Here is a 46,805-nt window from a genome sequence, read left to right on the forward strand (position 1 = left end):
GGCGTAGCCCCTTCGGAACCCTTGCTCATGCGCGTTACTTTACATGGCTACTATGCCTGGCCCCCGCGATCGTCCTCCTGATCGTCTTCGTGATCGGCTCCGTGGTCCTCCCCGTGGCCGTCCGCACGGCCTACGATGCGCACAGGGAGACGTGACGTCGCGCACGGGGCCCGCCGGGACGGACGACGCGGGGCGGGGTGGTGTCATGGGGCCGGACACGACGGGCGGCGACGGCGACGTCATCAAGGTCGCCGCCGTGGACGACCATCCCGTCCTCCTCGACGGCATCGCGGCCCACTTCGCCCGTCACGGCCCCGACATCCGGCTCGTCGCGACGGCCGAGGACGTCGGCGCCCTGCTCGACGCGCAGACCGGCGACGACGTGGCCTCCGTCGTCCTGCTCGACCTGCGGCTGCGCGACGGCAGCGACATCGCCTCCAACGTCCGCCGGCTGCGGGCAGCCGGGGCGCGGGTGCTGGTGTTCACCGGCGAGCAGCGTCCCGCCCTGGTGCGCCGGGCGCTCGACCAAGGAGCCCTGGGCCTGGTGCTGAAGGAGGATCCGCCGGACCGACTCGTACAGGCCATCCGCACGGTCGACACCGGAGAGATGTACGTGTCCAGCCGTCTCGCCCACTCGATCGTGAACGATCCGCGCGGCAGGGTCCGGCTCTCCGCACGGCAGGTGCAGGTGCTCGAACTCATCGCCAGGGGCCTGCCCTACACGGACATCGCGCGCATGCTGCACATCGACGAGGACACCGTGCACACCCACCGCAAACGGGCCGTCGACGCCTACGCGAAGGCGGCCGACGAACGGGTGGGAGGCACCGGAGGACTCGTCTACCGGGCTGTGGCCGACGGCCACATCGACATCGGCCCGGACCTGCCCGAACAGGCCCGTCCCTGACACCGGGGTCCTACCGGCACGGCGTCGAGCACGGGCTGTCGCGCGCGGTGGCCGCCCTGTCGACCCTGTTCGCCGTCAACTGGGCGGTGCTCCTGCTCTCAGGAGGTCCGGAGCGCGAGCCGGACGTCCGCGCCGTGGCCGTGGTGTTCCTCGGACAGGGCGCGGTGACGGCCGTGCGGGGGGCGCGTGTGACGCTGTCCCGTGCGGACAGCCGCGTCGCCGTCGCTCTGGCGCTCCTCGGACAGGCGGCGCTCGCCGTGGGCGGCGCCTCCCGCGTCGTGATCGGACAGCGATGTCTGCTGGCGGCTCCCGCCGTGTTGCTCGCCGCCGTGCTGCTGCCCCGCGGAGCCAGACGCTGTGCCTTCTTCGCGGCGATCGGCGCGCAGGTCGCCACCTCATGGTCCGTGGACGGTCCCGCAGGGGCCGTGGAGGGAGTCTGGCCGCTGGTGGCGACGGCGGTGGCCGGCGACGTGCTCGTCCCGCTGATGCGCCAGGCCGGCGACCGGGCCGACCGGGCGCAACGTCGGGCACGGGCGGTGAGGGCGGCGGCAGGCAGGGCGGAAGGCCGGCGCGAGGCACACAGGCATTTCCAGGGGATGCTGCACGACGAGGTCAGCACGGCCCTGCAGGCCATCGGCATGCCCTGGGTCCCGGCGCCCCGGCTGCGGGAGGCGGCCTCCGGCGCCCTGGCCGCGCTCGCCGCGGCTCCGGCCGCGCCGGGCCACGGCGGCCGCAGGGATCTGGCGGCCGACGTGCGCGCGCTGCGGCCGCCCGCGGGAACGGTGCTGACGGTCGACGCCCCCGGCGTTCTCCCGGTCCCGCCGCAGGTGGCCGGAGCGACGATGACAGCGGCTCGTGAGGCACTGCGCAACATCGAGAGACACGCCGCGGCCGGTGCCGTCCGCATACGGCTCCGGTGTGGCGACGCATCGACTCGTCCGGAAACGGAAGCCGAAGCGGATACGGATACGGATACGGAAACAGAAGCGGGGTCGGCGCCCGGGGAATCGAAGCCGGAGAGGCCGGAGTCGGAGGGGCCGGAGTCGGAGGGCGGCGAGGGTTTCACGCTGAGCATCACGGACGACGGCACGGGCTTCGCCGCCGCGGAACTCGCCGCCTCTTCGGTGGGGTTACGGCGCCGGGTGCTCCGCGAGATGGAGGAGGTCCACGGACGCGCCGAGGTCCACAGCGCCCCCGGCCGAGGAACGACCGTGCACCTGCGGTGGCGTCCCCCGGTCGCCGCACCGGCGGCTGACGCCGAACAGGCGGCCCCGGTGGCAGGGGCCGCCCAGGACACGCTCGGCAGGATGCGGGCCGCGGTCGGGGACGTGCGGCGTCCGCTGGCCGCCGTCTGTCTGCCCTTCCTCACCGTCATGGGCCTCGTCGCCGTGCTCCACACCTCCCTGACCCCGGGGACCGCGCCCCTGCTGATCTGGTACGCGCTGCTCGCGGCGCTCACCGTGGGCCTCCTGCTGCGGGCGGACTCGCGGATCGCGGGCCCGGTCGCAGCCCTGGCCTGCGCGTTCGCCGTCGCCGGGGCGCTCGGCAGCTTCCTCGTGCTGCCCTTGACCGCCCTCAAGGACTACGCGTCCTGGCCGATCGGCGCCGTGACGCCGTTGCTGACCCTGCTGGTGATCGTCCGCCCGGCCTGGGAGGCGGTGACGGCGCTGGCGCTGGAGCAGGCCGGCCTCGTCGCCCTGGTCGCCGTCGGCCCGCCGATCGCCTCCTCCGCCGGGGAGACCGTCGCCATCGTGCTGCCCGCCGTCTTCGCGCCCGCGCTCGGCGTCGTCGCGGGCCTCGCCATCGGGCGGACGGTGGCCCGGCTGGGCGGGGCGACGGCGCGTGCGGAGGCCGACCGCTCGGCCGTGCTGGCCACCGAGGCGGCCCGGCAGGCCCGTGAGGAGTCGCACCGCAGCCGGCTGGCCGACCTCGGTGAGGAGATTCTGCCGTTCCTCGCGGCCGTCGGCGCCGGGCGGTGCGACCCCGAGGACCCGGGCGTCCGGGATCGGGCCCGGCTGCTCGCGAGCGCGGTGCGGGACGAGATCCAGCTCCCCGGCGTGTTCGACCGCACCGTACGCGCCCTGCTGAGCGCGGCCCGCCGCGCGGACTGTGCCGTCGTCATCCAGTCGGACTCCGACGACCCGCATCCGCCGGCGTTCCTGCGCCTGCTGCTGACCACCGCTCTGGCCCACGGCCCGACGCCGTACGAGGTCACCCTCACCCTGAGCACGACCGCGGCGCGGACCGTGTGCGCCTCCCTGGTCGTCCTGCCGGGCGACGAGCAGCGGGCGCACGCCCTGCGCGAGGCTCTCGCCGCGACCGCGGCCTGCGCCGACGCACAGGTCGTGAACTCCGCCACCTCCACGTGGGCCGAGGCGAGCGTGCGCGCACCCTGACCGCGCGGGCCCGAGCCGCCGCTGCTGTCCCCGCCGGCGGGGACAGACAGGACACGCCGTGGCCGCGAGCATCGAGGAAGGCCGGGGCACGGGGCTCAGGCCTTCACGAGGGGACGGCCATGTCCGGATCCATTCGCGACCGCCTGCGGCGGTTCACCACGTCGGTCGAGCAGGCCGACGGTCTCTCACCCGCCCAGAGGGCGGCGATTCTCCAGGGGTACGAGGACGCGCTCGGCAGTGAGGCGCCGCCCCGGCTGGTCCTCATCGGGGAAGCCGGGGTCGGCAAGTCCACGACCGTCAACGCGCTGTTCAACGCCGGGCAGGAGGTGGGCCACAGCAAGGCGACCACCGACCGCGCCTGGACGATCCCGGTACGGGAGGTCAGCGGGAGCAACGGCACCCTCGAGGTCGTCGACATGCCGGGCCTCGGCGACGACGTCGCCAACTACCGCCCCTACCTGGACCTCTACGGCGAGATCCTGCCCACCGCGGACGCCGTCGTGTGGATCCACCCGGCGGAGGACCGCATGATGCACCTCGTGCAGCAGGCGCTGGCCGACCTCTTCGGACCCCGCCCGGAGCTCGTCGGCAGGCTGGTCTTCGGACTCAACAAGGCCGACGAGATCGGCCCGCACGACTGGAACACCCGCGCGAACCTGCCCTCGGAGCTCCAGCGCGCCGCGCTGCGGGAGCGGGAGGCGGAGTTCACGGCGAGCATCACCCGGGTGCTGCCGGCCTGGCGGGGGCGTGCGGTGTCGTACGCGGCGCGTCAGTTCTACAACCTGACGGCCCTGTTCAAGGAGATGATGTACGCGGTGCCCGAAGAGCGCCGGTGGGTCCTGGAACAGCGGATGGACCTCGCGGACTTCACCGCCCTGGTGGACGGCAAGCTGCTGAGGGCGGCCACGGCGACCACGCTGGCCGAGATCCCGGCGGCCGGTCCGCAGCCTCGTCCGCCCGCCCCGCCGCAGTCGGCGCAGGACACGCGTGAGCAGCCGGGACCCCGCCCGCCGCGGTCCGTCGCCGATGCGCTGAACGGCCTCTCGGACGCCCAGTGGCGGGAGTTGCACGCCGACCGGGCCCGGTTCGAGGAGTTCGTCCGGCGTGTGGAGCGGGGGGACGGCCGATGAACGCCGAGCCCGGGACGGGGAAGGACCTCGACGCGCTGGTGGAGGCCCTGCGCGTGGTCATGCGCGAACAGGAGGAGAACCTGCGGGAGATCGGCCGGTTGTCGGAGGTCTCCTTCCGGCTCTGGCTGGGCAGCGTGGCCGACCGGCTTGCGACGGCCGCCGGCGTCTCGCTGGCCCGAGTTCACGCCCTCCTCGGTGACCTGGCCTCGATCGCGGCCAACGCCGTCACGGCGGGCCGACGCGCCTACCGGGACGAGTTGCGCAGGGCGCGCCGCATCCCGCGCACCCCGACCGGCTGACGGAAGGTCAGAAAGTCATGGCTTGGGTCGAGTTCGCCTTTCCCGCCTGTCCGGCATGCGCGCGCTCCTGGGCCGTCAGCCGCCATCGCGACTGCCCGGCGAAGGGGCGGGGCGCAGGCGACGACGGCGGTCTGGACGTCGATCCCGATCTGTCCCGGGTGCGGTGCACCGGCTGCCGGCGGACCTGGGACGTGTGGGAGACGCGCTTCCACTGCGCCTGCGGGCGCCGGTTCGAGGCGCCCGAGGTGGAGGAGGCGGTACGGGAGATCATCCGGGTGGCCGCGCTGCTGGCACGGGTGCTGGCCCAGCAGGCGCAGGATCTGGCCGAGATCCGCCGTGCCGGCGAGGCGTCGTTCCGCGCGTGGACGAGCCGCTTCACCGTCGCCGTCGCGCGCACGCTCGGGGCGATGGCGGGCCGCCTCGTGGGCAGCCTGCTGCGGGCCCTTTTCTGAAGGGAGGCGAGCCCCCTCGCGAAGGGGGACGGGGGCGGCGGCACCGCAAGGGGAGGCGGGGCAGGGCGCGAGCAGGAGCGGCGCCCGTTCGCCCCGCGGTCGGTCCGGTCCCCGCGGGCGGCTGAGGCGGGTCAGCGGCGCCCTTCCACGTCCGTGACGCCCCTGACGGAGGGATGGGCGTGGGCGGCTCGCAGGAGGGTCGCGGCGCCGCGCACCGCGGCCGTGTGGGGCGCGGGGACGGGCCGGACCGGCGCGTGCAGCCGGTCGGTGAGGCGGTACGCGAGGTCGGGGCGCAGCGCGCCCCCGCCGGCGAGGAGCGCGCCCCGCCGAAGAGCCTCGCGTGTCTGGGAGGTGCGGTCCTGGTCCAGCATCGCCGCCACCATGGCCGCGACCGCCTCGGCGATCCGCGAGGGCGGGGTGAGACGGTCCAGGTCGCTGGTGCCGAGCGCGGTGTGGCGGGCGTCGGTCACCGCGCCGTCGGTGAGGAGGGTGACCTCACTCAGATGGGCGCCGATGTCCACGACCAGCAGCGGGCGGGCCGGATCGGCGTCCGCGGCCACGGCGATGGCGCGCGCGGCGGGAACGGTCAGGAACGCACGGGGCCGCAGGACCTCGACCGCGGTGCGGGCCTCGGTCCGGTAGGCCATGCCGCCCAGCACGGGCGTGACCACGATGACCAGCGGGCGGCCGAAGCGGGGCAGACGGTGGCCGAGCAGCCGGTCGAGCATCCGGGCGGCCCCGGGGGTGTCGACGATGGCGCCGCGCCGGACGGGGTACGTGGCGCCCGCGGCGGGGAAGCCGACCGTGGGCACGTCGACGATCATCCGCCCGCCGGAGGAGCAGGCACGGGTGCGGGCGCTGCCCAGGTCGAGCGCGATGCCCCAGCACTGCCGGCGCCGGGGCCACGAGCGGCGCCGGGCGGGCAGGGGGCCGGAGACGGGCACGGGGTTCACCGTCCGGCCTCCCCGACGTGCCGGCACCGGGTGCAGCAGCGGGCCTGCGGCACGATCATCAGGTGCTCCCGGGCGATCGGCTCCCGGCACCGCCCGCAGACGCCGTAACGGCCCTCGTCCATCCGCGCGAGGGCGGCTTCCACGTCGGTGAGGACCATGCGGGCGGAGGCGGCGAGCTTCACGCGGACCTCGATCTGGGAGACGGCCCGCCGGTCGAGGACCGCGTCCGTGCGGGTGGCGGCGGGGGAGGAGAGCTGTTGCAGCTGCTCCCGGCGGAAGAGGCGCTGCTCGTGCAGGTTCTCGCGCAGCGCGGCGAGGTCCTCGACGGACAGGGTCGTCGGGTCGCGGTCGTCGACGATCTGGTGGTGCACCGAATCACCGTTCCTAAACACACTTAGCGGAAGTGAGTCGTGTTGCCAGGACTCATGCTCAGCCGGATGCCCCGAACGGTGTTGGGCGTCCTGGTCTCCCGCGTTCGCTCCGCATCCGGCGCGCACGGATCGTGTCCGTGGTCCGGGGATGCGGGGGCGGTTTCCCTCACGCCCCGGGCTACCCGGTCCGGCCTGGACGGTCCGATGCCCCTGCTCATCACTCCGGTGAGCAGGGGGCGGTGCCGTCCGTCGCCGGATCGAATGCCCCAGGGCGCGCCTTCCGATCGCCACGGCGGCCGCGTCGTGGCGGGTGGTCTTCCTGGTTGTGGTGGTGAGGGGTTTCTGCCAGTGCTGGGCACCCCACTTGGACGTGTAGGCGGGGTCGACTGCGATGACAGGGATGCCGAGTTCGGCCGCCATGGACACCAGCCGGGCCCGAAGCCTCGCCACCGGCATCCCGGAAATCAGCTTGCGGAACCTCTTGCGGCGGCCGTGCTTCTCGCGGGTCTTCTCCGCACTGAAGTCGAGATCCTCCACCGCGACCGCGAGTCCGTGGCGTTTGGCGAAGTGCAGCAGCCGGATCAGCGCGTGACGGACCTGCGCGTCGCGGTGGTCGGCGGTGCCGGTCAGGTCGTAGCCGAAGCGGAGCGGTTGGCCGACGGGGTTGCCGTGTGCGTCGAGACGCCAGGCAGCGAGGTGGTCGGCGTTGGTGTCGACACCCACCATGCCGTTCGCGCGGGCCGTGGCCAGGGGCACGGTCCGGGCCGGCGGGATGGTCCAGGAGGCGGTCACATACCAGCGGCCCCTCGCGGTGTCTTCGTGAATGCGGTAGGCGACGGCCCGGTTCGCCGCCACACGGTCACGCCACTGCTCGCACCGGTGCGGGAAGCGCACGCGGGCGGAGAGCACGTACCGGCTGTGCGGGGCGTTCGCCAGGTGCGCCAGCGCAGCCGGAAGCTTCAGGCTCACTTCACCGTCGGGACTGACGCGGATGGTCTCGTTGCCGAACCGCTTCCCCGACTCGCCATCAGCCCGCAGGAAGCGGCGCTCGGCCTGCCATCGCCTGCGCCACTGCTCCTCGCTGAGCTGCGCCGCGTCCAGGTGGTGGCGGGTGTTCAGCAGCCGCTTCCCGCCCCGCACCACGCGCACGCGTCCGGCTTGCCAGTCCGCCCGCGCAGCCTCCAGCCGGCCGGCGAGGACGTGCAGACGGCGGGCCTTGGCATGCCACTCCCGCTTGCTGCGGTAGCCGCCCGCAGCGCGCTTGCTGCTCTTCTCCCCGACCGGCAGGGACAGCCGGTGGGCGATGGTGCGCACACCCGCCTCCAGGCTCTGAATGTGCGCGAGCTGCCCGCGCCGGGCCAGCGCCCACTGATCGTGGCTGGCCTTCGTCACCGACCCCGCCCAACGAGAGGAGGACTTCACCGTGAGGGCGCGCTTGCGCTCGGCCCACCGCTCACCGTCGTGGTCCAGCCCGTCCGCGCAACGCACTCTCAGATCACGGGAGGCCAGTGCGCCCAGATGGTCGCCGACGAGGCGAAGGACCTCCTCGTCCCCGGCCACCAGATGCCTGAGCCGGTCACGGACCGCCACACCCGACGGGCCCAGGGCGACGAACGGTGCCGCCATCTCCCGCACCCCGCCCATCCCGCCACCCCCACCCGCAAACCGAGGATCTTTCCATCGGATCCAACGACCACCACGGGCAAAGGTCACGCATTCGACGGACGAACACCCACACCCGTCCGAGGCACCCGTACGCCCCGACCGAGACACTCACTCACTCACGCGAGAACACGCTCCTGCACAGTCAGCAAAAGGCAGTTCCCAACCCCTTGGGCAGGGCAGGGCGGGAGAGGGAGGACGAGACGGGCGGGGCCCCGTCAGGTCAGACGGCGTCGCGCTGACAGGGGACGCAGAAGCGGGTGTACGGCAGGATCTCCAGGCGCTCGACGGGGATGGGCCCGGAGCAGCCCCGGCAGACGCCGTAACTGCCGTCCCGGACGCGGACGAACGCGGCCTCGACCTCGGCGAGCACCCGGCGGACCGTGTCCTTCTGCGCGGCCATCCCTGTTCCGCCGTGCCGGCTCCGGCCTCGTCGATGGCCTTCAGCTGGGCGTGGCGGGAGGCGCGTTCGTGTTCGAGGCGCTGGCGGGCCTCGTGGGCCGTCAGCCGTTCGGGACAGGCGGCGGTCCGGGGCGTGTCGAGCGACATCACGGTTCCTTCTTTCGGCGGGCGGTTCGGGTCGGGGCCGCTCGCAGCCGACCGGCCGCGGCCGAGGTCGCGGGTGGCGGTTCCTGTCTCCACGGTGGCCGCGCCGCCGCCGAAATCCCATCGGGCGCGATACCCATTCCGGGGCCGTCCCGTGCCCCATCACGATGGGTGCGCCGGATGGCGGAAATGGGCATCGGAGCCCATCGACGACGGCGCGGGCAGGGGGGAAGCTGGTCAGGACCCGCGTGGAGACACGGCCGTCTCCCGGAGCACAGCAGAGGAAGGCGTCGTCCCGGTGTCCCTGTTCTGGCGGATCTTCGCGCTCAACGCGGTGGTGCTCGGCAGTGCCACCGCGCTGCTGCTGTGGGCTCCGGTGACCGTCTCCGTGCCGGTGGTGCTGACCGAGGCGGTCATCCTCGTGGCAGGCCTGGCCGTCATGCTGGTCGCCAACGCCGCCCTGCTGCGGATCGGCCTCGCCCCGCTCGACCGGCTCACCCGGCTGATGGCCACCGTCGACCTGCTGCGCCCCGGCCAGCGGCTGCCCGAACGCGGCCGCCTCGAGACCGCCGAACTGATCCGTGCCTTCAACGCCATGCTCGAGCGACTCGAGCACGAAAGGGCGTCCAGCAGCGCCCGCGTCCTGCTCGCGCAGGAGGCGGAGCGACGCCGCATCGCCCAGGAACTGCACGACGAGGTGGGCCAGAGCATGACCGCGATCCTGCTGGCGCTGGAGCGGACCGCAGACGACGCGGACGAGCCCCTACGCGGTGAACTGCGGCAGATGCAGGAGATCACCCGGGGAAGCCTGGACGAGGTCGGCGTCTCGTGCGCTGGCTGCACTCCCCGCGGCGGCGCGGCACGCTCGGCCGTCCGGGTGGTGGCCTGCGGGGGCCGTGAGGCCTCGGCGCCGGGGTGGGACGTATGGCCTCTGAGCGTCGGTGGACGGGCCCCGCCCCCGAGTGCCGGCCGGCGCGCGGACAAGGAAGGGACAAGGCAATCGAGACTGAATCCGCGAGCGGTCCGTACCCGGCGCCCGAGCACGGGAACGGGGCGGTCCCCGACCTCCGGCGCCGCGGGATCGACCCGGACTTCTGGTATCCGGTGGCGGTGTCCCGGAGCGTGGCGAGGAAGAAGACGTTCGCCGCCCGGTTCGCGGGGGAGCGGATCGCGCTGTACCGCGGCGAGGCCGGCACGGTCTTCGCCCTGGAGGACCGGTGCGCCCACCGTCAGGTGCCCCTGAGCATGGGGGTGGTGGAGGGCGACGCGCTGCGCTGCTGCTATCACGCCTGGGCCTACCGCGGGAACGGCCGCATCTCGCAGATCCCGTATCTGCCCAAGGGCGTGGGCCGGCCGCCGCGCGGCGTGCGCGCCTATCCCGTCCGGGAAGCCTACGGCCTCGTCTTCGTCTTTCCCGGCGACCCCGGGAAGGCCGCCGTGACGCCCCTGCCGGACCTGCCCGAGTTCGGTTCGGCCCGGCACAGGACCATGACGTTCTCGCGCACCGTGCGGTGCCACTACTCGTTCATGCACGAGAACCTGCTCGACATGAACCACCAGTTCCTGCACCGGGGCGTGCTCGGCAGGATCCAGCCACGGCTGCTGGGGTTCGACACGGGTCCGGACTTCGTGGAGGCGCGGTATCTGTTCGTCCCCGCGGGCGGGAGGAAGGACCGGGGCGCGGGTCTGCTGTCCGCCGAGGGCCTGAATGGCGGTTCGTCGCCGGACGTCGTCACCGTGCGCACCCAGTACCCGTACCAGACGCTGCGAGCGGTCCCGGAGAAGGCCGAGCTCCCCGCGTTCTCCCTGTGGGCCGCCTATGTGCCGCAGGACGCCGAACAACGCGTCAACCACACCTTCGGACTACTCATGATCGCGAAGCCGCCGATCCCCGGGGCCCTGCACGTCGCCTGGCCGTTCATCAGGCGGTTCACCGAACGGGTGTTCGCGGAGGACCGAATGGCCGTGGAGGCCGAGCAGCAGGCCTGGGACGAACAGGGCGAGGACCGCAACCAGGAGGTCTTCCCGCTGATCCTGCACGTCCGCGAGGTGTTGCGGAACAACGGAGTCCCCCTCCGTCCCACCGCGCCCAGGGCCGGCTCCGGCCCGTGCGGAGGCGGCGCGCCGTGCACGCCCTGACGCCGGGGCGGGCGGCCGGCGGTTCGACGCATCGGCGGCCGCGGTTCGCCCCGGTCGGCGCCCGGGTCAGGACCGGGTCGCGGAGTCCAGGGCCGACTGGAGGGACTGACGGTAGCCGTCGCTGGTGTACGTGGCTCCGGAGACCGTGTCGATGTCGGCGCTCTGGGCGGTGAGCGCCTCTCTGGTCAGCTGCGGGACGGCGTAGCCGTTGATCTGCCGGTCCCGGGGGTTGTCCTGGGGATAGGCGACCGCTGTGACGTCGGTGAGTCTCCCGTCCTTCAGCGTGATGCGGACCTGGACGGGCCCCCAGCGGGTCTGGACGGAATCACCGGTGAGCGTCCGGGTCCCCGTGGCGGTGGACCCGCCCGACCCGGGCGTCGCGCCCGACGTGCCGGAGCCGCCGTTCGGCGCGGAAAAGGCCGACCCGGCGACGCCGGGCGGGGTGTGCGGCTTGAGCGACAGCAGCAGCACCATCCCGGAGACGGTGGCCGCGCCCGCCAGCACGACGCGGCGCAGCGGGCGGTTCTTCCTCAACGTGTGCAAGACGGCCTCACAGCTCGAAGGACTCGTGGTGGATACGGCTGTCCGGGACCCCGGCCTCGCGCAGCGCGGCGTACAGGTCCTGCGCGAAGCCGTGCGGGCCGCACAGGTACACGTCGTGCGCGGCCAGGCCGGGCACGGCCGCGCACAGCGACCCGACGCCGAGGTCGGGGCGCCGGCCGTGCGGACCGTTGAGCGCGTAGAGCACCTTCGCCCCGCGCCACCGGGCGATCGCCTCCAGTTCGCCGCCCAGGGCGAGGTCCTCGGCCGAGCGGGCGCGGTAGAGGAGGGTGACGTCTCCGGGCAGCGTCTCGAACAGGGCCCGCAGGGGGGTGACGCCGACGCCGCCCGCGATCAGCAGGGACCTCCGCGCGCTCTGCCGGTCCGCGGTCAGCGCCCCGTACGGCCCCTCCGCCCACACCCGGGTGCCGGGCCGCAGCAGCGCCACGGCGGCGCTGTGGTCGCCGAGGGCCTTCACGGTGATGCGCAGCAGGTCCGGACGCGGCGGCGCCGACAGGGAGTACGGAGTGGACGTCCAGCGCATGCCCTCGGCGAGGAACCGCCAGCGCAGGAACTGCCCCGGCCGCGCGCCCGTCTCGTCGAGCCGTCGGCCGCGTACGACGACGGAGTACACGCCCGGCGCCTCGCGGTGCACCGAGTCGACCCGCAGCCGGTGCCGCAGGTTCAGCCGCACCGGGGCGAGGATCCTGAACCACACCACCAGGGCGGCGGCCCCCAGGTACAGCGCGTACCAGGCCGTCCGGGCGAAAGGACTGCCCACGAGGTCGGAGCCCAGGGCCAACTGGTGGCCGAAGGCGAGGAAGACCGCCGCGTACGTCAGCAGGTGCACGTAGTACCAGAACTCGTGACGCACCCGGTGGCGCACCGCGCGGGCCGAGACGATCCCGACCGCGAGGAGGACCACCGTCCCGGCGGTGGCCTTGAGCATCTCCGGGTAGTCCAGGACCACCGAGAGCGCCTCGTGCACCGGTGAGGAGCCGTCCTGGGCGGCGTACCCGAGCAGGATCAGCACGACGTGCGCCGCCAGCAGGCAGATCGTGTAGCGGCCCGCCATCGCGTGCCAGCGGGTCACCCGGTCCGTCCCGATCCGTCGTTCGAGCAGCGGCACGCGGGCCATCAGCCCCACCAGCACGGCACAGGCGTATCCGCACAGCAGGCCCGCGATCCGCCCGGCTCCCGTCAGCCACCCCGCGGCGCCCACGACCGACCCCGTGTCGTGCCACCACAGGGCGACCACACAGGCGGCCCCGCCCCACAGGACGGCGAGCACCGGGCCGGCGGCCGAGCGCCGTGCAGCGGGCGGCGCGGGGGCCCTCCCTCGTCGCGCGTACGCCGTCGTCATCCGTCGCTCCTTCTCCGGCCCTGCGGCCCTGTCTCCTCGGCCGTCCGGGAGCACACTGTGCCGACCCGACCTCTGAGCCGGCTCTGAACGCCGTGGGCGCGGGGGCGGTTCCGCAGCGGGGGGAAGGACAGCCCCGAAGCAGGGAGGAACTGCCGCCGGGCAGCGGGGGGAAGGGCGGCGCGGCCCTTCGACGCCGACCCGGCCGGGCGGCGGACCCGGACCGGATCCCGAGGGGACTCAGAGGGAACTCAGGGAGAACTCAGAGAGAACTCAGAGGTCGGGAGAGCGCCTCACGACGCCGCGAGCCCGCATCCTGGTACCTGAGATGAACACTTCCCGCCCCCGTGGCTACGGCCGCCCCGCGCTGACCCGGGCCGACGGCGCGCCGCTCAGGGTCCTCGTCGTCGACGACGATCCCGACCTCGCCGAGGTGCTCTCGGGCGCCCTGCGCTACGACGGCTGGGAGGTGCGCACGGCCGGCGACGGCGCTTCGGCGCTCGCGCGGGCGCGCGAGCTGCTGCCCGACGCCATCGTCCTCGACGTCATGCTCCCGGACACCGACGGCTTCGCCGTCCTGCGCTCGCTGCGCGCCGTGCGGCCCGACGTGTGCGTGCTGTTCCTGACCGCGCGCGACGCGGTGGAGGACCGCATCGCGGGCATCACGGCGGGCGGCGACGACTACGTGACGAAACCGTTCAGCCTGGAGGAGGTCGTCGCCCGGCTGCGCGGACTGCTGCGCCGGGCCGGCATGGCCCGGCAGACGGCGCAGGGGCCGCGGCTGACCGTCGGCGACCTGGAGATGGACGAGGAGGCCCGGGAGGTCACCCGCGACGGCGAGCGTGTCGAGCTGTCCCCGACGGAGTTCGAACTGCTGCGCTTCCTCATGCGCAACCCGCGACGGGTCCTGAGCAAGACGCAGATCCTCGACCGGGTGTGGTCCTACGACTTCGGCGGGCAGGCCCACGTCGTCGAGCTCTACATCTCCTATCTGCGCAAGAAGGTGGACGCCGGCCGCCCGCCCATGATCCACACGGTGCGGGGCGCCGGATACGTGCTCAAGCCGGTCGTCCGGTGACGACGCCCGGCCCGGGACGCGAAGGACGGCTCACAGGGCGTTCCCTCCGGAGCGCGGCGAGGCGGTCGCTGTCCCGTCTGCCCCGGCCGCACACGCTGCGGGCACGGCTCACCGTCGGCCTCGTCGTGCTGCTCGCGGTCAGTTGCGCGGCGGTCGGGGTGGCGGCCGTGGTGGAGCTGAACGGCTTCCTCACCGGCCGCCTCGACCAGCAGCTGCGCGATACGGGCGCACGGTTCCCGGCGAGCCTGGAGCACGGCGGGACCCGGCCCTCGGACCTTCCCCGGTCTCGAAAGGACTCGACCGCGGGGACCCCCACCGGCGACGAGGGGGGCGACGGGGACACCCGCCGGCAGCCCGTCGGGACCTTCGGAGCCCGGCTGGTCGGCGACACGGTCACCGACGCCGCGGTGGTGCGCGCCACGGGCGCGGGCGCGCGGGACGTCCCGCTCTCGGCCGCGGACCGGCGCACCCTCGCCTCGGTCCCGGCCGACGGCCGCGGCCACACCGTCGACCTCTCCGCCCTGGACGACTACCGTGTGCTGGCCGTCCCGGGCAGGGACGGCGACGTCCTGGTCACCGGACTGCCCACGGAGCCCGTCGAGGCCGCCGTCCACCGGCTGGAACTCGTCGCCGCGGTCGTCTTCGGCGTCGCGCTCGCCGTGGCGGGCTTCGCGGGCGCGCTGTGGGTGCGCTGGTCGCTACGGCCGCTCAGCAGGGTGGCCGCGACCGCCACCCACGTGAGCAGGCTGCCGCTGTCCAGCGGTGAGGTGGAGCTCTGGCCCCGCGCACCCGAGGCCGACCCGCGCGGTGAGGTGGGACGGGTCGCCGACGCCTTCAACACGATGCTCGGCCACGTCGAGGACGCGCTGACCGAACGGCACGCGAGCCAGGAGCGGCTGCGCAGTTTCGCCGCCGACGCCAGCCATGAGCTGCGCACGCCCGTGGCGTCGATCCGCGGGCACGCCGAGCTGGCTCTGCTGCATCCCGGGCCGGTGCCGCACAAGGTGGTGCGGGCCCTGGAGCGCATCGAGGCGGAGTCGGCCCGCATGGGCGAGATGGTCGACGATCTGCTGCTCCTGGCGCGCCTGGACGCGGGCCGGCCCCTGGAACGGCTGCCCGTGGACCTGACCCGCCTGGTCCTCGACGCAGTGACGGACGCACAGGCCGCGGGGCCCGGGCACCGCTGGACGCTGGAGCTGCCCGAGGAGCCGGTGACGGTGCCGGGGGACGCCCACCGGCTCCATCAGATGCTGGGCAACCTGCTGGCGAACGCCCGCCTCCACACCCCCGGCGGCAGCACGATCACCGTGTCGCTGGCGACCGACGACGCCACGGCGGTTCTCACGGTGCACGACGACGGTCCCGGCGTGGCCGCGGACGTCCGGCCCAGGGTCTTCGAGCGCTTCACCCACGGGGAGCGCCGCCGCACCGGGGGCGCGGACAGCGGCACGGGCGCCGGCCTCGGACTGTCGATCGTGGCGGCGGTGGCCGAGGCCCACGGAGGCGGCGTCGCCCTCGAGAGCGCCCCCGGTTCGACCGCGTTCACCGTGCGCATCCCCGCCGGCCCCGGGTGACCGGACACCGCCGCCCTCCGCAGACGCCTCTCCCGGTCTCCCGGCCCTGACGGCGGGTGCGAGCGGCGGCCGGCTGTGACTTCTCCCACCCGCTCTTGCCGGGGCGCGGAACGCTTGCCTACGTTCGGTCGCATGTCCTCCCATGGCGACGCTTTCCCCGCCGAACCCGACGAACCCGCGGAACCCGTCGAGGCGCGCGGGCCTGCCGCGGACCGGCCCGGCGCGTCCGCCCCGGTCGGCTGGGACATCGACCTCGGCTCCCACGAGATGCTCCGCCGCGCTCATGTGCTCGACGCCCTCGGCCCCGACTGGGACCCCCTCGCCGCACTGCGCGGCGAGGAAGCGGCGTACGAGCTGCTCTACTCGGGCCTCGACGCCGACCAGCAGCGGGTGTACGACGAGCTGGTCGCGGCCGGTGTCCTCCCGCCCAGAGGGGGCGGCCATGCTGCCGCTTGACCCGCAGGCCGACATCGGACGTCGCGCCTGGGTGGCCTGCCCGAACTGCGACGACCGCCGTGGCTGCGCCACCTGCGAGCAGGGGCGCACCTGCTCCGAGCACTGGCGCTACCTGCTCTCCCACGTCGGCAGCCTCCTCCACCTGCAGTGCCGGTCCTGCACGCACATCTGGACGCACGAGACGCACTTCGGCGCCACCCGTTCCCCGTGGGAGCGCATCACCAGCGGCCTGCGGCGACGCTGACCGCGGCCGCCCGCCGACCCGGCGGGCGGTGCGCCCGGCCCCGGCACGCGAGGCCGGACGGCGGATCGGTGTCGACTTTCGAGTGACCCCACCGTCTGTCGACGGGTACGGCGGACCCCTCCTGGCCGAGGATCGCGGTCGGCGGACACCCCTGCCTGCCGTTCTCCCGCCCGGAGGCAGCTGTGCACATCCTGCTCCTCGCCAGCGCGTTCAACAGTCTCACCCAGCGTGCCCACGCCGAACTGCGCGACCGCGGCCACACCGTGGCGGTGGAACTGGCCCTGCCCCACACCCCGTTGCCGCACCTCGTGCGGCGGCACGCACCCCGTCTCGTCGTCGCGCCGATGCTGAGGACGGCGATTCCGCAGGAGGTGTGGACGGCGTACACCTGCCTCGTCGTGCATCCGGGGCCCGTGGGCGACCGCGGACCGTCCTCCCTGGACTGGGCGATCCACGAGGGCGCCGACCGGTGGGGCGTCACCGTCCTGCAGGCCGACGGGGAGATGGACGCCGGTGACGTGTGGGCCTCGGAGCCGTGCCGGGTCCCGCCGGTGTCCAAGAGCGAGCTGTATCGGGGCGAGATCGCCGACGCCGCGCTGAAGGCCCTTCTGCTCGCGGTGGAACGCTTCGCCGGCGGAACGTACGTGCCGCGCCGGCAACCCGCGCCCGGCACGTCGGACGGCCGCCCGGGCACCCGGCCGTACCTCGACCAGAGCGTCCGGCGGATCGACTGGGCCACGGACTCCACCGAGGACGTCCTGCGCAGGCTCAGAGCGGCGGACTCCCAGCCCGGGGTGCTGGACACGCTGCTCGGCGACGAGTGGTACCTGCACGGGGGTCACCCGGAGAACGCGTTGCGCGGCCGCCCGGGCGAGCTGCTGGCCACCCGGGCCGGAGCGGTCTGCCGGGCCACCGCGGACGGCGCCGTGTGGCTCCCCGAACTGCGGCCCCGGCGCGGGCCCGGGCAGCCCGCCACGTTCCGGCTGCCGGCCGTGCAGGCCCTCGGCCACCGGCTCCCGGCGCTGCCCGAGCTCTCGCCGCCCCCGCTGCCCGACGCGGGCGCCGACACCTGGAGCGACATCCGCTACCGGGAGGACGGGAACGTCGGATTCCTGTCGTTCTCCTTCCCCGGCGGCGCCATGAGCACGCAGCAGTGCCGGCGCCTGCTGGACGCCTACCGGGAGGCGTGCACGCGGCCCACGGCCGTGCTGGTCCTGGGCGGCGAACGGGACTTCTTCTCCAACGGGATCCACCTCAACGTCATCGAGGCCGCGGCCGATCCGGCGGCCGAGTCCTGGGCGAACATCAACGCCATCGACGACCTGGTCGAAGCGGTCCTGACGACGACGGACCGGCTGGTGGTCGCGGCGGTCGCGGGCAACGCCGCCGCGGGCGGGGTGATGCTGGCCCTCGCCGCGGACGAGCTGTGGTGCCGCGCGGGCGCCGTGCTGAACCCCCACTACCGTCTGATGGGCCTGTACGGGTCGGAGTACTGGACGTACACCCTTCCGCGCAGGGTGGGGCACGCGACGGCCGACCGGCTCATGCGTGAGGCCCTGCCGGTGAGCTCGGCGGGCGCACTGCGCCTCGGCCTGGTCGACCGCGTCGTCGACTGCGGTCCGGACGCGTTCGCGCGGGAGGTCGGCGGCCTGGCGGCCCGCCTGGCGTCGGCTCCGGCGACGGCTGCCCGGATCACCGCGAAGAAGACGGAACTGGACCGGCTGCAGGCGGCCACGCCGCTCGCGGGCTTCCGCGAGCGGGAGCTGGCCCGGATGCGCCGCACCTTCGACGACCCGGACGCCTCCTACCACGCCCTGCGTCGCTCCTTCGTCCGCAAGGAGCGGCCGGCCGGCACCCCGCCGCACCTCGTGTCCGCCGCGGTTGCGCGGAACGCTCCCGTCCGCACTTCGGCCGCCGTCACCGGAACGGCCCACGAAGACATCTCGTCACGGCCGAACGGCTGATACGAAGAAACACGAAGAACGCGAAGAAAACGAAGAAGTGCGAATAAAAAGCCAGAAACGCGAAGAAACGTGATGGCCGGCATACAGGCCTTCATCCCTTACCTCCCCAGGAGGCGGTCCCATGACTGAGGTGACGCCGGGCACGGTCGGCGCCGCGGACGCGGACGGCGCGCCCGCCGACGAGACACCCACGATCCACATCCTCTGGATCAACGCGGGGTTGAGCTGCGACGGCGACTCGGTCGCGCTGACGGCCGCCATGCAGCCCAGCATCGAGGAGATCGTGCTCGGCGTGCTGCCGGGCCTCCCCAAGATCGCCGTCCACTGGCCGCTCATCGACTTCGAGTGCGGTCCGGTCGGCGGCTCGGACACGTTCATCGAGTGGTTCTTCAAGGGCGAGCGGGGCGAGATCGACCCGTTCGTCCTGGTCGTCGAGGGCTCCATCCCCAACGAGGCGATCAAGCCCGAGGGCTACTGGTGCGGCTTCGGCGACAACCCGGAGACCGGCCAGCCGATCACCACCAGCGAGTGGATCGACCGGCTCGCCCCGAAGGCCCTCGCGGTCGTCGCCATCGGCACCTGCGCCACGTACGGCGGCATCCACGCCATGGCGGGCAACCCGACCGGCGCCATGGGCGTGCCGGACTACCTCGGCTGGGACTGGAAGTCCCACGCCGGCATCCCCATCGTGTGCGTCCCGGGCTGTCCGATCCAGCCCGACAACTTCTCCGAGACGCTCACCTACCTGCTCTACCAGGCGGCCGGCTCCGCCCCGATGATCCCGCTGGACGACAAGCTGCGCCCCACCTGGCTGTTCGGGGCCACCGTGCACGAGGGCTGCGACCGCGCCGGCTACTACGAGCAGGGCCAGTTCGCGCTGTCGTACGACTCCCCGACCTGCCTGGTCAAGCTCGGCTGCTGGGGCCCGGTCGTCAAGTGCAACGTGCCCAAGCGGGGCTGGATGAACGGGATCGGCGGCTGCCCCAACGTGGGCGGCATCTGCATCGCCTGCACGATGCCGGGATTCCCCGACAAGTTCATGCCGTTCATGGACGAGCCGCCCGGCGCCAGGGTGTCGAGCGGCGCCAGCGGCGCGTACGGCGCCGTCGTCCGCACGCTGCGGTCGATCACCGCCAGGACCGTGGACAAGGAGCCCAAGTGGCGCCGCACCGGAGACCGGATCACCACCGGATACCGGCCCCCCTGGTGAGCGGCGGCCGTACGTAGTCCCCGCTCCCCGCTTCGTGCACCCCCCACCCCCCCCGTACCTCCCGCGCAACGAGAAGGGCACGGCACACAGATGGCACCGAAGACGAAGGCGGCCGGCGACGGCACCGGCCTGGTGGAGATGGCCTGGGACCCGATCACCCGGATCGTGGGCAGCCTGGGCATCCACACGAAGATCGACTTCAAGCAGAAGCGGGTCGCGGAGTGCTACAGCACCTCGTCGGTCTTCCGTGGCTACAGCGTCTTCATGCGCGGCAAGGACCCACGCGACGCGCACTTCATCACCAGCCGCATCTGCGGGATCTGCGGGGACAACCACGCCACGTGCTCGGTGTACGCGCAGAACATGGCGTACGGCGTCAAGCCCCCGCACCTCGCCGAGTGGATCATCAACCTCGGCGAGTCCGCGGAGTACATGTTCGACCACAACATCTTCCAGGAGAACCTGGTAGGGGTCGACTACTGCGAGAAGATGGTCAAGGAGACCAACCCCGGCGTCCTCGAACTCGCCGAACGCACCGAGGCCCCGCACGCCGCCGAGCACGGCTACCGCACGATCGCCGACATCATGCGCTCGCTCAACCCCCTGGAGGGCGAGTTCTACCGCGAGGCTCTCCAGGTCAGCCGCTACACGCGCGAGATGTTCTGCCTCATGGAGGGCCGCCATGTGCACCCCTCCACGCTCTACCCGGGCGGCGTCGGCACCATCGCCTCCGTACAGCTCTTCACGGACTACCTCAGCCGCCTGATGCGCTACGTGGAGTTCATGAAGCGCGTGGTGCCCCTGCACGACGACCTGTTCGACTTCTTCTACGAGGCGCTGCCCGGCTACGAGGAAGTGGGCCGGCGCCGCGTCCTGCTCGGCTGCTGGGGCGCGCTCAACGACCCCGAGCACTGCGACTTCACGTACGCCAACATGACCGACTGGGGACGGAAGATGTTCGTCACCCCGGGCGTGATCGTCGACGGCAAACTCGTCACCAACGACCTGACCGAGATCAACCTCGGCATCCGCATCCTGCTGGGCAGCTCCTACTACGAGGACTGGCAGGGGCAGGAGCAGTTCGTCACCCACGACCCGCTCGGCAACCCGGTGGACCCGCGCCACCCGTGGAACCAGCACACCATCCCCGCCCCGCAGAAGCGCGACTTCGACGACAAGTACAGCTGGGTCATGTCGCCGCGCTGGTTCGACGGCAAGGACCACCTCGCCCTGGACACCGGCGGCGGCCCCATCGCCCGCCTGTGGTCGACCGCCCTGTCCGGGCTCGTCGACATCGGGTACGTCAAGGCCACCGGCCACAGCGTGGTCATCAACCTGCCCCGCACCATGACCAAGCCGGAGACCACCTTCGAGTGGAAGATCCCGAAGTGGTCCAACGCCCTGGAACGCAACCGCGCCCGCACCTACTTCCAGGCGTACGCCGCCGCCGTCGCGCTGCACTGCGCGGAGAAGGGCCTGGCGGAGGTCCGGGCCGGACGCACCCAGACCTGGGAGAAGTTCGAGGTCCCCGACGAGGGCATCGGCGTCGGCTTCACCGAGGCCGTCCGGGGCGTCCTGTCCCACCACATGGTGATCCGCGACGGCAAGATCGCCAACTACCACCCGTACCCGCCCACCCCGTGGAACGCCAGCACCAGGGACACCTTCGGCACCCCCGGCCCCTATGAGGACGCCGTGCAGAACACGCCCATCTTCGAGGAGAACACCCCGGAGAACTTCAAGGGCATCGACATCATGCGCGCCGTCCGCAGCTTCGACCCCTGTCTGCCCTGCGGCGTCCACATGTACGTCGGCGGCGGCAAGACCGTGAAATCGATGCACGTGCCCACCGGCCTGAGCGGACTGGGCGGATGAGCGCGGCGACGACGGCGGCGAAGCCGGTGAACGCGGAGCAGACCGGACGACGTGTCGAGGAGGTGCTGGAGCGGCTGACCGCGAGCGGCGACCCTGCCGCCTCCGCGGCCGCGGAGGAACTGGTGCGGTCCCTCATGGACTTCTACGGCGCCGGACTGGCCCGCATCCTCCACCTGCTGGCCGGCGCCCCGGGCGCCCCCGACGGTCCGGTGGCACGGCTGCTCGGCGACGAGCTGGTCGCGAGCCTGCTCGTCCTGCACGACCTGCACCCCGAGGACCGCGACACCCGCATCGCCCGCGCCCTCGAAAGCGTCCGCGAACACGACCTGGAGGTCGTGGACTTCGACGAGCGCAGCGGCGCCCTGTCGCTGCGGGCCCGGGAGGCCGGCGGCTGCGGATGCGGCTCCGGAGGCGATGCCCGGCAGGCCGCCGAGGCCGCCCTCGCCTGCTTCGCACCGGAGGTCACGGCCGTCGACGTGCAGAGCGCGCCCGCGGGCCCCACGCTGCTGCAGATCGGCACCGCCCCGACGGGAGCCCGATGACCGCGTCCCCGGCGACGCGCCCGCCCGGCCTGCGGAGGTTCGTCACCGAACGGGCCCCGCAGCCCGAACGGTGCGAGCTGTGCGCCGTGCAGGTCCCGGCCGGCCACCGCCACCTGGTCGACACCGAGAAACGCGCCCTCGTCTGCGCCTGCGCCCCCTGCGGGCTGCTGATGGAGCAGCCGGGGGCCGCCGCGGGCCGCTTCCGCACGGTTCCGGACCGCTACCTCGCCGACCCCGCACACCACCTCGACGACAGCGCGTGGGACGCCCTGCAGATCCCGGTCGGCGTCGCCTTCCTCTTCCGCAACGCGGCACTGGACCGGCTGGTCGCCCTCTACCCGAGCCCGGCCGGGGCCACCGAGAGCGAACTCGACCCCGCCACCTGGACGGACGTCCTCGGCGGCAGCCGCCTCGCCGCGCTGCTCGAACCCGACGTGGAGGCGCTGCTGCTGCGCCGCACCGACGACGGCTGCGCGTGCCACCTCGTCCCCATCGACGTCTGCTACGAACTCGTCGGCCGCATGCGGCTGCTGTGGCAGGGCTTCGACGGCGGCGCCGAGGCCCGCGCCGCTCTGGAGGCGTTCTTCGCGGACGTCGCCCGCCGCGCCCGTCCGGTGGACGAGGCGGAGCGCCCGGCGGAGAAGGCGGTGCGGCCGTGACCGAGTTCTCCTTCGCCTGCACCGGCGTGCGCGCCGACCGCTTCGCAGCCGGACCCACCCTGGTCTTCCGGCTGCGGGTCACCGCCGCGGCCGGCGCGCGGGTGCACGCCCTCGCGCTGCGCTGCCAGATCCGCATCGAACCGGCCCGCCGGACCTACGGGGCGGCCGAGGCCGACGGCCTGTCGGACCTCTTCGGCGAGCGCTCCCGCTGGGGCAGCACGCTCCAGCCGGTGCAGTTCGCCCAGGTCGCGCTCATGGTCCCGAGTTTCACCGGAGAGATCGAGACCGACCTCGTGGTGCCCTGCACGTACGACATGGACATCGCCGCGACGCGCTACCTCAGCGCCCTCGCCGACGGCGAGGTCCCGCTGCTGATGCTGTTCTCCGGCACGGCCTTCACCGGGGACGGCGGCTTCCGGGTCGAGCCGGTGCCCTGGGACCGGGAGGCGACGTACCGCATGCCGGTCGCCGCCTGGCGGGACATGGTCGAGCAGCACTTCCCCGGCTGCGGCTGGATCCGGCTGCCGCGCGCCACCATGGACGCCCTGCTCGCCTACCGCTCCCGGCACGCCCTGACCTCCTGGGAGGCGACCCTCAAAGCCCTCCTCGACGACGAAGCCGGCACCGCAGGGCCGCCCGCGAGCGACCCGTTCCGCGCGCTCACCGGCAGCACCGTAAGGACGGACCCGTGACCGTGACCACCTTCGCGCCCGAGACGGAGGAACGGTTCGCCCTCGCCCGGCAGGTGGCCGACGCCGTCCTCTTCGAGGGCTACGTGCTCTACCCGTACCGCGCCTCCGCCGCGAAGAACCGGCTGCGCTGGCAGTTCGGGGTGCTGGTGCCGCCCGGCTGGGGCGCGGAGTGCGAGGAGCACGACTTCCAGCACACCGAATGCCTGATGGAACCGAAGGCGGGCGCGACGCTCTCCGTCGAGGCGCGCTTCCTGCACGCCCGACGGCGCACGGTGCAGCGCGTCCGCCCCGACGGCGGTTTCGAGACGGTGCCCGAACTCCGCCTCGACGACCGGGTCCTGGTGCCCTGGGACGAGGGGAGCGAGGAGCGGGTCGAGGTCGTCGCGTCGGTGGACGAACTCCTCGGGGACGGCGTCACGCACCCCTTCCGCCGCCCCGCCCGCGAGGACGCCGAACCGGTCCTGGACGCGGCCGGCCGCACCGTGGGCCGGCTGGTGCGGCGGTGCGAGGAGATCAGCGGGACGATCCGGCTGTCGGCCCGCGAACTCGACGGCCCCTACCGGGCCGTGCGTCTGACGGCCGTCGTCGAGAACACCAGCGAGTGGACGCCCTGCGAGAGCCGCGGCGCGGGCCGGGACGCGGCGCTGCCGCGGTCCCTGGTGGCCACCCACCTCCTCATGGCGCTGAGCGCCGGATCGTTCCTGTCGATGACCGATCCCCCCGAGTGGGCCAAGGGCGCGGTCGCCGCCTGCCGCAACCTGCACACCTGGCCCGTGCTGGCCGGCGAACCGGGCCGCGCCGACCTCGTGCTGTCCTCGCCGATCATCCTCGAGGACCATCCGGCCATCGCGCCGGAGAGCCCCGGCGCGCTCTACGACGCCACCGAGATCGACGAGATCCTCGCGCTGCGCACCGCGGCCCTCACCGACGAGGAGAAGCGGGAGGCCCGGGGCACCGACGAGCGGGCGGCCGCGGTGATCGAGCTGGCGGACTCGATGCCGCCCGAGGTCCTGGAGCGTCTGCACGGCGCGGTGCGCAGTCTGCGCGAGGTCACCGCCCCGGGCCCCACCGTCGCGGGCCGAGCCGCCGCGGACCCCGCCGCCGCACAGCCGGGATTCCCCGACGAGCACGGCGTGCCGCGGCCGGACACGCCCTGGTGGGACCCCGCGAGCGAGGCCGGCTTCGATCCCGCGCGGGACCGCGTGCTCGTCGACGGCCGGCCGGTGGGCAAGGGCAGCCGCGTCGCGCTGCGGCCGGGCCTGCGCCGCACCGACGCGCAGGACATCTTCCTGCGGGACCGCACGGCGACGGTCGAGGCGGTCCTGCACGACGTCGACGGCGGCGTGCACCTGGCGGTCACGGTCGACGGCGACCCGGGCGCCGACATCCGCCGCGAGCAGGGGCGGTTCCTGTACTTCCAGCCCGACGAGGTCGCACTCCTGGAGGCAGACGGATGACTCCCTCCGCACCGCCGGCTCCCCGGACCCTCGTCGCCGGCATCGGCAACGTCTTCCTCGGCGACGACGGCTTCGGCGTGGAGACCGTCCGCAGGCTCGCCGCACGCGACCTGCCCGCCCACACCGAGGTCGTGGACATCGGCGTCCGGGGGATGCACCTCGCCTACCAGCTGCTGGACGGCTACGACACCCTCGTCCTCGTGGACGCCACGGCCCGCGGCGAAGCCCCGGGCACCCTGTACGTCCTCGAGCACGATTTCGGCGACGGGACGCCTTCCCCCGCCGCCGCGATGGACGGCCACCGGATGACCCCCGACGCCGTCCTGGCGCTGCTGGCCACCCTCTGCGCCGGAACCGGCACGCAGCCGCCGCGCCGCGTCCTGGTGGTCGGCTGCGAACCGGCCTCGGTGGAGGAGGGCATCGGTCTCGGCGCACCGGTCGCCGACGCCGTGCCGCGCGCCGTCCGGCTGATCGAGGAACTGCTGTGGAACAGCGAGCCGTCCGCGGCACAGACCCCGCCCGCGCAGGTTTCGACATGAGGAGAGACGGGATGAAGAAGATCGTCATCGGTGGAGCGGCCCTGGCGGCCGTGGCCGCCGTCTTCGCCGAGGTGTTCCCCGACATCAGGCGCTACCTGAGAATCCGGCGCATGTGACCTGTGGCGCCCCGGTGCGCCGTGCGGTTGCGTCGAACGGCGTACCCGCGAAGCCCGCGACGGCGTGCCGGGCCCTGCCACCCGGCCGGGCACGCCTCTAATGAAGCCCGGCGGAGGCAGCCTGCGAAAGGACGGAAGACATGCACGAGATGTCCGTCGCGCTGGCCGTCGTCGACCAGGTGGCCGAGGCCGCCGGCCGGTCCGCAGGCGTCACCGCCGTGCGATCCGTACGGCTCCAGGTGGGCGAACTGGCCGGCGTCGTACCGGACGCCCTCGCCTTCTCCTTCGAGCTGGCCTGCGCCGGAACCGTGCTGGAAGGCGCCGAACTGATCACCGAAGCGGTGCCGGGGCGGGCCCGATGCACGCCCTGTGCGCACGAATGGGCCGTCGGCATGCCGCCCCGGCTGACCTGCCCCGCATGCGGCGCGACGCACACCGAGCTGCTCGCCGGCCGGGAGCTGCAGATCGTCGACGTGCACTGGGAGGACGGCACCCCGCACGCGTCCCCCCGCGAACCGATCTCCGAGGAGCGCTGAACCATGTGCCGTGTCGTCGACCTGCGGCAGGCCGTACTCGCGAAGAACGACGCGAGCGCCGACGCACTGCGCGCCCGCCTCGCCGCCCGCCGAACGGCCGTCGTCAACCTGATGTCCAGTCCGGGCAGCGGCAAGACCGCGCTGCTGGAGCAGGAACTGCTGCGGGCACGGGAGCGGTCCGTGCCCGTCGCCGCGCTGAGCGCCGATCTCGCCACCGAGAACGACGCGGTCCGCCTGGCGCGTTCGGGCGTTCCCGTGAAGCAGGTGCTCACCGACGGTCTGTGCCATCTGGAGGCGGGAATGCTCGCCGGGCACCTCGACGGATGGCTGCCCGACGACACCCGGCTGCTGTTCGTGGAGAACGTCGGCAACCTGGTCTGCCCGGCCTCCTACGACCTGGGGGAGACGCTCAGGGTCACGCTCGCCTCCGTGACGGAGGGCGAGGACAAGCCGCTCAAGTACCCCACCGCCTTCGGCCTCGCCCACCTCGTCGTGCTCACCAAGACCGACATCGCGCAGGCCGTCGAGTTCGACGAGCTCGCGTTCCGCGCGAACGTGGAACAGGTCAACCCCGGAGTCGAGGTGATCCTGACCTCCGCACGCCGAGGGCAGGGGATCGGCGCGCTGCTCGACCGGGCCATGGCGGCCGCGGACGGCGAGCAGGTCCACACGCCCGTGATGGCCCGGCCGCCGCAGCACCACGGTCACGTCCACGACGGTCTCTCCCACGCGCACCACGACCACGCCCACGCGCACGACGGGCGCCACCCGGCCCCGGAGGCCGAGGGCGCCATGGCCCACACCCACCCGTGAGCGGTCCGCAGGCCACGGCCGCCCTCCTCGGGGACGGCCCGCTGCGACGCCGGGTGACCGTCCGGGGCGTCGTGCAGGGCGTGGGCTTCCGGCCCTACCTGTACGGCCTCGCCACCGAACTCGCCCTCGCCGGGCATGTGACCAACACACCCGAGGGCGTCGTCGTGGAGGTCGAGGGCGCCGCCCCGGCCGTGGCCCGGTTCTGCGACCTGATCGCCGCCCAGGCGCCCCCGCTGGCCCGCGTCGAGTCCGTGCGGCACCGGGACGTGCCGCCCGCGGGCGACACCGCCTTCACCATCCTCGCCTCCCGCGCCGACGGGCCGGCCCGCACCCTGGTCTCCCCGGACGCCGCCACCTGCGCCGACTGCCTCGCCGAGCTGGCCGACCCGGCCGACCGGCGGTACCGCCACCCCTTCGTGAACTGCACCCACTGCGGCCCGCGCTTCACGATCGTCACCGGCGTGCCCTACGACCGGTCCCACACCACCATGGCCGGCTTCCCGATGTGCCCCGACTGCGCCCGGGAATACGCGGACCCCGCCGACCGCAGGTTCCACGCGCAGCCGGTCGCCTGCCCGGCGTGCGGGCCGCGTCTGCGGCTGGTCCTCGGCCGGGCGGCGGGGCCGGGCGCGGGGGAGACGGCGGACCCGGTCGCCGTGGCGCGCGCCCTGCTGACGGGGGGTGCGATCCTCGCCGTGAAGGGCCTGGGCGGCTACCACCTGGCCTGCGACGCCACGAACGGGACGGCGGTGGCCCTCCTGCGGCGCCGGAAGGCGCGCGGCGACAAGCCGTTCGCCGTCATGGCCAGGGCGGCCGACGACGTCCGTCACCTCGTCCGGCTCGGAGCCGGGGAGCGCGCCCTGGCCGAGAGCCCGGCCAGGCCGGTCGTCCTGATGCGGCGGCTCCCGCAGCCGTCGTACGCCGACGGGGCCCCGCGCCCCGCCGACGCCGTCGCGCCCGGCAGCCCGGACCTCGGCGTGATGCTGCCGTACACACCCCTGCACCATCTGCTGCTCGGCCTGCCCGGCGACGGGGACGGCCCCCGGCTGCTCGTCATGACCAGCGGCAACGTGTCCGGCGAGCCGATCGTCACCGACGACGACGAGGCGCTGGACCGGCTCGCGCACCTGGCCGACGCCTGGCTCACGCACGACCGGCCGATCCACGTCCCGTGCGACGACTCCGTGGTCCGCCTCTGCGACGGCGAGCCGCTGGTGATCCGCCGCTCCCGCGGTTACGCGCCCCTGCCGGTGCCCCTCCCGCTGCCGGTGCGGCCCGCGCTCGCGGTCGGCGGAGACCTGAAGAACACGTTCTGCCTGGGAGCGGGCCGTCGCGCCTGGCTGTCGGCCCACATCGGCGACATGGACGACATCGCCACCCAGCGGGCCTTCGGCCGCGCGGTGGCGCAGTTGCGGTGCATCACGGGCGTGCGGCCCGAGACCCTGGCCTGCGACCGGCACCCGGGCTACCGGTCCGCCCGGTGGGCCGACCTGAACGCGGCACACAGGCCGGTCGTACGCGTCCAGCACCATCACGCGCACATCGCCGCCGCCATGGCCGAGCACGGGCTGGACGGCGCCCGCGCGGTGATCGGCGTCGCCTTCGACGGCACCGGGCACGGCGACGACGGCGCCGTGTGGGGCGGGGAGTTCCTGCTCGCGGACTACGACGGCTTCACACGGTTCGCGCACCTCGCCTACGTCCCGCTGCCCGGAGGCGACGCCGCGGTGCGCCGCCCGTACCGGATGGCGCTGGCACATCTGAGGGCGGCCGGGATCGGCTGGTCCGCGGACCTCGCCTGCACGGCTGCCTGCCCGACCGACGAACTCCCGCTCCTGGAGCGGCAGTTGGAGCGAGGGCTGAACTGCGTCCCCACGTCCAGCATGGGCCGGCTCTTCGACGCGGTGTCCTCACTCGCCGGGGTGTGCCACCGGGCCGGGTACGAGGCGCAGGCCGCCGTCGAGCTGGAGGGGGCGGCCGCGCGCGCCCCCGCCGGGGACGCGACCGCCTACGCCTTCGCCCTGCACACGCCGCGGGAGGACGTCGACGGCGCGCTGCGCGCCGATCCGGCACCCGTGCTCGCGGCGATCGTCGGCGACCTGCGCGCGGGCGTCGCGCCCGGCGTCGTCGCGGCGCGCTTCCACCGGGCCGTGACCGCCCTCGTGCACCGGGTCTGCGTCCGGGCGCGTGAGCGGCGGGGGCTGGACACGGTGGCCCTGACGGGAGGCGTGTTCGCCAACACGCTCCTGTCCTCGGCCTGTGCCGCCGTCCTGCGCGAGGACGGCTTCACCGTCCTTCGGCACCGACTGGTGCCGCCTGGCGACGGCGGCCTGGCGCTGGGCCAGCTGATGGTGGCCGCCCGGCACACTCCCCGTCCCACCGACTGACCGAACGCGCGACCACAGCGAGGAGAGGCCCATGTGCCTGGCGGTACCCGGCAAAGTGCTGGACATCGAGGAACGCGACGGCACCCGGATGGCCACCGTCGACTTCGGCGGCGTGGTCAAGGAGGTGTGCCTGGAGTACCTGCCCGATCTGCGGGTCGGCGAGTACGCCATCGTCCACGTGGGATTCGCCCTGCAACGCCTGGACGAGGAGTCGGCGCGGCAGACGCTCGAACTCTTCGCCGAACTGGGCCTGCTGCAGGAGGAGTTCGGCGATCCCTGGGAGACGGCGGCGAAGGAGGCGGGCGAGACGGCCGTCGAAGAGGTGCGCGGGTGAAGTACATCGACGAGTTCCAGGACCCCGAGCTCGCGCGTCGGCTGCTGGACGACATCCACGCCACGGTGACCAGGCCGTGGGCCCTGATGGAGGTGTGCGGAGGGCAGACGCACAGCATCATCCGGCACGGCATCGACCAACTCCTGCCGAAGGAGATCGAGTTGATCCACGGGCCGGGATGCCCGGTGTGCGTCACCCCCCTGGAGGTCATCGACAAGGCCCTGGAGATCGCCTCCCGGCCGGAGGTGATCTTCTGTTCCTTCGGCGACATGCTGCGCGTGCCGGGCACGGGACGGGACCTGTTCCAGGTCCGGGGCGAGGGCGGTGACGTACGCGTCGTCTACTCGCCGCTCGACGCGCTGCGCGTCGCCCGGCAGAACCCGGACCGACAGGTCGTGTTCTTCGGCATCGGCTTCGAGACGACGGCGCCGCCCAACGCCATGACGGTCCATCAGGCCCGGAAGCTGGGCATCCGGAACTTCAGCATGCTGGTGTCGCATGTCCGGGTGCCGCCGGCCATCGAGGCGATCATGTCGTCGCCGAGCTGCCGCGTGCAGGGCTTTCTCGCGGCGGGGCACGTCTGCAGCGTGATGGGCATGGAGGAGTATCCACAGCTGGCGGAGCGCTTCCGCGTGCCGATCGTCGTCACGGGCTTCGAGCCCCTGGACATCCTCGAAGGGGTGCGCCGGGCCGTCCGCCAGCTGGAACGCGGCGAGCACACCGTCGACAACGCCTACGCGCGCGCGGTGCGCCCGGAGGGCAACCCCGCCGCCCGCGCCATGCTGGAGGACGTCTTCGAGGTCACCGACCGCGCCTGGCGCGGCATCGGGGTGATCCCCGGCAGCGGCTGGCGGCTCTCGCCGAAGTACCGCGACCACGACGCCGAGCACCGCTTCCCGGTCGACGGCATCCGCACCGAGGAACCCGCCGCGTGCCGCAGCGGAGAGGTTCTGCAGGGACTGCTCAAGCCGCACGAGTGCGAGGCCTTCGGCACCGTGTGCACCCCCCGCACCCCCCTGGGGGCGACCATGGTCTCCAGCGAGGGCGCCTGCGCCGCGTACTACCTCTACCGGCGGCTCGACATGCCCGCCGGCCAGGCCAGGGAGGCGACCCCCGTTGTCTGACATCACCGCTGCCCCCGCCGGCGCCCTGGACATCGAGGCGTGGACGTGTCCGGCGCCCCTGCGCGACCGGCCGCGCGTCGTGATGGGCCACGGCGGCGGCGGAGCCCTGTCCGCCGAACTGGTCCAGCAGATCTTCGCGCCCGCCTACGGCGGCGAGGTGCTCGCCCAGATGGGGGATGCCGCCGTCCTCGCCCTGGGCGGCGCCCGGCTGGCGTTCTCCACCGACTCCTACGTGGTGCGGCCGCTGTTCTTCCCCGGCGGCAGCATCGGCGACCTGGCGGTCAACGGCACCGTCAACGACCTCGCCATGAGCGGCGCCCGGGCCGCCTACCTCTCCTGCGGATTCATCCTGGAGGAGGGTGTCGAGCTGGACGTGGTCACGCGGGTGGCCGAGGCGCTGGGCGCGGCCGCGCGCACCGCCGGAGTGCAGGTGGCGACCGGTGACACCAAGGTGGTGGAGGCAGGTCACGGCGACGGCGTCTTCATCAACACCGCGGGCATCGGTCTCGTCCCGGCGGGCGTCGACCTGCGTCCGCAGCGGGTCGTACCCGGAGACGTCGTGATCGTCAGCGGCGCCGTCGGCGTCCACGGAGTGGCGATCATGAGCGTGCGCGAGGGCCTGGAGTTCGGCGTGGAGATCAAGAGCGACTGCGCGGCGCTCGGCGGTCTGGTCGACGCCATGCTCGCGGTCACCCCGGATCTGCACGTCCTGCGCGATCCCACCCGGGGCGGCCTCGCGGCAGCGCTCAACGAGATCGCGGCGGCCTCCGGCGCCGGGGTGGTCATCCGGGAACGCGACGTCCCCGTCCCGCCGGCCGTGGCCAATGCCTGCGCCGTTCTCGGGCTGGACCCCCTGTACATCGCCAACGAGGGCAAACTCGTGGCCTTCGTCCCGCGCGAGCACGCCGACGCCGTTCTCGAGGCGATGCGGGCCCATCCGCTGGGCGCGGACGCGGTGATCATCGGCGAGGCCGTCGAGGAGCATCCCGGCATGGTGGTGACCCGGACCGGCCTCGGGGGAACGCGCGTCGTCGACCTGCCGATCGGTGAGCAACTGCCGCGCATCTGCTGACAGGCGCGCCGTCCGTCGAGGACGGCGCCCGTCCGGCCCCCGATCGAAGAAGGTCAGCCCGCTCGGGGTCCGGACGGCGGGTCCTGCGGGTCCACGCCGCTCCTCGACGAGGCGTCCTTCGTGCCGCTGGGCCGCTGGGAGCGGCCCCTGCGTCCGGCGTCGTGCCTGCCCTTCTCCTCGGCGTCGCCGTACTCCTCGCCGCGTGCGCCGTGGCTCTCGACCGTGTCACCCGGTACGGACTTCGACTCCTGCGCCGACTTCGTCCGGCCGCGACCGCGCTCCCCGGCGTGCTCGCCCGGGTGGAACGAGCGATGGGCGCTCGGGTTCTCCTGCCGGCGGGTCTCATCCACGTCGGGCGACCAGCCGTGATGCTCGCCGCCCTGGTGACGGCTGGGACCCTCGCCGTGCGGTGGTTCGGACGAACGTGGTTTCTTCGACATGGTCCGATCCGCCCTTCCACGGTCGGCGGGGACGCCGCTCACGCCCACCTGATATGGGTAAATTATCCCCTTTTGTATAGATGTGGGCATGTCGTGCGTGTGACCACAGCACGACGGCCCGCCGGTGAGCAGTCCGGCGGGCCGTCGGCGACCCCGTGCCTCGGTGATCCGGGTCGGGAGACGATCAGGTCAGGAGACGATCAGGTCGGGAGGCGATCAGGTCAGGGGGCGATGTCCCACTGCTGGCAGACGTTGTCGAGCTGCTGCCACTGGCGCACCGCGGTGCCGTTGGCGGTTCCGCAGTTCGCGACGTCCAGGGTCATGCCCGTGTTGACGTTGGAGATCGTGTAGTGGGAGCCGGCCTTCGTGACGTCCCACTGCTGGCAGCGGTTGCCGAGCGAGGCCCACAGCTGGACGGCCGTGCCGTTGGACTGCCCGCAGTTCTTGTCGTCCAGGACGGTGCCGCTGTTGACGTTGGTGATGGTGTAGTGGCCGTTGCCCGCGGCGGCGAACTTCCACTGCTGGCAGGCGTTGCCGAGCGAGGACCAGAGGTCGACCGAAGTCCCGTTGCCGGTGCCGCAGTTGACCGCGTCCAGGACCTTGCCGGAGTTGGGGTTGGTCAGCCGGTAGGCCCTGCCGGCGACGGGGAAGGTGACGGCCGGGGTGCTGTAGCCGACGGAGGTGATGTTGGCCTGCACGGCGTTGTCGGCGGCGGTGGTCGGATAGCCGGCGGTCATGACGCCTTCGAAGAAGGAGCCGTCGGACCCGTTGCTGTTGTCGCCGCCGGTGCCGAGGACGATGGCGCCCTCCAGATGCATGGGGGTGTACCCGCCGAGATTGGGCAGGGCTCCGTCGTACCAGGTGGTCAGTGAGCCCGATTGCGCGTTGCCCCCCTTGATCGCATAGGTCGTCGTGCCGTTGTTCTTCTCCATGGCCGTGACGTATTCGCTGGAGATCCCGGTGTTGGCCGGGTTGGCTCCGTTCCCTCCGAAGAACAGCCCGTTCTCGAGGTCGGCCTCGACCCAGGGACCCGATCCGGCGCCGGAGCACGAGAACCAGCACTCCGTGCCGAAGTTGATCGCGTCCATGTGGCCGTTGCCGGTGTCGTTGCCGGACGTCTCGGCGTTGCCGTAGTCGAAGCAGCAGCGGTTGTTGACGTGGTGGCCGCTGGTCACCATGTAGGCGCCCTCGGGGGAGCTGCCGGTGGCGATGCCCGTCGTGCTGTTGTCGCGGTAGCCGACGCCGGCGGACACGAAGACGCCGTAGGCGGCGTGACCGCCGACGGTGACCGGCAGTGCGTCGGCGATCGCGCCGACGTCCTGCCCGCCGTTGCCTCCCGGCCCTTCGACGGTCAGGTCGTTGTGGCGCGTGCTCTGGTCGTAGATCTTGGTGATGATGCAGGTCGTGCCCGCGCAGAAGGAGTCCTGCGCCGCGGCGTTGGCGTAGCCGCCGGCGGACAGGACGCCGATGTCGGCGGTGGCGGCGTCCGAGGCGCGCCTGACCTGGTAGAGAGGGCCGTTGTAGGCGGCGTACAGCGCCCGCGTGGTGCTGTGGGCGGCGGCGCAGGGTGTGCCCGCGGAGGCGTAGATGTCGCACGGCAGGGACGAGGCGGCCTCGGCCGTGCCCGCGGTGCTGACGACCCCGGCCAGGAGGCCGGCGAGCAGGGCGAGGACTGCGCCCACGACCCTCGGGCGGAGCCCTTTCAGATGTCTGGCTATCACTGTGAACCTCTTCCGTCGTGCGTTCTTCAGTGGCCCGGCGCGGAAGGCGCGGCCGGCAGGGGAATGTGCGACCGCCGACGGAGATTGTGAGCGCTAACAAACGAGGTTCCCGGAAGTCATCACTCATCCGGGTCGTGGGGGCGGGGTGTGAACGGTGCGTCGGCGGCTCTGTTGTCGGAGCTGGTCCAGGGTGTGCCCGGACGGTTCTCGTACGATTGGCGGTGATCGACCGGTCCCGTGACTCCGTCTTTTTACGCTGGCGTGAACACCGGGTCAACACTGTTGAACAGTCAAGAGTATGGAAACAAAGGCCATGCCATCCCTTGACCTTGGTTTCCGTTATGCCGGAACGGTGCCGCTCCACCCGCGAGACGCCGGGTCGGCAGGCCGGTGACCCGCCTCGCGGCCGGCCTCCGGAGCGAGGCGGCTCACCGGCCGTGGCCGGCGCGGAATGTGTGCGCTAACAAGTAGTCACGACCCTTCCCCTGAGCCCCAGGGAGCGCATGCCTGCCGAACGCGCCCGACGGGAATGGCAGTCACCGGAACATCGCCCGGATGATTCCCACGGTGCGTGCCAGATGCGGCTCGGAGCGATCCGCGCGGTGGGCGACGGCCAGCTCCACGCGTGCGTCCGGCCCGGCCAGCGGCAGATAGGCGACGCCGTCGAGCGCCAGCGCGGTCACCGGCCCGGGCACGACCGCGACGCCGAGACCGCCGGCCACCAGCGTGACCAGCGTCGAGGTCTCGCCGACCTCGTGGCGGATGCGCGGCTCGACGCCGGCGTCGCGCAGCAGGCCGAGGACGACGTCGTACATCACGGACCGGCGGCCGGCGGAGTGCACGATCAGGTCGGCGCCGGCCAGGTCCGCGACGCGCAGCCGCTTCCGGCGGGCGAGGGGGTGGTCGGCCGGCACGGCGACGACGAGCCGGTCCCGGCGCAGGGTGTGCACGGTGAGGGAGAGACCGGCCGCCACGGGGCGCAGCAGGGCGACGTCGATCGCGCCGGTGCGCAGCGCGTCGACCTGGTCGGGTGCGAGCATCTCCCCGCGGAAGGAGAAGTCGACCCCGGGAAGCTCCTCCGTGAGCCGGCGCGAGAGCGCGGGCAGGAGGCTGTACGTCGCCGAGCCCACACAGCCGATCGCGAGGTGCCCCACCGAGCCGGCGGCGACGAGACGTGCGTACTGGGCGGCCTCGTCGACCCCGGCGAGGATCGCGCGCGCCCGCCCGAGGTAGGCCCGGCCGGCGTCGGTCAGGTCGACGCGGCGCGTCGTGCGGTGGAGCAGCTCGACGCCGAGCTCGGCCTCGAGCTGCCGGATCTGTGTGGAGAGCGGAGGCTGGGCCATGTGGAGGCGCTCGGCGGCGCGGCCGAAGTGGCGCTCCTCGGCCACGGCCACGAAGTACCGCAGGTGGCGCAGATCCATAGGTCTTCCGTATCAATCGGCTCGGATATGCGTACTTCAGAATATCGTGGGCCGGGATTAGCGTCGCTGCCATGAGTGCTTTCCTGTACGCCGCGACACGGACGCCGTTCGGCCGCTTCAACGGCGGGCTGGCCGGGGTCCGGCCCGACGATCTCGCCGCCGCCGCGATCACCTCGACGCTCGCCCGGGTGCCCGGCCTCGACCACGCCGCGATCGACGACGTCGTGTGGGGCAACGCGAACGGAGCGGGCGAGGACAACCGCAACGTCGGCCGCATGGCGGCGCTGCTCGCCGGCCTTCCGGCGAGCGTGCCCGGGACCACCGTCAACCGGCTGTGCGGCTCGAGCCTCGACGCGGCGATGATCGCCGCCCGGGCCGTCGAGTCGGGCGACGCGGAGGTGGTGCTGACCGGCGGCGTCGAGTCGATGACCCGGGCGCCGTGGGTGCTGCCCAAGTCGGCGAAGCCGTTCCCGGCCGGCGACGTCACCGCGGTCTCGACCACGCTCGGCTGGCGGCTGGTCAACCCGCGGATGCCGAAGGAGTGGACGGTCAGCCTCGGCGAGGCCAACGAGCAGCTCCGGGAGCGCTTCGGCATTTCCCGCGAGCGGCAGGACGAGTTCGCCGCCCGCTCCCACCGCCTCGCCCACCAGGCATGGGAGTCGGGTTTCTACGACGACCTGGTGGCGCCGGTCGAGGGCGCCGACCTGACCCGCGACGAGAGCATCCGGGCCGGATCCACGCCGGAGGTGCTGGCCGGGCTGGCACCGGTCTTCCGGGCGCCGGAGCAGGGCGGCACCATCACGGCGGGCAACGCCAGCCCCCTCAACGACGGGGCCTCGGCGGTTCTGCTGGGCAGCGAGAAGGCCGCGGCCACGATCGGGGCCGACCCGATCGCCCGCATCGCGGGCCGCGGCGTGAGCGCGCTGGAGCCGCAGGCGTTCGGCTACGCCCCGGTCGAGGCCGCGAACCGTGCGCTGGCCCGGGCCGGGATCGGCTGGGACCAGGTGGGCGCGGTCGAGCTCAACGAGGCCTTCGCGGTGCAGTCGCTCGCCTGCCTCGACGCCTGGAAGGTCGACCCGTCGCTCGTCAACCAGAAGGGCGGCGCCATCGCCATCGGGCACCCGCTGGGCGCCTCGGGCGGCCGCGTCCTGGCCACGCTGGCCAAGGTGCTGCGCGAGACCCGGCAGCGCTACGGCGTCGCGGCGATCTGCATCGGGGTCGGTCAGGGCCTGGCCGTCGTCCTCGAGAACTGCGCCGTCGCGGGGGACGCCCGATGAGCCGGGCCGACATCGTCGACAGCACCGACGCCGCGGTCGCCGGGGTCGAGGACGGGTCCACGGTCCTGGTCGGCGGCTTCGGCCTGGCCGGGATGCCGTTCGACCTGATCGACGCGCTCATCCGGCAGGGGGCGAAGGACCTCACGATCGTCTCCAACAACGCCGGCAACGGAGACGTCGGGCTGGCCGCGCTGCTGGCCGCCGGCCGGGTGCGCAAGGTGCTCTGCTCCTTCCCGCGCCAGGCCGACTCCTGGGTCTTCGACGCGCTCTACCGCGAGGGGAAGGTCGAGCTGGAGGTGGTGCCGCAGGGCAACCTCGCCGAGCGGATGCGCGCGGCCGGCGCGGGCATCGGCGCGTTCTACTGCCCGACCGCGGTCGGCACACCGCTGGCCGAGGGCAAGGAGGAACGGGAGATCGACGGGCGCAGATACCTGCTGGAGTACCCCATCAAGGGCGACTACGCGCTGATCGGCGCGCACGTCGCGGACACCCTGGGCAACCTCGTCTATCGCAGGACCGCCCGCAACTTCGGACCCGTCATGGCCACGGCCGCGACGACGACCGTCGTCCAGGTCGACGAGATCGTCGCGCCCGGAGAGCTCGACCCCGAGGCCGTCGTCACGCCGTCCATCTACGTCGACCGGGTCGTCCAGGTGGCTGCCCGTCGCTACACCGTGAAGGGGGCACGATGACCACCGCGCCCGGCGATCAGGCCCGCGCCGACCACCGTCTCTCGATGGACGAGCTGGCAGCCGTCATCGCCCGGGACATCCCCGCCGGCTCCTTCGTCAACCTCGGCATCGGGCAGCCCACGAAGATCGCCGACCATCTGCCGGCGGACTCGGGGGTGGTGCTGCACACCGAGAACGGCATGCTCAACATGGGCCCGAAGGCCGAGGGAGACGCCGTCGACCCCGACCTGACCAACGCCGGCAAGGTCCCGGTGACCGAACTTCCGGGGGCGGCCTACTTCCATCACGCCGACTCCTTCGCCATGATGCGCGGCGGACACCTCGACGTCTGCGTCCTCGGCGCGTACCAGGTCGCCTTCGACGGGGACCTCGCCAACTGGCACACCGGCAGGCCCGACGACATTCCCGCCGTCGGCGGCGCGATGGACCTCGCCATCGGCGCCAAGGACGTCTACGTGATGATGACGCTCTTCACCCGCTCCGGCGAGCCCAAGCTCGTGCCCCACTGCACCTATCCCCTCACCGGCGTCGGCTGCGTCAGTCGCGTCTACACCGACCACGGTGTGTTCGACGTCGGCCCGGACGGCGTGCGGATCCGGGAGACGTACGGCGTCGGCGCCCGCGAACTCGCGGAGCGACTCGGCATCACGCCGGCCTACTGATCGTTTCGGAAGCCCAAGGTGATGTCGCCGCCGGGCCACCGCCGGCGCCACGCGAGGCGACGCGGGTTTCGGCGTAGTTCTCCACGGCAGGCGGTCGTGCGCCGCCGCCCGCGTGCCGGGCACGCGGTTCCCTGTCCCCTCAGTCGGCCGCCTCGTCCCGCGCAGGCGTCGACGCGAAGCGGCGGCCGGGTCCGAGGCTGCCGAAGATCTTGGCGAGTGTGCGGGTGCGGACCAGCACGACCTGAGTGATCACCTGGAGGAAGACCCACGAGATCGCGTACAGGGCGCCGTCCAGCGCGGGCACGCTGTCGACGGGCAGGGCGTAGGCCATGAGAAGCCGAAGCAGGGCGTCGCACAGCAGGCCGACACCCCACAGCACGGTCAGGCCGCGCCACACCCGTCGGAACGACGCGTCGGACGCCCACAGCCGCTCCAGTGTCGTGGTCTTGCCGGGCAGGAGAGTGCGCAGCGCCTGGTAGGTGAACGGGCGCCCGGTGAACAGGGTGATCAGCAGCCAGACCCCGGCCAGCGCGGTGAACAGGCCGTTGCGGGCGAGAGCGATGCGCGGGTCCGAGGTCAGCAGCGAGGCGACCGCGCTCACCGCGAGCAGCGCCAGGGTGAACACCCCGATGGCGTCCAGCCGGCGATGGCGTATCGCGGAGTGGAGCGTGTGCAGGGCGGGCGCCGAACCGCTGAGCAGCAGAGCGGTGATCTCCCCCGCTCCGCCCGCGCGTAACAGGTAATAGAGCCCCACGGGAAGCACGATGTCGCAGCCGACGGCGATCACGAAAGCCCAGGGTGACGAGCGGCTTTCGGATGCGGAGGCGGTCGCCGTCGCGACAGGTGCGGACGTGGGCGTCGTGGACTCAGGGCGGGGTGTGGGGGAGGTCATGATAAGTGCTCCGGAGTCGTGGCCTTGGGCATGCCGGCCGAACGTGGTCTCACACGGGCGTCGTGCAGCGGTCGAACGCGACCGTCAGTTCGCGGGCGCAGCTGTCCAGGTCCATCGCCGCCTGCGACAGATGGCGGCGCAGGACGGCGTCGATCGCGCCACGGATGGCCAGAGCCATGGTGAGGCAGTCGAAGCTGCCGAACTCCCCTGCTTCACAACCCTGTTCCAGCAGTTCGGCAAGCCGGTCCACGGACATGATGCTGCGTTCGACGTCCTCCAGACCGGTGATCTGGCGGTCCCGGATCATTTTGACGATCTCGGTGAGCGCCTGGGTGTGCATCGGATAGCGCGTGATGAAGTCGAAGTTCGACGTGATGTACGCGCCCAGCTTGCCGCGATACGTCCGCTCGTCACTCATGCGCATTCCGGCCACCTTTTCGGCCATTTCCAGGATGACGCGCGCGGCTTCCGCGAAAAGCTCGGGCTTGCCGGAGAAGTGGTAGGAGATCATTCCCGTACTGCAGAGTTCGGCCTGCTGCGAGATTCTGCTGAACGACGCCTTCGTGTAGCCGGATTCGGCGAGCGTCTCGATAGCCGCCTGTACTATCTGCGCCCGCCGCGCATTCTGTGTGAAAGTTCGGGTGTTCGCCTTGGCTGTTCTGGCCGTCATGGCCCCAGATTAACCGGGTCGTGATCGTGATTTTCCTAGAGTTCGGGCGGTTGTTGCCTCGCTGAGATATTCACCTGTCTGCGAGGCCCCCTTCCGGGCCGCGTCGGTCCGGCGGCCGCGGGCGGTCGGCAGTCAGCACACCGGCACCCGTCGGGCCGTCGTACGGACGGCGTCGACCAGGTCCATCGTGGCGATCGAGTCCATGAGCTGCCGGGTGTCGCCGCCGCCCGAGCGGCACGCGTGCGCGAACTCCGCCAGAAGGAGCGCCAACTGGTCGGCGGCGGGCAGCACCAGCCGCTCCTCGCGGTCCTGTTCCTCGATGACGAGGAGCGGCTGATGGGTGGCCGGCGGAGTGAACGCCCGGGTCACCGTCAGCCGGCCCCGATCGCCCCACACCGTGTACGTCGACGCGTAGGCGTGCTCGAAGCCGAACGCCAACTCGGCCAGGATCCCCGACGGTGAGATGAGCAGGACCTGACCCGACAGATCGAGGCCGTCCGAGGCGCGGGTGCGCAACGTCGCCCCGGCCACCTCCAGCCCCGGCCCGAGCAGGTGCACGGCCGCCCGCAGCGGGTACACGCCGGCGTCGAGCAGCGCGCCGCCGCCCAGCCGGACGTCGTAGCGGATGTCGTCCTGCGGCAGCGGCGGAATGCAGAACGCGGCACGGAACGCGGCGGGCCGGCCCACGCGGCCGTCGGCCATCAGTTCCCGCACCCTGGCGTGTTGCGGATGGTGCAGGAACATGAAGTTCTCCCGCAGTGCCAGTCCGCGTTCCGCTGCCAGCGCGCACTGGGAACGCGCCTGCGCGGCGTCGATCCCGATCGGCTTCTCCACCAGCACGTGCTTGCCCGCGTGCAGCGCCTGCTCGGCCCAGTGGCGGTGCAGAGCCGTCGGGGTCGACACGTACACCGCGTCCACGTCCGTCCGCTCCAGCAGCGCTTCGGCGTCCTCCTCGGCCGCGCAGCCGAACTGTTCCGCGAAGCGGGCCGCCTTCTTCGCCGCGCGTCCTGCGACGGCCGTCAGCTCCCACTCCGGCATGCGGGTCACCGTCGGCAGGACCCGACGCTCGGCCATCGACGAGGTACCGATCACCCCCAGGCGCAGCGGCCGCGCCGCCGGGGTCGTCACAGCGACCTCAGCGCGGTGACCAGCGTGCGCGCCTGAACACTCAGGTTGTGGCTGTAGCGAAGCAGTTCGTCGACCTGCCGCAGCGACACCCAGCGGAACTCCTCCGATTCCAGAGGCGTTCCGTCCTCGTCCCCGATATCGATGATCACGTAGTGGCTCTGGGCGTTGAGGAACCGTCCGCCCTCCTCCGACAGCAGCACGTCGTACACGGCGCCGCCGCGCCGGTTCTGCACCTCGTCGAGATAGGGAGGCCACGACGAGCGCGGCAGGTGTGAGTAGTTCTGGACCGTGCACTGCACCGTCGGCCCCAGCTCGACCACCGTCAGGAAGCCGGCCTCGGCGCGGGCCCGCAGCAGCACATGGCGTACGCCGTCGATCCGGCGCACGAACAGGGCGGCGATCCCCGTCCCGTGCGGCTCGATGAGCGGTTGCGACCACGCCGCCACCTCGCGGCGGCCCGAGACGACGTCCACGGCCACCACGCTGAAGTGGTGTCCGCGCACGTGGGACACCGTGTGCGGATCGTGCCGCCAGCCCTGGGTGTCCGCGAGTCCGATCGGCGCCACGCTCACGTCGTGCTCCGCCCGTCGCCGAGTGATCCAACTGCGTATCTCGGCGTCCGAGTGCAGGGATCCGGCCAGCGCGGAGGCGTCCGGCCGCCAGTCGGGCAGGCACGACAGGACCGTCCGGGCGTCCATGTTCACGACATTGTCCTGCTGGAGCAGCATGTTCACCTGACGCAGAGTCAGCCATGCGAAGTCCTCGCCCGCCTCCACCTCCGGACCGACCCGCACGATCATGTTGCGGTTCCTCTTGCGGAGGAACCACGAACCCTGCTCCGACTGGAGGACGTCGGCCACCACCGCGCCCGGCTCGGGACTGCGGAAACACTCCAGGTAGCGGACAGCCGAACCTCCGTGCACGCGCCGGTAGTTGCTCTTCGTCGCCTGGACGGTCGGCGACAACTGCATCCCGTTCACGTTGCCCGGCTCCGACTTCGCCTGCAGCAGCAGGTGAGGTATGCCGTCGAAGTCCCGTATGGCGATCCCCAGGATCCCGATCTCCGGCTGATCGACGATCGGCTGCTCCCACGCGGACACCGGACCGAAGTCCGAGTGGACCCGCAGCCCGTGCACCGAGAAGAAGCCACCGCTCGCGTGCCGCAGATCGCCGGTCCCCTCCTCGAACCGCCAGCCGGACAGTCCCGCGAACGGCACCCGTTCCACCCGCTGCGGCTGGGCGCGACGCCTGTCCTCCAGCCACGCCGCGAGTTCCACGTCGCTGAGCACACCGCCGTCGACGGTCGCCGCGGAGACGGCGAGAGCCGCCAGCGTGCGGGCCTCCTCGCCGTGCGGCGCCGCAGGCGCCATTGCCGAAGTCATCGATCAGCCCTTCTCTCGACCGGGGAGTGCGACCGCTCGCGTGATCGACCAGGGCGGGCCCGGCACCGGCGCACGCACCCGCGCCGAAGGACGCGCGGTCGAATCCGCCCCCACAGAGTGCCCGTTCGTATTCGAGCATTCGCCTAGACCGCCGCCCCTTGCGGCAGGACCCCGCCACTGGCTATGGCCCGCCACCGCGTCCGCCGGCAGCGGCCGTGGCCGGCCGGGGCGATCGGCCGGCCACGGCCCACGACGTGCCTAGAGATTCCCCTAGAGCGTTTCCCCGGATCGCCGGACGGCCCCTGTCCGCGTGCGAATGTGTGATCCACCCCCAGCCTCCCGCCCCCGGTTTTGGAGTGCCCTCGATGAACCAGCCGGTGCCCACCGCCGTCCGAAACACCGCTCCGGGTCAGGAGCCCGTGGCCGTGGTCGGCCTCGCGTGCCGGCTCCCGGGCGCCGACGATCCGGCCGCCTACTGGGAGCTGCTGGCCGCGGGCCGCACCGCCGTCACCGACACTCCGCAGGACCGGCGCACGGGCGTGCCCGCCCAGGGCTGGCCCACCCCGCACGGGGGCACCGCACCCCTGCGCGGCGGCTACGTCGGCGCACCCGCCGACTTCGACGCCGCGTTCTTCGGCATCTCGCCCCGCGAGGCCGACGCCATGGACCCGCAGGCCCGCCTCGCTCTCGAACTGGGCTGGGAGGCCCTGGAGCACGCCGGCGTCCCGGTCACCCCCGCCCTGCGCGCCGTGGCGGTCTACCTGGGCGTCGACGGGTGCGACTACGCCGACGTCGTCCGCGACGCGGGACAGGGAACCGGACACCACACCCTCACCGGTCTGCACCGCTCCCTCATCGCCAACCGGCTGTCCTACGCGCTCGGCGTCAGCGGCCCCAGCGTGACCGTCGACAGCGCCCAGTCCTCCTCCCTGGTCGCGGTCCAGCTCGCCTGCGACAGCCTCCGGCTCGGTGACTGCGACCTCGCCCTCGCCGGCGGCGTCCACCTCAACCTCAGTCCGCAGAGCTCCCTGGCTGCGGCCCAGTTCGGGGCGCTCTCCCCGGACGGCGCCTGCCGCACCTTCGACGCCCGCGCCAACGGCTACGTACGCGGCGAAGGCGGCGGCATCGTCGTGCTGAAGCTGCTCTCACGCGCCGTCGCCGACGGCGACCACATCCACGCCGTCATCCGCGGCGGCGCCCTCAACAACGACGGCGCCGGAACCAGCATCACCACTCCGGACGCCGACGCCCAGGCGGCCGTCCTGCGCACCGCCTGTCTGCGCGCCGGGGTCGACCCCGCAGGCATCGGCTACGTCGAACTCCACGGCACCGGAACCCGTGTCGGCGACCCCGTCGAGGCCGCCGCCCTCGGCGCGGTGCTCGGCACCGCCGACGGGCGACGCGCCCCGCTGGCCGTCGGCTCGGTGAAGACCAACATCGGCCACCTGGAAGGCGCCGCCGGCATCGCAGGACTGCTCAAGACGGTGCTCTGCCTGTCCCACCGCCGGCTCGTGCCCAGCCTGAACCACGACGAGCCCAACCCCGCCATCGACCTCGACGGCCTCGGCCTGCACGTCCAACGCGACACCGTCGCCTGGGCCCCGGCCGCGCCCGGCGACCCGCTGCGCGCCGGAGTCTCCTCCTTCGGCATGGGCGGCACCAACGTCCACCTCGTCCTCGAAGAAGCCCCCGAGGCCGACATGAGCCCGCCGCGGCCGCGCTCCACCCCCGTCACCGTGCCCTGGCTGCTGTCCGCCGCCACGCCCGGCGCGCTCCGCCTGCAGACCGACCGCCTCGCCGCACACGTCCGCGACACCGGCGCCGACCCCGTGGACGTCGCATGGTCCCTGCTGACCACCCGCACTCCACTGGCGCACCGGGCCCTCGCCGTGGGATCGGACACCGCCGGTCTGCTCGGCGGCCTCGCCGCAGCGGCCCCGTCCCACCCCCTCGACGGTGACGTGAACCGGCCCGTGTTCGTCTTCCCCGGCCAGGGCAGCCAGTGGGCCGGCATGGCCGCCGAACTGCTCGCGTCCTCACCCGTCTTCGCAGCCCGCCTCACGGAGTGCGGCCAGGCGCTGGCGCCGCACGTCACGTGGGATCTCGCCGCCGTGCTGCGCGGTGACGCCGACGCCCCGCCCCTGGACCGGTCCGACGTCGTGCAGCCCGTGCTCTGGGCCGTCATGGTGTCCCTGGCCGCCCTGTGGCAGTCGTACGGCGTCCGGCCCGCCGCCGTCGTCGGACACTCACAGGGCGAGATCGCCGCCGCCTGCGTGGCCGGAGCCCTCAGCCTGGAGGACGCCGCCCTGGTCGTCGCTCTGCGCAGCAAGATCCTCGTACCGCTCGAAGGCCGCAGCGGAATGGTCGCGCTCGACCTCTCCGAGGACGCCGCCCGCCGGTTCACCGGGAAATGGGACGGTCGCGTCACCGTCGCCGCCCTCAACGGCCCTGCCTCCACGGTCGTCTCCGCCGACATCAAGACCGTCGACGACATCCTCGCCACCGCGGACCGCGAGAACGTCCGCGCCCGCCGCGTCGGGATCGACTACGCCTCCCACTCCCCGCACGTGGACCCGGTGCGCGAGCAGATGCTCGGCCTCCTCGCGGGGATCACCCCGCGCCGGCCGGAGGTGCCCTTCCTGTCCACGGTCACCGGAGACTGGCTGGAAGGCCCTGTCACCGACGCCCGGTACTGGTACGACAACCTCCGCAACCCCGTCCTCCTGGAGCCGGCCGTGCGTGCGCTGGCGCTCGCGGGGCACGGCTCCTTCGTCGAGGTCAGCCCGCACCCCGTGCTCATCGCCCCGGTCAAGGAGACCGTCGAGGCCGCGACCGGCCCCCGGCATGCGGTGGTCACCGGAACGCTGCGCCGGGGCCAGGGCGGAGCCGCCCGGTTCCAGACCTCCCTCGGCGCCCTGTGGAGCCACGGCGCCGACGTCGACTGGGCCCCCGTCTTCACCGGCCTGGCCCCCCGGCGCTGCGAGCTGCCCACCTACGCCTTCCAGCGCCGACGGCACTGGGTCACCGGCGCCCCGGACAACGCCGCGAACGCGCCGACGGCCACCGCGACGGCACCCGGCGCAGACGCCCCCGCGACCGTGACCGCCCCCGCGACCGGCACGGCGACCGCCTCCGGCGACGAGGCGGGCTCCGGACTCGGCAGCGGAGACGCGCTGCGGCTCGTCCGCGAGTGCACCGCGGTCGTCCTCGGCTACCCGGACCAGGCCCTGGTCGACCCGCAGCGGACCTTCAAAGAGCTCGGCATCGACTCCGTCACCGCCGTCGAGCTGCGCGACCGGATCAACTCCGTCGGCGGCGGCCTCGCCCTGGCGACGACCGCCGTCTACGAGTACCCCACGCCCGCCCGGCTCGCCGAGAGCCTGAGCGTCTCCGCCTCCGCCCCCACCGCGGTAGCCGCACGCGATCGCCACGCGGCCGCCGACGAGCCGATCGCGATCGTGTCGATGGGGTGCCGCTTCCCGGGCGGCGTCCGCGCCCCCGAGGACCTGTGGCGACTGGTCCACGACGAGACCGACGCCGTCACGGCGTTCCCCACCGACCGCGGCTGGGATGTCGACGCCCTCTACGACCCCGACCCCGACCGCAACGGCACCACCTATGTCCGCGAGGGCGGGTTCCTGGCGGGCGCGGCCGACTTCGACGCCGCCTTCTTCGGGATCTCGCCGCGTGAGGCGACGGCGATGGACCCGCAGCAGCGGCTGCTCCTGGAAACCTCCTGGGAGACGATCGAGCGGGCCGGACTCGACCCCCGTGCCCTGCACGCCACTGCCACCGGCGTCTTCGTCGGAGTCACCGCGCCCGAGTACGGTCCCCGCCTCCACGAAGCGGACGAGGCCGTCGAAGGCCACCTCCTCACGGGCACGACGGCCAGTGTGGCGTCCGGGCGCATCGCCTACGCGCTGGGTCTCGAGGGCCCGGCGGTCACCGTCGACACGGCCTGCTCCTCCTCCCTGGTCGCCCTGCACCTGGCGGTGCGCGCGCTGCGCTCCGGCGAGTGCTCACTGGCCCTCGCCGCAGGCGCCACCGTGATGTCCGGCCCCGGCATGTTCGTCGAGTTCAGCCGTCAGCGCGGGCTGGCCCCCGACGGCCGCTGCAAGCCCTTCGCGGCCGGCGCCGACGGCACCAACTGGGCCGAGGGTGTGGGTGTGCTGCTGCTGGAGCGGTTGTCGGACGCGCGTCGGCTGGGTCATCAGGTGCTGGCGGTGGTGCGGGGTTCGGCGATCAACCAGGACGGTGCGTCGAACGGGTTGACGGCGCCGAGCGGTCTTGCGCAGCAGCGGGTGATCCGTGCGGCGCTGGCGGACGCGGGTCTGTCGGCGGCGGACGTGGACGTGGTGGAGGCGCACGGCACGGGGACCAGGCTGGGCGACCCGATCGAGGCGCAGGCGCTGCTGGCGACCTACGGTCAGGAACGCGACGGCGACCGCCCGCTGTGGCTCGGGTCCCTCAAGTCGAACATCGGCCACGCACAGGCGGCGGCCGGCGTCGGTGGCGTGATCAAGATGGTGCAGGCCATGAGGGCCGCGACGCTGCCGAAGTCCCTGCACGCCGAGACCCCCTCGCCGCTGGTCGACTGGTCGTCGGGTGCGGTGGAGTTGCTGGCGCAGGCCCGGGTGTGGGAGGAGACCCACGGCCGGCCGCGGCGGGCGGCGGTGTCGTCGTTCGGCATCAGCGGCACCAACGCCCACGTCGTCCTCGAAGGCGTGACGGAACCGGCCGTGACCGAGCCGGCTCACCCGGTCGCGGGCGCGCCCGCCCGTGAGGTCGCACTGCCCTGGCTCGTCTCGGCCCGCACTCCGGCCGCGCTCGCGGAGCAGGAGTCCCGGCTCGCGAAGTTCACCGCCGAGGCCGGCTCGCTCGACGTGGTGGATGTGGCGTGGTCGTTGTGGCGGTCGCGGTCGGTGTTCGAGTGCCGGTCGGTGGGTGTGGCGGGTGAGTGGGTGGCGTCGGGTTCTGTGGTGGGTGGTGCTGGGTCTGCGGTGTTCGTGTTTCCGGGTCAGGGTGGGCAGTGGGTGGGGATGGCGGTGGAGTTGTTGGATGTGTCGCCGGTGTTCGCTGCGCGGTTCGCGGAG

At 73.0% G+C, this 46,805-nt stretch carries 41 protein-coding genes and 2 pseudogenes (1 of these 43 cut by a window edge); 30 read left to right on the plus strand and 13 right to left on the minus strand.

Annotation, left to right across the window (positions count from 1 at the left end; translation table 11 throughout):
- Positions 1-29: the 5' portion of a MarR family winged helix-turn-helix transcriptional regulator gene (locus ACH4ZA_RS20245; protein WP_398430761.1), read on the minus strand. 451 nt of this gene lie to the left of the window's left edge; the window shows 29 of its 480 coding nt (coding positions 1-29); it begins with the start codon at positions 27-29; its stop codon lies beyond the left edge, outside the window.
- A gap of 122 nt (positions 30-151) precedes the next feature.
- Between ACH4ZA_RS20245 and ACH4ZA_RS20250 the strand changes: the two genes are divergently transcribed.
- The 5 genes from ACH4ZA_RS20250 to ACH4ZA_RS20270 all read left to right on the plus strand — a co-directional run bounded on the left by ACH4ZA_RS20250 (position 152) and on the right by ACH4ZA_RS20270 (position 5,184).
- Entirely contained in the window at positions 152-907 is a 756-nt protein-coding gene (locus tag ACH4ZA_RS20250) for a response regulator (protein WP_398430763.1), read from the plus strand.
- A gap of 47 nt (positions 908-954) precedes the next feature.
- On the plus strand, positions 955-3,303 hold the full coding sequence (locus ACH4ZA_RS20255) for a hypothetical protein (RefSeq protein WP_398430764.1): 2,349 nt from the start codon (positions 955-957) through the stop codon (positions 3,301-3,303).
- Positions 3,304-3,422: 119 nt separating this feature from the next.
- A complete protein-coding gene (locus ACH4ZA_RS20260) occupies positions 3,423-4,433 on the plus strand; it encodes a GTPase family protein (protein ID WP_398430767.1) in 1,011 nt (336 codons plus the stop codon).
- Positions 4,430-4,732 (plus strand): hypothetical protein, encoded by a 303-nt coding sequence (locus ACH4ZA_RS20265; protein WP_398430768.1) that lies wholly within the window; start codon positions 4,430-4,432, stop codon positions 4,730-4,732. The genes ACH4ZA_RS20260 and ACH4ZA_RS20265 overlap by 4 nt, the downstream gene beginning before the upstream one ends.
- A gap of 17 nt (positions 4,733-4,749) precedes the next feature.
- Positions 4,750-5,184, plus strand: a complete 435-nt coding sequence (locus tag ACH4ZA_RS20270) for a hypothetical protein (RefSeq protein WP_398430770.1) — start codon at positions 4,750-4,752, stop codon at positions 5,182-5,184.
- A 131-nt stretch (positions 5,185-5,315) separates the two neighbouring features.
- Here ACH4ZA_RS20270 and ACH4ZA_RS20275 read toward each other — a convergent pair whose 3' ends face one another.
- The 3 genes and pseudogenes from ACH4ZA_RS20275 to ACH4ZA_RS20285 form a co-directional block, all read right to left on the minus strand.
- Positions 5,316-6,137 (minus strand): hypothetical protein, encoded by an 822-nt coding sequence (locus ACH4ZA_RS20275; RefSeq protein WP_398430772.1) that lies wholly within the window; start codon positions 6,135-6,137, stop codon positions 5,316-5,318.
- On the minus strand, positions 6,134-8,134 hold the full coding sequence (locus ACH4ZA_RS20280) for an IS200/IS605 family accessory protein TnpB-related protein (protein WP_398430774.1): 2,001 nt from the start codon (positions 8,132-8,134) through the stop codon (positions 6,134-6,136). The genes ACH4ZA_RS20275 and ACH4ZA_RS20280 overlap by 4 nt, the downstream gene beginning before the upstream one ends.
- A gap of 259 nt (positions 8,135-8,393) precedes the next feature.
- Positions 8,394-8,719 (minus strand): annotated as a pseudogene (locus ACH4ZA_RS20285) (TraR/DksA family transcriptional regulator).
- A 295-nt stretch (positions 8,720-9,014) separates the two neighbouring features.
- Here ACH4ZA_RS20285 and ACH4ZA_RS20290 point away from each other — a divergent pair.
- Together ACH4ZA_RS20290 and ACH4ZA_RS20295 are read left to right on the plus strand one after the other, a co-directional pair.
- Complete coding sequence (locus ACH4ZA_RS20290; protein ID WP_398430776.1) at positions 9,015-9,959, plus strand: histidine kinase; 945 nt, start codon at positions 9,015-9,017, stop codon at positions 9,957-9,959.
- Positions 9,872-10,855 (plus strand): annotated as a pseudogene (locus ACH4ZA_RS20295) (Rieske 2Fe-2S domain-containing protein); the annotation flags it as partial. The gene ACH4ZA_RS20290 and the pseudogene ACH4ZA_RS20295, both read left to right, overlap by 88 nt.
- 66 nt (positions 10,856-10,921) lie before the next feature.
- Here the strand turns inward: ACH4ZA_RS20295 and ACH4ZA_RS20300 are convergent.
- Together ACH4ZA_RS20300 and ACH4ZA_RS20305 are read right to left on the minus strand one after the other, a co-directional pair.
- A complete protein-coding gene (locus tag ACH4ZA_RS20300; RefSeq protein WP_398430777.1) occupies positions 10,922-11,398 on the minus strand; it encodes an FMN-binding protein in 477 nt (158 codons plus the stop codon).
- A 7-nt stretch (positions 11,399-11,405) separates the two neighbouring features.
- Positions 11,406-12,758: a ferric reductase-like transmembrane domain-containing protein gene (locus tag ACH4ZA_RS20305; protein WP_398430779.1), complete on the minus strand. Its 1,353-nt coding sequence runs from the start codon at positions 12,756-12,758 to the stop codon at positions 11,406-11,408.
- 325 nt (positions 12,759-13,083) lie between these two features.
- On the opposite strand from ACH4ZA_RS20305, the gene ACH4ZA_RS20310 reads away from it, so the two are divergent.
- From ACH4ZA_RS20310 to hypE, 19 genes are all read left to right on the plus strand, one after another.
- On the plus strand, positions 13,084-13,833 hold the full coding sequence (locus ACH4ZA_RS20310; protein WP_398430780.1) for a response regulator transcription factor: 750 nt from the start codon (positions 13,084-13,086) through the stop codon (positions 13,831-13,833).
- A gap of 68 nt (positions 13,834-13,901) precedes the next feature.
- The gene (locus ACH4ZA_RS20315; protein WP_398430835.1) at positions 13,902-15,407 is read left to right on the plus strand and encodes a sensor histidine kinase; all 1,506 of its coding nucleotides are present in this window, start codon (positions 13,902-13,904) and stop codon (positions 15,405-15,407) included.
- Between the two features lie 132 nt (positions 15,408-15,539).
- On the plus strand, positions 15,540-15,863 hold the full coding sequence (locus ACH4ZA_RS20320; RefSeq protein WP_398430781.1) for a DUF6400 family protein: 324 nt from the start codon (positions 15,540-15,542) through the stop codon (positions 15,861-15,863).
- Positions 15,850-16,107 carry a hypothetical protein gene (locus ACH4ZA_RS20325; protein WP_150469777.1) on the plus strand — a complete coding sequence of 86 codons (258 nt, stop codon included), beginning with the start codon at positions 15,850-15,852 and terminating at the stop codon, positions 16,105-16,107. The genes ACH4ZA_RS20320 and ACH4ZA_RS20325 overlap by 14 nt, the downstream gene beginning before the upstream one ends.
- Positions 16,108-16,289: 182 nt before the next feature.
- Positions 16,290-18,071, plus strand: a complete 1,782-nt coding sequence (locus tag ACH4ZA_RS20330) for an enoyl-CoA hydratase-related protein (protein ID WP_398430782.1) — start codon at positions 16,290-16,292, stop codon at positions 18,069-18,071.
- 121 nt (positions 18,072-18,192) lie between these two features.
- Complete coding sequence (locus tag ACH4ZA_RS20335) at positions 18,193-19,281, plus strand: hydrogenase expression protein HypE (RefSeq protein WP_398430783.1); 1,089 nt, start codon at positions 18,193-18,195, stop codon at positions 19,279-19,281.
- 90 nt (positions 19,282-19,371) lie between these two features.
- A complete protein-coding gene (locus ACH4ZA_RS20340) occupies positions 19,372-21,156 on the plus strand; it encodes a nickel-dependent hydrogenase large subunit (RefSeq protein ID WP_398430785.1) in 1,785 nt (594 codons plus the stop codon).
- Complete coding sequence (locus ACH4ZA_RS20345) at positions 21,153-21,698, plus strand: hypothetical protein (protein WP_398430786.1); 546 nt, start codon at positions 21,153-21,155, stop codon at positions 21,696-21,698. The genes ACH4ZA_RS20340 and ACH4ZA_RS20345 overlap by 4 nt, the downstream gene beginning before the upstream one ends.
- A complete protein-coding gene (locus ACH4ZA_RS20350) occupies positions 21,695-22,357 on the plus strand; it encodes a DUF5947 family protein (protein ID WP_398430788.1) in 663 nt (220 codons plus the stop codon). The genes ACH4ZA_RS20345 and ACH4ZA_RS20350 overlap by 4 nt, the downstream gene beginning before the upstream one ends.
- Positions 22,354-23,049 carry a DUF6084 family protein gene (locus ACH4ZA_RS20355; RefSeq protein ID WP_398430789.1) on the plus strand — a complete coding sequence of 232 codons (696 nt, stop codon included), beginning with the start codon at positions 22,354-22,356 and terminating at the stop codon, positions 23,047-23,049. The genes ACH4ZA_RS20350 and ACH4ZA_RS20355 overlap by 4 nt, the downstream gene beginning before the upstream one ends.
- Positions 23,046-24,506 (plus strand): hypothetical protein, encoded by a 1,461-nt coding sequence (locus ACH4ZA_RS20360; RefSeq protein WP_398430791.1) that lies wholly within the window; start codon positions 23,046-23,048, stop codon positions 24,504-24,506. The genes ACH4ZA_RS20355 and ACH4ZA_RS20360 overlap by 4 nt, the downstream gene beginning before the upstream one ends.
- On the plus strand, positions 24,503-25,045 hold the full coding sequence (locus ACH4ZA_RS20365; RefSeq protein WP_398430793.1) for a hydrogenase maturation protease: 543 nt from the start codon (positions 24,503-24,505) through the stop codon (positions 25,043-25,045). Before ACH4ZA_RS20360 ends, ACH4ZA_RS20365 begins: the two co-directional genes overlap by 4 nt.
- An 11-nt stretch (positions 25,046-25,056) precedes the next feature.
- The gene (locus ACH4ZA_RS20370) at positions 25,057-25,161 is read left to right on the plus strand and encodes a DUF6893 family small protein (RefSeq protein WP_398430796.1); all 105 of its coding nucleotides are present in this window, start codon (positions 25,057-25,059) and stop codon (positions 25,159-25,161) included.
- Between the two features lie 140 nt (positions 25,162-25,301).
- On the plus strand, positions 25,302-25,697 hold the full coding sequence (locus tag ACH4ZA_RS20375; RefSeq protein ID WP_398430797.1) for a hydrogenase maturation nickel metallochaperone HypA: 396 nt from the start codon (positions 25,302-25,304) through the stop codon (positions 25,695-25,697).
- Positions 25,698-25,700: 3 nt separating this feature from the next.
- A complete protein-coding gene (gene hypB, locus ACH4ZA_RS20380) occupies positions 25,701-26,510 on the plus strand; it encodes a hydrogenase nickel incorporation protein HypB (protein ID WP_398430798.1) in 810 nt (269 codons plus the stop codon).
- Positions 26,507-28,897 carry a carbamoyltransferase HypF gene (gene hypF, locus ACH4ZA_RS20385; protein WP_398430799.1) on the plus strand — a complete coding sequence of 797 codons (2,391 nt, stop codon included), beginning with the start codon at positions 26,507-26,509 and terminating at the stop codon, positions 28,895-28,897. Before hypB ends, hypF begins: the two co-directional genes overlap by 4 nt.
- A gap of 31 nt (positions 28,898-28,928) precedes the next feature.
- Positions 28,929-29,231 (plus strand): HypC/HybG/HupF family hydrogenase formation chaperone, encoded by a 303-nt coding sequence (locus ACH4ZA_RS20390; protein ID WP_398430800.1) that lies wholly within the window; start codon positions 28,929-28,931, stop codon positions 29,229-29,231.
- On the plus strand, positions 29,228-30,355 hold the full coding sequence (hypD, locus tag ACH4ZA_RS20395; RefSeq protein WP_398430801.1) for a hydrogenase formation protein HypD: 1,128 nt from the start codon (positions 29,228-29,230) through the stop codon (positions 30,353-30,355). Before ACH4ZA_RS20390 ends, hypD begins: the two co-directional genes overlap by 4 nt.
- Positions 30,348-31,427 carry a hydrogenase expression/formation protein HypE gene (hypE, locus tag ACH4ZA_RS20400; RefSeq protein ID WP_398430803.1) on the plus strand — a complete coding sequence of 360 codons (1,080 nt, stop codon included), beginning with the start codon at positions 30,348-30,350 and terminating at the stop codon, positions 31,425-31,427. Before hypD ends, hypE begins: the two co-directional genes overlap by 8 nt.
- Positions 31,428-31,480: 53 nt before the next feature.
- On the opposite strand, the gene ACH4ZA_RS20405 is transcribed toward hypE, so the two are convergent.
- The 3 genes from ACH4ZA_RS20405 to ACH4ZA_RS20415 all read right to left on the minus strand — a co-directional run bounded on the left by ACH4ZA_RS20405 (position 31,481) and on the right by ACH4ZA_RS20415 (position 35,009).
- A complete protein-coding gene (locus ACH4ZA_RS20405) occupies positions 31,481-31,867 on the minus strand; it encodes a hypothetical protein (protein ID WP_398430805.1) in 387 nt (128 codons plus the stop codon).
- Positions 31,868-32,088: 221 nt separating this feature from the next.
- Positions 32,089-33,588: an arabinofuranosidase catalytic domain-containing protein gene (locus ACH4ZA_RS20410; RefSeq protein ID WP_398430807.1), complete on the minus strand. Its 1,500-nt coding sequence runs from the start codon at positions 33,586-33,588 to the stop codon at positions 32,089-32,091.
- 536 nt (positions 33,589-34,124) lie between these two features.
- Positions 34,125-35,009, minus strand: a complete 885-nt coding sequence (locus ACH4ZA_RS20415; RefSeq protein ID WP_398430808.1) for a LysR family transcriptional regulator — start codon at positions 35,007-35,009, stop codon at positions 34,125-34,127.
- A gap of 71 nt (positions 35,010-35,080) precedes the next feature.
- On the opposite strand from ACH4ZA_RS20415, the gene ACH4ZA_RS20420 reads away from it, so the two are divergent.
- The 3 genes from ACH4ZA_RS20420 to ACH4ZA_RS20430 are packed head-to-tail and all read left to right on the plus strand — an operon-like array spanning position 35,081 to position 37,640.
- Positions 35,081-36,286, plus strand: coding sequence for a thiolase family protein (locus tag ACH4ZA_RS20420; RefSeq protein ID WP_398430810.1), 1,206 nt, complete (start codon positions 35,081-35,083; stop codon positions 36,284-36,286).
- Positions 36,283-36,978: a 3-oxoacid CoA-transferase subunit A gene (locus tag ACH4ZA_RS20425; RefSeq protein WP_398430811.1), complete on the plus strand. Its 696-nt coding sequence runs from the start codon at positions 36,283-36,285 to the stop codon at positions 36,976-36,978. Before ACH4ZA_RS20420 ends, ACH4ZA_RS20425 begins: the two co-directional genes overlap by 4 nt.
- Positions 36,975-37,640, plus strand: coding sequence for a 3-oxoacid CoA-transferase subunit B (locus ACH4ZA_RS20430; protein WP_398430812.1), 666 nt, complete (start codon positions 36,975-36,977; stop codon positions 37,638-37,640). Before ACH4ZA_RS20425 ends, ACH4ZA_RS20430 begins: the two co-directional genes overlap by 4 nt.
- A 139-nt stretch (positions 37,641-37,779) precedes the next feature.
- Here ACH4ZA_RS20430 and ACH4ZA_RS20435 read toward each other — a convergent pair whose 3' ends face one another.
- The 4 genes from ACH4ZA_RS20435 to ACH4ZA_RS20450 form a co-directional block, all read right to left on the minus strand.
- A complete protein-coding gene (locus ACH4ZA_RS20435; protein ID WP_398430813.1) occupies positions 37,780-38,427 on the minus strand; it encodes a VC0807 family protein in 648 nt (215 codons plus the stop codon).
- A 154-nt stretch (positions 38,428-38,581) separates the two neighbouring features.
- Complete coding sequence (locus tag ACH4ZA_RS20440; RefSeq protein ID WP_398430814.1) at positions 38,582-39,202, minus strand: TetR family transcriptional regulator; 621 nt, start codon at positions 39,200-39,202, stop codon at positions 38,582-38,584.
- 132 nt (positions 39,203-39,334) lie between these two features.
- On the minus strand, positions 39,335-40,330 hold the full coding sequence (locus tag ACH4ZA_RS20445) for a Gfo/Idh/MocA family protein (RefSeq protein ID WP_398430815.1): 996 nt from the start codon (positions 40,328-40,330) through the stop codon (positions 39,335-39,337).
- Positions 40,327-41,712 (minus strand): NDP-hexose 2,3-dehydratase family protein, encoded by a 1,386-nt coding sequence (locus tag ACH4ZA_RS20450; RefSeq protein WP_398430816.1) that lies wholly within the window; start codon positions 41,710-41,712, stop codon positions 40,327-40,329. Before ACH4ZA_RS20450 ends, ACH4ZA_RS20445 begins: the two co-directional genes overlap by 4 nt.
- Positions 41,713-42,077: 365 nt before the next feature.
- Here ACH4ZA_RS20450 and ACH4ZA_RS20455 point away from each other — a divergent pair.
- A partial coding sequence (locus ACH4ZA_RS20455; protein ID WP_398430817.1) for a beta-ketoacyl synthase N-terminal-like domain-containing protein occupies positions 42,078-46,805 on the plus strand: 4,728 nt, incomplete at its 3' end.

Origin of the sequence: Streptomyces sp. NPDC020597, from assembly GCF_044335095.1 — a bacterium.
Classification (GTDB): Bacteria; Actinomycetota; Actinomycetes; order Streptomycetales; family Streptomycetaceae; genus Streptomyces.

What these genes read in the sequence shown, in the direction of transcription:
- ACH4ZA_RS20280 (WP_398430774.1), bottom strand. Translation starts at nt 8,134, where the DNA reads ATGGCGGCACCGTTCGTCGCCCTGGGCCCGTCGGGTGTGGCGGTCCGT.
- ACH4ZA_RS20335 (WP_398430783.1), top strand. Translation starts at nt 18,193, where the DNA reads ATGACTGAGGTGACGCCGGGCACGGTCGGCGCCGCGGACGCGGACGGC.
- ACH4ZA_RS20420 (WP_398430810.1), top strand. Translation starts at nt 35,081, where the DNA reads ATGAGTGCTTTCCTGTACGCCGCGACACGGACGCCGTTCGGCCGCTTC.
- ACH4ZA_RS20390 (WP_398430800.1), top strand. Translation starts at nt 28,929, where the DNA reads ATGTGCCTGGCGGTACCCGGCAAAGTGCTGGACATCGAGGAACGCGAC.
- ACH4ZA_RS20370 (WP_398430796.1), top strand. Translation starts at nt 25,057, where the DNA reads ATGAAGAAGATCGTCATCGGTGGAGCGGCCCTGGCGGCCGTGGCCGCC.
- ACH4ZA_RS20265 (WP_398430768.1), top strand. Translation starts at nt 4,430, where the DNA reads ATGAACGCCGAGCCCGGGACGGGGAAGGACCTCGACGCGCTGGTGGAG.
- ACH4ZA_RS20365 (WP_398430793.1), top strand. Translation starts at nt 24,503, where the DNA reads ATGACTCCCTCCGCACCGCCGGCTCCCCGGACCCTCGTCGCCGGCATC.
- ACH4ZA_RS20405 (WP_398430805.1), bottom strand. Translation starts at nt 31,867, where the DNA reads ATGTCGAAGAAACCACGTTCGTCCGAACCACCGCACGGCGAGGGTCCC.
- ACH4ZA_RS20305 (WP_398430779.1), bottom strand. Translation starts at nt 12,758, where the DNA reads ATGACGACGGCGTACGCGCGACGAGGGAGGGCCCCCGCGCCGCCCGCT.
- ACH4ZA_RS20270 (WP_398430770.1), top strand. Translation starts at nt 4,750, where the DNA reads ATGGCTTGGGTCGAGTTCGCCTTTCCCGCCTGTCCGGCATGCGCGCGC.
- ACH4ZA_RS20320 (WP_398430781.1), top strand. Translation starts at nt 15,540, where the DNA reads ATGTCCTCCCATGGCGACGCTTTCCCCGCCGAACCCGACGAACCCGCG.
- ACH4ZA_RS20425 (WP_398430811.1), top strand. Translation starts at nt 36,283, where the DNA reads ATGAGCCGGGCCGACATCGTCGACAGCACCGACGCCGCGGTCGCCGGG.
- ACH4ZA_RS20450 (WP_398430816.1), bottom strand. Translation starts at nt 41,712, where the DNA reads ATGACTTCGGCAATGGCGCCTGCGGCGCCGCACGGCGAGGAGGCCCGC.
- ACH4ZA_RS20340 (WP_398430785.1), top strand. Translation starts at nt 19,372, where the DNA reads ATGGCACCGAAGACGAAGGCGGCCGGCGACGGCACCGGCCTGGTGGAG.
- ACH4ZA_RS20345 (WP_398430786.1), top strand. Translation starts at nt 21,153, where the DNA reads ATGAGCGCGGCGACGACGGCGGCGAAGCCGGTGAACGCGGAGCAGACC.
- ACH4ZA_RS20415 (WP_398430808.1), bottom strand. Translation starts at nt 35,009, where the DNA reads ATGGATCTGCGCCACCTGCGGTACTTCGTGGCCGTGGCCGAGGAGCGC.
- ACH4ZA_RS20430 (WP_398430812.1), top strand. Translation starts at nt 36,975, where the DNA reads ATGACCACCGCGCCCGGCGATCAGGCCCGCGCCGACCACCGTCTCTCG.
- ACH4ZA_RS20440 (WP_398430814.1), bottom strand. Translation starts at nt 39,202, where the DNA reads ATGACGGCCAGAACAGCCAAGGCGAACACCCGAACTTTCACACAGAAT.
- ACH4ZA_RS20310 (WP_398430780.1), top strand. Translation starts at nt 13,084, where the DNA reads ATGAACACTTCCCGCCCCCGTGGCTACGGCCGCCCCGCGCTGACCCGG.
- ACH4ZA_RS20325 (WP_150469777.1), top strand. Translation starts at nt 15,850, where the DNA reads ATGCTGCCGCTTGACCCGCAGGCCGACATCGGACGTCGCGCCTGGGTG.
- ACH4ZA_RS20260 (WP_398430767.1), top strand. Translation starts at nt 3,423, where the DNA reads ATGTCCGGATCCATTCGCGACCGCCTGCGGCGGTTCACCACGTCGGTC.
- ACH4ZA_RS20350 (WP_398430788.1), top strand. Translation starts at nt 21,695, where the DNA reads ATGACCGCGTCCCCGGCGACGCGCCCGCCCGGCCTGCGGAGGTTCGTC.
- ACH4ZA_RS20375 (WP_398430797.1), top strand. Translation starts at nt 25,302, where the DNA reads ATGCACGAGATGTCCGTCGCGCTGGCCGTCGTCGACCAGGTGGCCGAG.
- hypB (WP_398430798.1), top strand. Translation starts at nt 25,701, where the DNA reads ATGTGCCGTGTCGTCGACCTGCGGCAGGCCGTACTCGCGAAGAACGAC.